The sequence below is a fragment of the Acetobacter pasteurianus genome, assembly GCF_009914215.2.
In the GTDB taxonomy this organism is placed as follows: Bacteria; Pseudomonadota; Alphaproteobacteria; order Acetobacterales; family Acetobacteraceae; genus Acetobacter; species Acetobacter pasteurianus.
Map to the genome: position 1 here is coordinate 2,455,514 of NZ_CP039846.2, position 46,987 is coordinate 2,502,500.

General features: G+C 49.9%; 40 protein-coding genes and 1 riboswitch (2 of these 41 cut by a window edge). Of the genes, 28 read left to right on the top strand and 12 right to left on the bottom strand.

Annotation, left to right across the window (positions count from 1 at the left end; genetic code table 11):
• Positions 1 to 575 carry the 3' portion of a molybdopterin molybdotransferase MoeA gene (locus FCN51_RS24885; RefSeq protein WP_310256512.1) on the top strand. The gene continues 685 nt to the left of window position 1, outside the view, so the window shows 575 of its 1,260 coding nt (coding positions 686–1,260); the start codon falls outside the window, past its left edge; the stop codon is at positions 573 to 575.
• A 1-nt stretch (position 576) separates the two neighbouring features.
• Here the strand turns inward: FCN51_RS24885 and mobB are convergent, their stop codons facing one another.
• Entirely contained in the window at positions 577 to 1,101 is a 525-nt protein-coding gene (gene mobB / locus FCN51_RS24890) for a molybdopterin-guanine dinucleotide biosynthesis protein B (protein WP_310256514.1), read from the bottom strand.
• Positions 1,102 to 1,197: 96 nt separating this feature from the next.
• Here mobB and mobA point away from each other — a divergent pair, with 96 nt between their 5' ends.
• Together mobA and fdhD are read left to right on the top strand one after the other, a co-directional pair.
• Positions 1,198 to 1,827, top strand: a complete 630-nt coding sequence (mobA, locus tag FCN51_RS24895) for a molybdenum cofactor guanylyltransferase (RefSeq protein ID WP_310256518.1) — start codon at positions 1,198 to 1,200, stop codon at positions 1,825 to 1,827.
• Positions 1,827 to 2,657, top strand: coding sequence for a formate dehydrogenase accessory sulfurtransferase FdhD (gene fdhD / locus FCN51_RS24900; protein WP_310256521.1), 831 nt, complete (start codon positions 1,827 to 1,829; stop codon positions 2,655 to 2,657). The genes mobA and fdhD overlap by 1 nt, the downstream gene beginning before the upstream one ends.
• Before the next feature lie 33 nt (positions 2,658 to 2,690).
• Here the strand turns inward: fdhD and FCN51_RS24905 are convergent, their stop codons facing one another.
• Entirely contained in the window at positions 2,691 to 3,302 is a 612-nt protein-coding gene (locus FCN51_RS24905; protein WP_012813058.1) for a glutathione S-transferase family protein, read from the bottom strand.
• A gap of 178 nt (positions 3,303 to 3,480) precedes the next feature.
• A riboswitch (yybP-ykoY riboswitch) is annotated at positions 3,481 to 3,657 on the top strand.
• A gap of 10 nt (positions 3,658 to 3,667) precedes the next feature.
• On the opposite strand from FCN51_RS24905, the gene FCN51_RS24910 reads away from it, so the two are divergent.
• Complete coding sequence (locus FCN51_RS24910) at positions 3,668 to 4,258, top strand: manganese efflux pump MntP (protein WP_038505934.1); 591 nt, start codon at positions 3,668 to 3,670, stop codon at positions 4,256 to 4,258.
• Between the two features lie 9 nt (positions 4,259 to 4,267).
• Here FCN51_RS24910 and FCN51_RS24915 read toward each other — a convergent pair whose 3' ends face one another.
• Both FCN51_RS24915 and FCN51_RS24920 read right to left on the bottom strand, forming a co-directional pair.
• Positions 4,268 to 4,852, bottom strand: coding sequence for a TetR/AcrR family transcriptional regulator (locus FCN51_RS24915; protein WP_003630419.1), 585 nt, complete (start codon positions 4,850 to 4,852; stop codon positions 4,268 to 4,270).
• Between the two features lie 308 nt (positions 4,853 to 5,160).
• Positions 5,161 to 5,586, bottom strand: coding sequence for an EF-hand domain-containing protein (locus FCN51_RS24920; RefSeq protein ID WP_310256530.1), 426 nt, complete (start codon positions 5,584 to 5,586; stop codon positions 5,161 to 5,163).
• A 298-nt stretch (positions 5,587 to 5,884) separates the two neighbouring features.
• Here FCN51_RS24920 and FCN51_RS24925 point away from each other — a divergent pair, with 298 nt between their 5' ends.
• From FCN51_RS24925 to FCN51_RS24955, 7 genes are all read left to right on the top strand, one after another.
• Positions 5,885 to 7,639 carry an NAD(P)-binding protein gene (locus FCN51_RS24925; protein WP_310256532.1) on the top strand — a complete coding sequence of 585 codons (1,755 nt, stop codon included), beginning with the start codon at positions 5,885 to 5,887 and terminating at the stop codon, positions 7,637 to 7,639.
• Position 7,640: 1 nt separating this feature from the next.
• Positions 7,641 to 11,228 (top strand): pyruvate:ferredoxin (flavodoxin) oxidoreductase, encoded by a 3,588-nt coding sequence (gene nifJ / locus FCN51_RS24930; protein WP_310256537.1) that lies wholly within the window; start codon positions 7,641 to 7,643, stop codon positions 11,226 to 11,228.
• A 17-nt stretch (positions 11,229 to 11,245) separates the two neighbouring features.
• Positions 11,246 to 12,256 carry a dihydroorotate dehydrogenase-like protein gene (locus FCN51_RS24935; RefSeq protein ID WP_310256540.1) on the top strand — a complete coding sequence of 337 codons (1,011 nt, stop codon included), beginning with the start codon at positions 11,246 to 11,248 and terminating at the stop codon, positions 12,254 to 12,256.
• An 8-nt stretch (positions 12,257 to 12,264) separates the two neighbouring features.
• Positions 12,265 to 13,281 carry a bifunctional enoyl-CoA hydratase/phosphate acetyltransferase gene (locus FCN51_RS24940; protein WP_310256542.1) on the top strand — a complete coding sequence of 339 codons (1,017 nt, stop codon included), beginning with the start codon at positions 12,265 to 12,267 and terminating at the stop codon, positions 13,279 to 13,281.
• A 30-nt stretch (positions 13,282 to 13,311) separates the two neighbouring features.
• On the top strand, positions 13,312 to 14,514 hold the full coding sequence (locus tag FCN51_RS24945) for an acetate/propionate family kinase (RefSeq protein ID WP_310256546.1): 1,203 nt from the start codon (positions 13,312 to 13,314) through the stop codon (positions 14,512 to 14,514).
• Between the two features lie 99 nt (positions 14,515 to 14,613).
• Positions 14,614 to 16,488 carry an AsmA family protein gene (locus FCN51_RS24950; RefSeq protein ID WP_310256549.1) on the top strand — a complete coding sequence of 625 codons (1,875 nt, stop codon included), beginning with the start codon at positions 14,614 to 14,616 and terminating at the stop codon, positions 16,486 to 16,488.
• Positions 16,488 to 17,570 (top strand): AI-2E family transporter, encoded by a 1,083-nt coding sequence (locus tag FCN51_RS24955; RefSeq protein ID WP_310256552.1) that lies wholly within the window; start codon positions 16,488 to 16,490, stop codon positions 17,568 to 17,570. Before FCN51_RS24950 ends, FCN51_RS24955 begins: the two co-directional genes overlap by 1 nt.
• 76 nt (positions 17,571 to 17,646) lie before the next feature.
• Here FCN51_RS24955 and FCN51_RS24960 read toward each other — a convergent pair whose 3' ends face one another.
• Positions 17,647 to 18,024: a hypothetical protein gene (locus tag FCN51_RS24960; RefSeq protein WP_310256554.1), complete on the bottom strand. Its 378-nt coding sequence runs from the start codon at positions 18,022 to 18,024 to the stop codon at positions 17,647 to 17,649.
• Between the two features lie 624 nt (positions 18,025 to 18,648).
• Between FCN51_RS24960 and FCN51_RS24965 the strand changes: the two genes are divergently transcribed.
• Positions 18,649 to 18,945, top strand: a complete 297-nt coding sequence (locus FCN51_RS24965; protein WP_244176941.1) for a hypothetical protein — start codon at positions 18,649 to 18,651, stop codon at positions 18,943 to 18,945.
• Positions 18,942 to 20,393, top strand: a complete 1,452-nt coding sequence (locus FCN51_RS24970; RefSeq protein WP_310256562.1) for a PepSY-associated TM helix domain-containing protein — start codon at positions 18,942 to 18,944, stop codon at positions 20,391 to 20,393. The genes FCN51_RS24965 and FCN51_RS24970 overlap by 4 nt, the downstream gene beginning before the upstream one ends.
• A 92-nt stretch (positions 20,394 to 20,485) precedes the next feature.
• On the opposite strand, the gene FCN51_RS24975 is transcribed toward FCN51_RS24970, so the two are convergent.
• Entirely contained in the window at positions 20,486 to 21,679 is a 1,194-nt protein-coding gene (locus FCN51_RS24975) for a cation:proton antiporter (RefSeq protein WP_310256566.1), read from the bottom strand.
• A gap of 600 nt (positions 21,680 to 22,279) precedes the next feature.
• On the opposite strand from FCN51_RS24975, the gene FCN51_RS24980 reads away from it, so the two are divergent.
• The 4 genes from FCN51_RS24980 to FCN51_RS24995 all read left to right on the top strand — a co-directional run bounded on the left by FCN51_RS24980 (position 22,280) and on the right by FCN51_RS24995 (position 28,648).
• On the top strand, positions 22,280 to 23,776 hold the full coding sequence (locus FCN51_RS24980) for an outer membrane beta-barrel protein (RefSeq protein ID WP_012813046.1): 1,497 nt from the start codon (positions 22,280 to 22,282) through the stop codon (positions 23,774 to 23,776).
• A 340-nt stretch (positions 23,777 to 24,116) separates the two neighbouring features.
• Complete coding sequence (locus FCN51_RS24985) at positions 24,117 to 26,573, top strand: membrane-bound PQQ-dependent dehydrogenase, glucose/quinate/shikimate family (RefSeq protein ID WP_003625926.1); 2,457 nt, start codon at positions 24,117 to 24,119, stop codon at positions 26,571 to 26,573.
• An 87-nt stretch (positions 26,574 to 26,660) separates the two neighbouring features.
• The gene (locus tag FCN51_RS24990; RefSeq protein WP_003630995.1) at positions 26,661 to 27,554 is read left to right on the top strand and encodes a transporter; all 894 of its coding nucleotides are present in this window, start codon (positions 26,661 to 26,663) and stop codon (positions 27,552 to 27,554) included.
• A 125-nt stretch (positions 27,555 to 27,679) separates the two neighbouring features.
• Complete coding sequence (locus tag FCN51_RS24995) at positions 27,680 to 28,648, top strand: helix-turn-helix domain-containing protein (RefSeq protein WP_310256569.1); 969 nt, start codon at positions 27,680 to 27,682, stop codon at positions 28,646 to 28,648.
• 6 nt (positions 28,649 to 28,654) lie between these two features.
• Here the strand turns inward: FCN51_RS24995 and FCN51_RS25000 are convergent, their stop codons facing one another.
• Positions 28,655 to 30,589: a hypothetical protein gene (locus FCN51_RS25000; protein ID WP_310256572.1), complete on the bottom strand. Its 1,935-nt coding sequence runs from the start codon at positions 30,587 to 30,589 to the stop codon at positions 28,655 to 28,657.
• Between the two features lie 328 nt (positions 30,590 to 30,917).
• Between FCN51_RS25000 and fumC the strand changes: the two genes are divergently transcribed.
• A complete protein-coding gene (fumC, locus tag FCN51_RS25005; RefSeq protein WP_310256575.1) occupies positions 30,918 to 32,366 on the top strand; it encodes a class II fumarate hydratase in 1,449 nt (482 codons plus the stop codon).
• A 41-nt stretch (positions 32,367 to 32,407) separates the two neighbouring features.
• Here fumC and FCN51_RS25010 read toward each other — a convergent pair whose 3' ends face one another.
• Positions 32,408 to 32,947 (bottom strand): Dabb family protein, encoded by a 540-nt coding sequence (locus tag FCN51_RS25010; RefSeq protein ID WP_310256578.1) that lies wholly within the window; start codon positions 32,945 to 32,947, stop codon positions 32,408 to 32,410.
• A gap of 170 nt (positions 32,948 to 33,117) precedes the next feature.
• Between FCN51_RS25010 and cobG the strand changes: the two genes are divergently transcribed.
• From cobG to cobJ, 4 genes are read left to right on the top strand one after another with little or no spacing between them, the layout of a single operon-like run.
• Positions 33,118 to 34,350, top strand: a complete 1,233-nt coding sequence (gene cobG / locus FCN51_RS25015) for a precorrin-3B synthase (RefSeq protein ID WP_310256581.1) — start codon at positions 33,118 to 33,120, stop codon at positions 34,348 to 34,350.
• Positions 34,337 to 34,966: a precorrin-8X methylmutase gene (locus FCN51_RS25020; protein ID WP_003625945.1), complete on the top strand. Its 630-nt coding sequence runs from the start codon at positions 34,337 to 34,339 to the stop codon at positions 34,964 to 34,966. Before cobG ends, FCN51_RS25020 begins: the two co-directional genes overlap by 14 nt.
• Entirely contained in the window at positions 34,967 to 35,692 is a 726-nt protein-coding gene (locus FCN51_RS25025; RefSeq protein ID WP_310256587.1) for a precorrin-2 C(20)-methyltransferase, read from the top strand.
• Positions 35,689 to 36,447, top strand: coding sequence for a precorrin-3B C(17)-methyltransferase (gene cobJ / locus FCN51_RS25030; RefSeq protein ID WP_310256589.1), 759 nt, complete (start codon positions 35,689 to 35,691; stop codon positions 36,445 to 36,447). The genes FCN51_RS25025 and cobJ overlap by 4 nt, the downstream gene beginning before the upstream one ends.
• Here cobJ and FCN51_RS25035 read toward each other — a convergent pair.
• Positions 36,417 to 37,220 carry a cobalt-precorrin-6A reductase gene (locus FCN51_RS25035; protein WP_310256592.1) on the bottom strand — a complete coding sequence of 268 codons (804 nt, stop codon included), beginning with the start codon at positions 37,218 to 37,220 and terminating at the stop codon, positions 36,417 to 36,419. The two genes, cobJ and FCN51_RS25035, sit on opposite strands and share 31 nt — an antisense overlap.
• A gap of 88 nt (positions 37,221 to 37,308) precedes the next feature.
• On the opposite strand from FCN51_RS25035, the gene cbiE reads away from it, so the two are divergent.
• The 3 genes from cbiE to cobM are packed head-to-tail and all read left to right on the top strand — an operon-like array spanning position 37,309 to position 39,683.
• Complete coding sequence (gene cbiE, locus FCN51_RS25040) at positions 37,309 to 38,553, top strand: precorrin-6y C5,15-methyltransferase (decarboxylating) subunit CbiE (RefSeq protein WP_310256595.1); 1,245 nt, start codon at positions 37,309 to 37,311, stop codon at positions 38,551 to 38,553.
• Positions 38,550 to 38,924, top strand: coding sequence for a cobalamin biosynthesis protein (locus FCN51_RS25045; protein WP_310256598.1), 375 nt, complete (start codon positions 38,550 to 38,552; stop codon positions 38,922 to 38,924). The genes cbiE and FCN51_RS25045 overlap by 4 nt, the downstream gene beginning before the upstream one ends.
• Entirely contained in the window at positions 38,925 to 39,683 is a 759-nt protein-coding gene (gene cobM / locus FCN51_RS25050; RefSeq protein WP_099541502.1) for a precorrin-4 C(11)-methyltransferase, read from the top strand.
• Between the two features lie 4 nt (positions 39,684 to 39,687).
• Here the strand turns inward: cobM and FCN51_RS25055 are convergent, their stop codons facing one another.
• From FCN51_RS25055 to grxB, 3 genes are all read right to left on the bottom strand, one after another.
• A complete protein-coding gene (locus tag FCN51_RS25055; protein WP_310256602.1) occupies positions 39,688 to 40,761 on the bottom strand; it encodes a cobalt-precorrin-5B (C(1))-methyltransferase in 1,074 nt (357 codons plus the stop codon).
• Between the two features lie 101 nt (positions 40,762 to 40,862).
• A complete protein-coding gene (locus FCN51_RS25060; RefSeq protein ID WP_003625962.1) occupies positions 40,863 to 42,218 on the bottom strand; it encodes an MFS transporter in 1,356 nt (451 codons plus the stop codon).
• Between the two features lie 691 nt (positions 42,219 to 42,909).
• Positions 42,910 to 43,554 carry a glutaredoxin 2 gene (grxB, locus tag FCN51_RS25065; protein WP_310256606.1) on the bottom strand — a complete coding sequence of 215 codons (645 nt, stop codon included), beginning with the start codon at positions 43,552 to 43,554 and terminating at the stop codon, positions 42,910 to 42,912.
• Between the two features lie 124 nt (positions 43,555 to 43,678).
• Here grxB and tmpT point away from each other — a divergent pair, with 124 nt between their 5' ends.
• From tmpT to FCN51_RS25080, 3 genes are all read left to right on the top strand, one after another.
• Entirely contained in the window at positions 43,679 to 44,320 is a 642-nt protein-coding gene (gene tmpT / locus FCN51_RS25070; protein ID WP_310256608.1) for a thiopurine S-methyltransferase, read from the top strand.
• A gap of 172 nt (positions 44,321 to 44,492) precedes the next feature.
• A complete protein-coding gene (locus FCN51_RS25075) occupies positions 44,493 to 45,749 on the top strand; it encodes a dicarboxylate/amino acid:cation symporter (RefSeq protein ID WP_003625967.1) in 1,257 nt (418 codons plus the stop codon).
• Positions 45,750 to 45,870: 121 nt separating this feature from the next.
• A protein-coding gene (locus FCN51_RS25080) for an excinuclease ABC subunit UvrA (protein ID WP_310256613.1) crosses the window boundary here: on the top strand, positions 45,871 to 46,987 show its 5' portion. The gene runs 1,397 nt beyond the window's last position; only the first 1,117 of its 2,514 coding nucleotides appear in the window; its start codon is at positions 45,871 to 45,873; the stop codon falls past the right edge of the window.

Genomic DNA, 46,987 nt, shown 5'->3' on the forward strand with positions numbered 1-46,987 from the left:
CGGGCGCGCTCGTCACACGTTATGTGTGTAGATCAGACAGTATGGAGGATTTACACAAGGTCCTTCATCAATGTGCGCAGGAATCTGATATTCTCATTACCACAGGTGGTATTTCTGTTGGGCAGACGGATCATGTTCTGCCTGTTCTCAGGCAGATGGGGGCCAAATGTTTATTTCGACGCGTTAAAATGCGCCCAGGCAAGCCTATAACAGTTATGCAACTGGGCCAGAAAATGGTGTTCTGTTTGCCAGGAAATCCGGGCGCAGCAGCTATATGTGCACAATTGTTTGTCGTGCCATTTTTGCGTGGTCTGGTGGGTGAAAAGCAGGAGAAAAATGCAAGTATGCTCATAGAAGGGCAAAGCAGTTTTTCTTATGTTGCAGCATCAGATACCACCTGTTTTTTCCCAGTAAGTTTTATAGAAGATAAGGGAGAAAACCTTATTAACCTTGTGCCGTCTGTCGGAGCTTCTGATATTCTTTGTCTTACACGGGCTACCGGTCTTGTAAAAATATCGGCGGGTCAATCCCTGCAGGCTGGAGAAATGTGCAAGATGATACCGTTTGCAGTGTAATTTATACTTTGAATGCGTAAGCGTGCTTACGGATATATGCTGCAATAGCCATTGTATCATTCAGATCCAGAGCCGTGAGGTTGTCTGGAACATCGGGAATGTTGGGCTTGTCTGATGCGACAGCAATAATACTCGGTGTTTGTGGGTATAAAGGGTCTTTTCCTATAGTGGGTCGCCATACTTCCAGGCAGATAGGTATAGTTGCATGAAAGCCTTCTACCAGCACCAGATCGACAGGCTGCATGCACTGGAGCAAATCAGATATGGTGGGGAGGGTATTGCATTCGTGTTGAAGCACCCATCGTTCAGGGGTGGCGAGCATAACTTCTGCAGCGCCATTTTGCCTGTGAACAAAGGTATCTTTGCCGGGCTTATCCATGTCTACACCATGATGCGTATGTTTGATGGTTGAGACACGCAAACCAAGATGACAAAATGCAGGAAGTAATCGTGATATCAAATGCGTTTTGCCAGACCCACTACGGCCGATAATGCCAAAAATAAGCTGCGTGTGTTGAAACATCATGTTTGCAAAACCGATAAGAGATCTAAAAGACTTTAGATTTTAGAATGAGAAAAATGTAAAAACCAGAAAGATATTTTCAAAAATGGTGGAGCAGGCATGAAAATAGCAGGGCTGGTGTTGGCAGGTGGGCAGGCAAGCCGAATGCATGGGCAGGATAAGGCTTTTTTAGATACAGGAAAGGGTCTTTGTTTAGATCATGTTTTTGCACGCTTGCAGCAGGAATGTAGCGCCGTAGCGATTAGCGCTAATGGTGATTCTGCACGATTTGGTGCATGGCAATGTCCGATTTTACCAGACTATGTGCATGATGTCGGGCCATTGGCTGGTGTGTTAAGCGGCTTGGAATGGGCAGAAAAGAGTGGGTACAATACACTCATAACCATACCGGTAGATACACCATTCATTCCTGCCGGGCTTGTGGCGGCACTTATGCCTGCACCATCGTATGCGTGTTGTGGCGGGCAGTCTCATCCATTGGTAGCTGCATGGCCGGTTTCTGCCAGACCTGTGTTGGCAGCGCAGTTATCTTGTCTGACTCAGGAAAATAAAAAGCGCCAAACGCGTGTGCGTACATTGGCAAATACCTTGGGCGCGCGGGCTATAGATTTTCCTCTGATAGAGGGGATGGATCCTTTCATGAATATCAACACGCCTCAAGATCTCATGCTTGCGCAAAAATATTGCGCTTCTGTGCACAATGTTGATGCTGCAAAAGGCAATGGCTGATGACGGAAGATATATCCTTTTCTGTAGCGCTTCCGTGTGATGCGGAACGGATAAGCTGGCCGCAAGGACATGAAAACACGGATATTACGCGAGAGCACAATACATTTCTGGTAGCAGAAGAAGCGCCACTTGCTCTGGTATATAATGGTATTGATTATGCGGTCATGATGATAACACCGCATGATATAGATGATTTTGTTGCGGGTTTTTCTTTTACAGAAGATATTATTTCTTCCGTTTCAGATTTACGGCACATAAAGATAACAGCACAACCTGATGGCTTACGTGCTGATGTGCGGGTAAATGCCCAAGCCTTACGCAAAGTGCTGGCACGCACGCGCCGCCCGATAGCTGGTCGGACGGGATGCGGAATTTGTGGTGCCGACATGGAGAGCGTAACAAACTGCAAAATATGTAGCGTAACAGGGCGGGAGCCTGATGCAGGGGCAATCCATAAAGCATTAGAAAATTTAAGAAGCCATCAGGTTTTAAATAAAGGCGTAGGTATGTTGCATGCAGCAGCATGGTGCCTACCTAATGGCCACATTGTGCATGTGAGAGAAGATGTTGGCCGCCATAATGCTTTGGATAAACTGATAGGTTATGGGCTAAAGCATCAATTAGATTTCACGCAGGGATTTTGTTTTTTAACAAGCCGCTGTTCTTATGAGATGGCGGCAAAAGCCATTGCAGCGGGCATGTCTGCTGTGGTGTCGCTTTCTGCACCTACTGCACTTGCAGTGCGCACGGCACGTGCTGCAGGATTGGTGTTGATTTCTCCTGCACGTACAACTGGTATGTATATGGTTTCTCCTGCCCCTCAGAATTGAGAGGGCATCTGATAGGGCAGGAGGGATAATTGCTTACGCTAAACCTTCTGCTTTAAGGGCTGCCTGCGTGGCGGGGCGGTTAAACACTTTGTCCCGTAGCGCACGTGCTTTGGGGTAAGCTGTCAAATCAATCTCCAAAGGGGTTGCCCAGCTTAAAATTACGGCCATAAGGGCATCTGGCTGGCTGAAACCGGCAGGGAGCAAATAGTCTGTACCATTGCTTTCCAGCAGTTGCTCAAGCTGTTCTAACCGCCGGGTAACGGTTTTCAGGCAAAGTGCGTGTGTGGTATCAGACAGATCTGGAGTGAAGAGCATACCAAAAGCACTGTGCACATCCTCACAAAAACCCAGAGCTTCCAACATACGTGAGCGATCTAATGAACCTTCTGCTGGCCGAAACGCGGCGATATCAGAAAGATTGCCAATATAAGGTAGAATAGCCACGTTCTGGGTCAGCACGACGCCGGGTGAAATTTCAATGGCAGGCACAGCCCCGCGTGGGTTGATCTTCAGGTAATCTCGGCCATCTTCCAGTGTCTTGGTTTTAAGGTTTACCTTTTCCAGACCGAAGGGCAGGCGTGTTTCATTTAAAATAATATGAGATGCTAAAGAGCATGCACCAGGCGTGTAATACAATTTTATCATAGTGTTTTTTTCCTTTTTATCGCGTTTATGTCACGCATAATTTGGCTTCAGCATCTTAACGGCTGTTTCTGTTCAGCGTTCACCTTCTTATTTCGAATTATTATGAAGGCTTCATATGTTGCGCGAAAGCCTTCTGTTTTTCAGGCTCTTGCGGAACATGAGCGATATTGATACAGAGGCTCCGTTCATTGGGGAGTAGCCACCCTCTGTTATAGAGGGGTCTTCGTCAACACACTTGGTCAGCAGACCATGGCGGAGACAGCGTTTTAGAAAAAACGCCCAGCAAGACCAACGGCATCATTGCTTCCGCTGTGGCCGGGAGGCGATGTGTGCTGTTTTGTGTTTTGCGGCCCTTGGACTTGCTCATGACTGGTATTTTCACGCTCGGAATTCTGGGGCTTTCCCTTTCTGTGGATGCTTTTGCCGCCGCGGTTGGTAAAGGGGCCAGTGCTAAAAACGCACGTTGGAATGACGCCCTGCGTATTGGTGCCGTGTTTGGCTTTTTCGAGGCCATTACCCCTGTTGTGGGCTGGGTGCTGGGGCTAGCTCTAAGCACATGGATTGCCGCAGTGGACCATTGGATAGCCTTTGCGCTGCTTTGCGGCATAGGTGGCAACATGATCCGCCTGGCCATGAAGGATGAACCAGAAGAAGAGGTAGAAATTGAACAGCCTAAAGCTGCAAACCGTGGTGTGCTGGGGCTGATTGGAACAGCTTTGGCAACCAGCATAGATGCAACCGCAGTAGGGGTTAGCTTAGGTGTTATGCAAGTGAATATTTTATCAGCTTGCTTGGTAATTGGTGCCGTTACCACGGTTATGGCAACGGCAGGTGTTATGCTGGGACGGCACGCTAGTGTATGGATCGGCCGTTATGCAGAAATCTGTGGCGGAATAGCACTGATGCTTATTGGCTGTTCGATCCTGTACACACACCTTACTTCTGCCGCCGGGTAAGGTAAAAAATTAACCAGCAGCCGCCGCAGCAGCACGGATACCTGCGGCAGTCATGCCCGCCGTAAGACGGGATGTCTGATCAATATCGACCAAAGGGTTGCGCGCAATATACAGCAACCCTTCTAAAGCTGTTGTTAAAACAGCGGCTGCAATAAAGTCCATGCGTTCCGGAGATGTGTTTTTCATGGGGACGACCCTGAGCAGATTTTGCTTGAGGTCATCCAGCATTTCCCGCGTTTCACTCATATTAAAGAGCTTGGCTCTGATATGATGCTGGTTGAGTTCCAGAAAATGTGGCGCACCGTGAATACTAAGAAGTTCCCGAAAAGCCGCATACTGACTTTTCTGAAGCATTGCATCCAGATTATCTTCCTCGCTACGTGCCAGACGCGCTGCACCTCTTACACGTTGTGCAACTTTTACGAGGATAATATCAAAAATGGCTTCTTTGGTTTTGTAATAATTATAGAAGCTTCCCGGTGAGACATTGCTAAGGGCAACAATGTCTCTTACCGTTGCTGCATCCAAGCCGATACTGGAAAAGACTTTCCATGCAGCGCTTTCAAAGGCATCTTGCTTAAATGCGCGCGTCATTTCGCGTTTTTGAGAAGCGCGATAGGACTTTTTGGGTCTGGTTGTTGTTGGTTTAGCCTTGGTAACGGGCTTTTGCGGGTGTTCCGTCAATTTTTTACAAACTCCAGTGTCCTTCTCGCTCTTTGTTTACAGTAAAATTCCTTTATCTGAAAGCGGCAATAAAATAAGCCTCCAAAAGAGATGTTTTTTTAATATAGTGTATAGGTAAGTGTATTATTTTTATATCTCCAAAAACAAATACAAAACAAAATAAATGACAAAAACAAATAATATAAAATTCGTATAAATAAATATATTATTTTCAGATATTATTCTGGTATCTGCCAATCGTTAACATTTAAGTAACCCTTTTGGCCGTGATCCATTTTATGAAACTCATCATTTAAAACGGCATCTTGAGCAGATATCGGGAGCATAGCAAAGCCTCGTGATGAAAAATCATCTCTGGAAGATAGAATTTTTCTAACTTCTGTATTGAATTCATCAAACGAGAGGCAACCATCATGATTGGTGTCTGCATCGTTAAAGTCTTTTTGTCTGTCTTGTTCAGAGTAGGTATTGGGGGCTGTTTCTGCATATAGTTTTTCAGGATAGAAATTAAAAATAATGACAGATAATACAAAAATTTTACGCAGAACATTGTTGCATAAAGTCACATTTAAAAATAACGGAAAATCAAGATATTTTGGAAAGGTAAAGTGGTGTTTTCTTTTTGCGGAAATATCAGCCTGCATGTTGTAGATATGCTCCTTATTTTAACAGAAACAAAAGGACTTTTGTAAGGGATCTTAAAAAATGACCAATATGTCAAGTTAGTATTTTCGGATGATACAGAACTATTTTGGTTCTTATTTTCTTTATGAATAGGAATTATTGCCGAAAAATGATTTTTAATGAAAATTATTTGCAAGAAAGAGAATTCAAATAAGAAAATAATTTCATCAATTTAAAGTTGACGTATTATTCGATTTTTGGCTTCCTGCACACAGCGCATTGCGGTTCATGCTCGTGTTTTAGCAATCTGTTCCGTAAATGCGCGTTGCATGCGTACGGCCAGTTCAATGGCTACGGGGTCGGGGGAAAGCTTACATGACGATAAAGCTGCACGACATGACACAGGTCATGCAGGACACAACACGTAGGGGTGTTGGAAGTTCTCGATGGCAAAGACCGGTTTACAAACACTTTCTCCCCCCCTGTAACCATGCCTGTCCTGCGGGGGAAGATATTCAAGGCTGGTTGGCGCATGCACAGGCCGGAGATTATGAAAAGGCATGGCGCGCACTTACAGAAAATAACCCGATGCCAGCCGTGCATGGCAGGGCCTGCTATCATCCGTGTGAAGGTGGATGTAACCGAGGCAGTTTGGATGATGCAGTCTCCATTCATGCTGTAGAGCGCTTTTTGGGTGATTTGGCCGTGCAGAATGGCTGGAGTTTCCAGCCCGCTCCATTAACAGGCAAAAAGGTGCTGGTTATAGGCAGCGGGCCTGCGGGGCTTTCCTGCGCCTATCATCTTGCCAGATTGGGGCATCAGGTTGAAATACATGAGGCTGCTGCAGAACCTGGTGGGATGATGATGCATGGCATCCCGGCGTACAGGCTGCCGCGGCAACCTCTTAAAGATGAAATGGCCAGAATAACCTCCATGCCGAATGTTACGCTGCGGTGTGGTGTGCGGGTTGATGATGTTGCGCAGGCGCGCCAGCAAGGTGGGTTTGATGCCGTATTTGTGGCTGTAGGTGCCCAGTTGGGTAACCACCTCAATATTCCCGCAACAGATGGTAAAAAGTTGGTGGATGCTGTGAGCTTGCTGGATGAAGTAAGCAAAGGTGAAAAGCCCCAGTTAGGCCGCACCGTTGCAATTGTTGGCGGCGGCAACGTGGCAATGGATGCCGCCCGCACAGCAGAACGTTTGGGTGCCAAAGATACGGTTTTGATTTTCCGTTATGATCCTCAGCACATGGAAGCTCTGCCAAGCGAAGCTGAGGCCGCATTTGCAGAAGGGGTTAAGATTGAGTGGCTGAGCGTTGCTGACCATTTTGGCGCAGATGGAGTAACGGTTGAAAAAGTGACCATGAACCCAGATGGCACTGTAACCCCCACAGGGCAGACCACGCATTTGCCCGCAGATGCAATGGTTATGGCTGTTGGGCAGCATAGTGATCTGGCATTGCTCAAAACAGCGCCTGCTATCAACATAAATAAAAATGATACTGTTGCAGTAGATGCCTCAACCCTCATGACAGGGCAGGAAGGTATTTTTGCAGGAGGAGATTGCATAGGCGGCGCACGCACCATGACAACCGCAACAGGCCACGGCAAGCTTGCTGCGCGTGCTATCAATGCTTATTTGGCCGGGCAGCGTTATGTGCATCCCCCAGCGCATCCTCTTGTTTCATTTGATATGTTGCATCTGCCTGATTACGCGCAGGCAGAGCGAAGCAGGCAGCCAGAGCGCCCCTTAACGGAGCGGTCCGGGTTCGATGAAATATTCGCTGGTTTAGATGAAAAAACAGCTCGTTATGAAGCTGGTAGATGCCTTTCCTGCGGGAACTGTTTTGAGTGTGACAATTGTTATGCATCCTGCCCAGAACAAGCCATTACACGGCTAGGGCCGGGGAAGGGATATGCCATTGCCATGGATATGTGTACCGGCTGTGCGGTTTGTGCGGAACAGTGCCCCTGCCATGCCATTGAGATGGACCCCGAACCAGTAGAGGCCACGCCTGCCAAGGGAAGTTTGGGTGAGCCTGTTATGCCAGCACGCTTTAAGGTGCGTGCATAAAATGGAGAATGTCATGACCGAACAACTCCAGACAATGGATGGCAATACATCTGTTGCGCATATTGCTTACCGTGTGAACGAAGTATGTGCGATTTATCCCATCACGCCTTCATCCCCTATGGCGGAATTGGCCGATACGTGGTCTGACCAAGGTGTGCAGAATATCTGGGGTGAAGTGCCCGTTGTGCAGGAAATGCAGGCAGAAGGCGGGGCTGCAGGGTGTGTGCATGGGGCTTTGCAAACTGGAGCACTTACTACAACATTTACGGCCTCTCAGGGCCTTATGCTTATGCTGCCAAATATGTTCAAAATTGCAGGTGAGCTAACATCAACAGTTTTCTATGTCGCTGCGCGCGCGTTGGCAGCGGGTGCTTCCTCCATTTTTGGTGATCATCAGGATATCATGGCCACCCGCACAACAGGGTTTGCCATGTTGGGCGCGGGTTCTGTGCAGGAATCCCACGATCTGGCGTTGGTTGCACAGGCAGCCACTTTGGCTTCACGTATTCCCTTTATCCATTTTGCAGATGGTTTTCGTACATCGCACGAATACAACAGCCTTTCTGTGGTGTCGGATGATGTTATCCGCCAGATGATAGATGATCGGCTGGTGCATGCGCATCGGCAACGGGCGCTTAACCCGGAACATCCATTTATTCGTGGCACATGGCAAAACCCGGATACCTATTTCCAGACGAGAGAAGCCGTTAATCCGTTTTATGAGCGAGTACCTGCCATTGTGCAGGAAGCCATGAACAAATTTGCGTCTCTTACTGGCCGCCAATATGATCTGTTTCATTACTCAGGTGCGCCAGATGCGGAGCGCGTGGTTATTTCCATGGGCTCCGGCTCCGAAGTGGTGCGGGAAACAGCAAAGTGGTTGAACGCACAGGGTGAAAAAGTAGGCGCGTTGCAGGTGCGTCTGTTTAGACCATTCTCTGCAGAGCATTTTCTAAAAGCCTTGCCCGCAAGCGTAAAATCCATTGCAGTGTTAGATCGCACCAAAGAACCTGGTGCCCCTATGGAGCCACTGCATGCAGATGTTGTAAGCGTGTTGGCAGAAGGGGTGGGGAATGGTCAGTTCCCACATATGCCGCGCGTAATTGGTGGGCGCTATGGCCTTTCCTCGCGTGATTTCAGCCCGGCTATGGCGCGAGCTGTTTTTGATGAATTAAAGAAATCCACACCCAAAAACCATTTTACAGTGGGGATTATTGATGATGTTTCCCACACGCATCTGGAATATGATGAAACTTTCGACATAGAGCCAGAAAGCACTGTGCGCTGCCTGTTCTATGGCCTTGGTGCGGATGGCACAGTGGGAGCTAATAAGAACAGCGTTAAAATCCTGAGTGAAAAACCGGGCTGGTATGCGCAGGCTTATTTTGATTATGATTCCCACAAGTCTGGGGCCGAAACGGCATCTCATCTACGGTTTGGTAAATCCCCCATTGAGGCACCATATCTTATACGCCATGCAGATTTTGTAGCCTGCCATAAGTTCGATTTTCTGTTCCGGCGCGATATTCTGGGTGCTGCCAATAATGGGGCCACATTTCTGCTGAACAGCCCGTATGCGGCAGACAAGGTTTGGGAGCAGCTTCCGCGCAAGGTGCAGGATCAGATTGTTGATAAAAAGCTGCGATTTTTTGTTATTGATGCTTCAGACGTTGCGCTTAAGCTTGGCTTGGGGCCGCGCGTGAATACTATTTTGCAAACATGCTTCTTCCATCTCTCCAATGTTTTGCCGCCTGATGAAGCTATTTCTGAAATCAAAAAGTCTATTCAGAAAACATATGGCGCAAAGGGTGATAGCGTTGTGCAGCTTAACTTCCGTGCAGTGGATGCCGCAGTGGCGGCGTTGCATGAAGTAGCTGTGCCGGCCAAGGCAGATGGCACATTGCCTATGCCGCCGGTTGTGCCTGCATCTGCCCCGTTGTTTGTGCAGCAGGTTACGGCAGAAATTATGGCGGGTAGGGGAGAGAGTATTCCTGTAAGCCGTATTCCGGCAGACGGCACTTTCCCCGGTGGTACAACTCAGTACGAAAAACGCAATATTGCGGTAGAAGTGCCAATCTGGAACCCGGATACATGTATCCAGTGCGGGCAATGCAGTATCGTATGTCCGCATAGTGTCATCCGTGCCAAAACATACGAAGAAAAGGATCTGGAAGGTGCGCCGGAAAGCTTTAAATCAGCTCCGGTGAATGCACGTGGTTATCCAGATTCCCGCTTTACGCTCCAGTTTTATGTAGAAGATTGCACGGGTTGTGGTGTGTGTGTTGAAAACTGCCCGGCAATTAACCCGGATGGAGAAACACGCGCCATCAATATGGGAGAAAAGCTGCCTATTCTGGAACAGGAACGCGGGAATATCGCGTTTTTTGAACACCTTCCAGAAGTAGACCGCGCCGCGATCAACGAAGCCAACGTGCGCGGCGTGCAGTTTCTGGAGCCTCTGTTTGAATTCAGTGGTGCCTGCGCCGGGTGTGGTGAAACACCTTACCTGAAACTCATCTCCCAGTTGTTTGGGGATAGATTGCAGATTGCCAACGCTACAGGCTGTTCGGCCATTTATGCGGGAAATACTCCAGCACATGCATGGAAATCCAACGCCCAGGGGCGTGGAGTGGCTTGGTCGAACTCCCTGTTTGAAGATAATGCGGAATTTGGCCTAGGCTTCCGTCTGGCCGCAGATAAGCAGGAATCTCTGGCACGGCAACTGTTGCAAAAACAGGCCGATATTGTGGGACAGGATCTGGCAACGGCCATTATGAACGCTCCCCAGATGACGGAAAGTGAATTTGCGCTCCAGCGTGAACGTGTAAGCGCGCTGCGCAGCAAGTTAGCAGGTATAAATACACCAGATGCCGCCATGTTGCTTTCTGTGGCAGATTTTCTGATCCGCCGTTCCATCTGGATTGTTGGGGGCGATGGCTGGGCATACGATATTGATTACGGCGGCCTAGACCATGTGTTGGCACAAGGGCGCAATGTAAACGTGATTGTGCTGGATACAGAGGTGTATTCCAACACGGGTGGGCAATCCTCTAAAGCAACACCGCTGGGTGCCTCTGCCAAATTTGCGGCAGGTGGCAAACGTGTGCCGCGTAAAGATCTGGCTTTGCAGACCATTGCTTATGGCAACGTGTATGTGGCCCAGATTGCGCTAGGGGCTAACCCGGAGCAGGCCATTATCGCCATGCGGGAAGCAGAGGCATATGAGGGGCCATCTCTTATTCTGGCGTATTCGCAGTGTATTGCGCACGGCATAGATATGCGCACGGGCATGAAGCAGCAGGCACGAGCTGTGGCATCGGGGTATTGGCCCTTGTTCCGGTTTGATCCCACCATGCGCAAAAGTGGGCTTAATCCGTTCCGGCTTGATTCAACCCGCCCACGTATTTCATTGGAAGACTATGCGTATCGGGAACTGCGTTACAAAACGCTCACTCGTACACATCCAGAAAGTGCTGCGCACTTGTTGCATCAGGCACAGGCGGCAGCCGATGAACGCTACCGGATTTACGAAGATATGGCTGCCCGTGATGGCAGCCGCTTCCTCCCCCATTGGGAAGATGTGAACTGAGGCGATACGGGAGCATTATGGCAATGGATATGCGCACAAACTATCTTGGGCTGGAATTGGCTCACCCCGTCGTGGCTTCGGCGTCACCTTTAACGGCAGATCTGGAAGGTATTTTGCGTGTGGTAGATGCCGGTGCCTCTGCCATTGTGATGGCTTCTGTGTTTGAAGAAGATATTCAGGCGCAGGAACTGGCAGAAGCAGCTTTGTGGGAGACGGGAGAAAATTCTCACCCAGAAGCTGCGGGGTATTTCCCCGTCATGCATCATGCCTCTCCGCTGGATGGAAGGTTGGCAGTGTTGCGGAGTGCATCAGAAAGGGCGGGTGTGCCTATTATCGCCAGCCTGAATGGCTGCACACCCGCAGGCTGGCTGCGTTTTGCCAAGGATATGGAGCAGGCGGGCGCGGCTGCTATAGAACTCAACTTCTGGCATGTGCCAACCAACCCAGATGAAACAGGCGCGCAGGTTGAGGAGCGCTGCATACAGGTGCTGCGTGATGTTCGCGCACAAGTTAAGGTGCCGGTAAGCGTTAAGCTTTCTCCCTTTTTCAGCTCACCGGGCAATATGGTGAAACGGTTATCGGAAAACGGGGCAGGCGGTATTGTTCTGTTCAACAATTTTTACGAGCCCGGCTTGCGTTCTTTAACAGAGAGCGCAGAAGTGGATTTTGTTCTCAGTTCTGCTTACGAATTGCGGCTACCGCTTATGTGGGCAGCGCTGCTTTCAGAACATTGTCAGGCTGATCTGGCAATTTCTGGCGGTGTCCATTCCGGCATGGATGTTGCTAAATGCCTATTGGCTGGAGCGGATGTAGCCATGGTGGCATCAGTGCTGTTGCAGAAAGGGCCGAATTATATTTCAACCCTTCTGAATGAACTGCGTGAATGGATGTCTATGCAGAATTTGGGGGCTGTAAAGGAATTTAAGGGCCGTATGGCAGCCAGAGGTACAGCGGCCCAAGCAGAAGATTTTTTGCGCACGCAGTATAGGCATATCTTATCTGCGCATCTCACTGACATTGCCGGATAATCGTAAAGATGAATGATATAAACAATATCCTTTCTAGCAAGGCACAGATTTCACAATATACGCATGATACTGCGGAAATGCCGGGAAGTTCAGTGTCAACCAGCCATCAGGCGTTTGAACAATTGGTCTCACGCGCTGTTCAATTGCCGGGGCAGGTGCCTGTGGGTATTGTCTGGCCGTGTGAACAACATGCCCTTGAAGGTGCAATGGATGCTGCACAACGGAACATTATTGAGCCTGTTTTGATAGGCGATAAGGGCACAATTACATCTGTGGCGCAGGCAAGTGGCATTGCATTGGATAAAGCTGTTTTTATTGATGCCGCAACGCCAGCAGAATCTGCCCAGAAAGCAACGGCCTTGGTAAGGGAAGGGCGCATAAAAGCGTTAATGAAAGGCAGCCTGCATACAGATATTTTTATGCATGCCATTGTTGAGGCTGATAGTGGTTTACGCACCAACAGGCGTATTAGCCATGTTTTTGTATTGGCTGTACCCGGTTATGAGAGTTTGGTATTTGTAACTGATGCAGCTATCAATATTTTCCCAGACTTGGATGTCAAACGCGATATTGTTCAAAACGCGATAGACCTACATAACGGGTTGGGTTTGGGTGTCCCGCGTGTTGCTATTCTTTCTGCTGTAGAAACGGTTAATTCCAAAATGCCGGGAACGGTTGATGCCGCATGTTTGTGCAAGATGGCTGAACGTGGGCAGATACAAGGGGGTGTTCTGGATGGCCCTTTGGCTATGGATAATGCCGTAAGTGTTGAAGCGGCAAAAATAAAGAACATCGTTTCCCCCGTGGCGGGGCGTGCGCAAATTCTGGTAGCTCCAGATCTGGAAGCCGGCAATATGCTGGCAAAGAATATGATTTTCATGTCTGGCGCAGATTCCGCAGGCATTGTTCTGGGGGCATCTGTTCCCGTATTACTTACCAGTCGAGCAAACAGTGTGCAGGCGCGTCTGGCTTCTATAGCTATTGGGGCGCTTTATGCTCATCATCTTGCCGGTGGGCAGGGCTGAAAAACAGCCGCATAACAAGGAAGAGTATCCGTGCAGGATGTAGTAGTTGTTTTTAATAGCGGATCTTCAAGCCTGAAGCTGACGATTTACGCTTTCTCGGGCAAGGTCGATCCGCAGGTTCTGCTGCATGGAGAAATTGAGGAGTTCCCAGATCACTCTCAGTTTACGGCCAAAGATGCGGAAGGAAAGATTCTCGCGCAGGAAAAATGGCCGGAAACGGGGCTGCATATTTACAGTCATCTTTTCCAGTGGTTTGAGCAGTATTCCGGCCAAGGGCGTGTACTTGCTGTAGGGCACCGGATTGTGCATGGTGGGGCAGAATTTCTGCAGCCGGTTAAAATTACGCTGGAGACGCTCAAGCAACTGGACAAACTTACACCGTTTGATCCGTTGCATCAGGCGGCTACGTTGGCTCCTGCAAAAGCTATTTTTGAAAAGCGACCTGATATTTTGCAGATCGCCTGTTTTGATACCACTTTTCATCAAACTATCCCGGAAATGGCGCGGTTACTGCCTCTTCCACGCCGTTATGCAGATCATGGCATACGCCGTTACGGGTTTCATGGTATTTCATACAGTTATATTGCAGGCCGCTTGGCAGAGGTTGATCCTGCACTAGCGCAAGGGCGTACTATTATTGCGCATCTGGGAAGCGGCGCCAGCTTGTGTGCACTGCAGCATGGTAAAAGCGTGGAAACAACCATGGGGTTTTCCGCCCTTGATGGGCTGATGATGGGCACACGCTGCGGCGCAATAGATCCGGGTGCTCTGCTTTACATGGTGCAGTCTGAAAAAGCAGATTGGAAAACGCTGGTCACCACGCTCTATCATCAATCGGGATTGTTAGGTGTTTCGGGTGTAGCGTCCGATATGCGTATTTTGCGCGCAACATTGGCGCAAAGTCAGGATGCCGTGCAGCGTAAGAATATTTCAGAAGCGCTTGGGATGTTTGTTTACAGGATTGTGCAGGAAATTGGTGCATTAACCGCCGTTATGGGTGGTTTGGACGGGATTGTGTTTACTGCAGGTATTGGGGAGCATGATCAAAATCTGCGTGCAGATGTCTGTCAGGCTCTAGCATGGATGGGTGTGCAGATTGATGAAATCGCTAATGCAGCCCATGCGCCGATTATCAGCAAAGTAGGTAGTAAAATAAAAATCCGTGTCATACCTACAAATGAAGAACTGCAAATCTATCGTAGTGTTCTTCCTTTTCTTGATTCAGGAAAATAAAATTAAATATATTCCTGAGTCGAGAAAATAATTTTCGTAGAAGTTTCGATAATATTTCTGCATTCTATTTCCTGATAAAGGATTGGGAAAGGTATTTGTATGCCCCGTTGGGTATGGTTGGCCGGAAGTGTTCTGGCTGTTTCCGCTGTGGCCGCTGGCGTGCTGGTTGCTGGCCTTCCACACTATAATCTGGCGCATATTGCCTCAGATAAACTCAGTGCATCACTCGGTCGCAAAACCCAGATTGAGGCATTGCATGTGCGTTTGGGAAGGTGGGTTACGGTAGATATGGATAATCTGCATCTGGCCAACATTCCCCAAGGCAGCCGTGCAGATATGATCACCTTGAAGCATCTGCACGCTCAAATCCTGCTCAGTTCCTTGTTTAATGGGCAGATGCAGGCGCGAGACGTAAAAATTGACGGATTTTCAGGCCTGTTCGAGCGTACGCCTGAACGTGAACCGAACTGGCGCTTTGGCAAAAAGGCATCTTCTGCGCCATCCAAGCCAACAGAGACTAGCGGCAAAATATGGTTTCCGGGGCTGCGTGATGCAGCCATTACAGATAGTGAGGTTATCTATCGCTCAGCGCATGGGCATAGCTATGTAACGGGCCTTAAGGCAGTTGCTCTGCATTCAGTAAGCGATAGCACACCATTACTGATGGACGTGAACGGTGCGTATAATGGCACGCCCGTAACATTGCAGGCCAACATGCAGCCAATAGATGTTTTGCGCCAAGCGGGTAAGCCTTACGGAACAGATATTCATGCGGCCTCAGGTGATTTATCGCTTCACCTGAATGGCACCATGACAGACCTTTTTGATTTTGATGGTATTGATGCAAAGCTAGATTTACAAACAGCAACATCTCGCCCAATCATGGCTTTTGCAGGTGAGGCTGATAGCAAGATTACACAACCAGTTACGCTATCGGGGCACTTCACGCATAAAGGGGATATGTGGCATCTTGATCATACAACCGGTTCGCTCAAGGAAAGCCCGATCCGCAGTGCAGATGTAACGTTTACAGAAGGTGCTACAGGGCAGCCTGATAAAGTTGCAGGCTCCATGGCGTTTTCTCGCTTAAACCTGAATGCTCTTTTGGGCAGCTCTTCCGAAAAAACAAAAACATCCACGAACAGTATTGACGTGCCGCTACAGGTGCCTTTGAAGCCTGATCCGCTTATCAATGTGACACTTGCTGCAGATACGGTGCTGTATAATGCGCTTGTTTTTAATCAGGCCCAGATCAGTTTAAGCCAAATGCCTGGCCGAATTGATGTGAGTTCCATGAAGATGAATTGGCTTGGGGCCAGTATTCAGGCTTCGGGGCATTTATTGGCTGGTCAGAAAGGCACGCGTGTGCAGGCTACAGTGAATGTAGATAACGGAGATATTGACCAGTTCCGTAAGCAAGCAGGGTTTTCTCCTTTTCCGGTAGGAGGAAAGCTGAATATTCGCGTACTGACGCATGCAGATAATATCCAGACTTTGAATGAAGCCTCGCGCCTAGCCAATGTCACGGCTGCCGTGGGCATGAATACAGGCACCATTTCCCGCGAAGTGATGGATATTGCCACAACAGATGTTGGGGCACTCTTTCGCCAGAGTAAAGGTAAGGCGAGTGTATCGTGCTTGTTGGGAGCGTTGGAAATGCACCAAGGCAAAGGTGTTGTGCAGCCATTACGCATAAAATCGGATGCAGGAAGTATTGTGGGAAAAGCTGAGTTTGACTTGAACAAAAAAGCATTTGAACTGGTTTTTGCCAGCAATGGCGCCAAAGGTATGTTGGCTATGGAAATTCCCGTTATGGTAAGCGGCTCCTTTAGCAGCCCACATGTAGGGTTGGCTAAATGGTCTGGCCGTGGGCGAGAGCTTTTGAAAGAAGCAGATATGGCGGCACTTTTACCTCCTGAATTAAAAAGCTTTACGGCGGGCTCGGCTTGTAGCCGTGGGATGAGCGTAAAATAATGATACCAGAGACATCTGCTTCTGAACAAAAGCCGGAATTGACGACAGGAACCAGACCTGTGCTGGTGGCTCTGTTTGCCTGCACCCTTGTGCTGGGCGCAGTGTGGATTTTAGAGCCTTTTATTCCCGCTCTTATTTGGGCTGGCACTATTGCCGTAACCATGTGGCCATTGCTCCTGCGGTTGCAGGCGTGGTTACATGGCAGCCGAAAAATGGCTATTTCCTGCACACTTTTGGTCGCTCTGGCCTTGTTTGTGCTGCCATTCTGGATGGCCGTTTCTACGGTGGTAAAGCATGCTGATGCATTTGGCCGCATTATCCCTTACATCAAATCTTTAAAGTTACCTGATCTGCCGGAAAAACTGCTTCATCTGCCTCTGGTAGGCGAGTATTTGGGCAAATGGTGGCAGCATCTGCAAAACATGAAGCCAATGGATATTGTGCAGCAGGCTGTGCCACAACCAGATCAGATCATGCATTATCTGATGTCTTATGCAGGCAGTATTGGTATGCTTGCAGTACAGTTTTTGCTAACTTTAATTATACTTGCAGCGTTTCTGGCAAAGGCTGAATATCTCATCACTACCTCAGAAAAATTGGTAGGCACGTTATCAGGCAAGCGCGGGCAGGAAATGCTGGAATTGGCTGTGCGTACTATTCGGGGGGTAGCGCTAGGGGTTACCCTTACCGCTATTGTTGAAAGCCTGGTGGGCGGTGGCGGTATGTATCTTACAGGTGTGCCGTGGGCCAGTATTCTTACAGCCGTTACTTTTATGGCATGTTTGTTGCAAGCCGGACCAGGAATTACACTTTTCCCGGCTGTGATCTGGGTTTACTTTGATAAAGGAATGGTGTCAGCAATTGTTCTACTTGCCATAACTTTTTTAACCATTTTTCTAGATAACATGTTGCGGCCTTATCTGATCCGCAAACAGGCAGATGTGCCATTGGTCCTTATTATGATGGGGGTTATTGGTGGGTTGGCTGCCTTGGGTTTGGCCGGTATTTTTGTTGGACCGATGATCCTTTCCATTACCTATACATTGATTAAGCAATGGATGGAAAGTAATCAGGAAGCCTGATTTTACACTGATATAACAAAATAATACCCCCCTCAATATCTTGTATTTATATCAAGATATTGAGGGTATTCTGTAATTACTTATTGGGCTTGGTGGTGAACACACAGGCAGCCAGAATAATCATGACAACCTGCAAGATACCGCTCTGCACCGCATCTTTTTTATCCTGATGCTGAACAGCCTTGCGGCTGCGCACACCGGCAATTCCGTGGCTGGCAATAAGGCTAAGGCCTAACCAAGGGCGATATGTTTTGCCCCATCCGTCTTTACGCAGGAGGCAGAAGCCGAGAATACCAACCAGACCTGCAGAACCCATTGTGGCTAAATGAACAGATTTTTCTTGGCCATCCAGTTCCTTGTGTTTGCTGCATGCGGCCATAGCTGTCCACGCTGCACTCAGGCCTATGGCGGTAGCTTTTAGTGTAGGGAATATACATTTTTTAATGAGGCTCATGGGTAATGCGTCCTTCGGTATAATCTTGATTCCGTTAAGATTTGGGACTTTGATACGGCCTTTGCAAGCTTATCAAAGATACCCTGCCATGGCCTGAGAACAGGGCAGGCCAAAAGCACCCAGAAGATTGTAGGGTTGTATTTATGCATGGCCAGGCAACGTGTAAGTGCAAAAATTTATGTTGATAATGATTCTTAATAATGTATGTGTGCAGCAAGCTCTGCTTTTTAACTTGTATGAAAGATGACGTGGCTTTTCCGCATGAGGTTCATGACTTTATATAAACGCATGTGCGGGAAGAGCATGGCCAAATCTTTTCTGTCTAAACGCAATGCGGGTGGTAAGTATGTTTCCTGAATACATGATGTGGGTTGCAACAGGAGCAACTCTTTCGGGGTGCTGCATGCTTTATGCCACGTCTCGTAATCAATACATATTTGCAGCACCTGTTCGCCACAAAGGCGTGTTCAGAACAGTAGGGTGGGGGGAGTTGGCGCTTTCTTTTTGCTGTCTCTGGCAGATCAAAAGCGCAACGGCTGCACTGTTTATGCAAATACTGTTGATGATGCTTGTATGGCTTCTCTTCCCCATTGCTGTTGCTGTGTTAAGGCAACGCTAAGCATTATGCGTAAATATACTTATACAAGCCAGAACTGGTTTGCCAAAGTAACAGCCGCAGTTGTGCCAGGTAATATTCTTACCTTCGGCCTTGTTGGTGTTGTTGGCATTCTCTCCCATGCAGATAGTGATCCACGAACAGCATCTGCTCAGTTTTTAACGTGGCTCACGGTTTTGCTGTGGTGCATTGTTTTACCAACCTGCTTTTTGTTTTCTAATGGCAAGCGGGCTTGGAATTACCTGTCTGTTTCTGCCTTATGTGTTTGGGGCCTGTTTTTTGTTTTAAAGGCTCTACAGGCATGAAAATACGTACAGATATTGTGCAGATGTATCGGGATATCCATAGTTGGGTGGGTATTCTGGCGGGGCTGTTTCTTTTTGTAGCGTTTTACGCTGGAGGTATCAGCGTTTTTGAAGTGCCTCTTCAAAACTGGCTCACCAAACCGGCTGCTTTGCCTGCACCCGTAAGCGTGCAGCAAATGCCTGATCTGATGCAAAAAGCATTCGCAGCTTACCCAGAGGCACAGCAAGAATACACGGTTGTGCTCTCTCCCACGGTTTCTTTGCCCGCCAGGCTGATGTGGCCCGTACAGGCTGGGCAAAGGCATGCCGGGCCAGTGGATATGATAGCTGCTTCACTAGATGCAAAGGGGCATCTGGTTACGGTGAAGCACAAACCATCTGAAGTGGCGCATTTCATAGATGAACTGCACGAAAATGTAGGGCTGCCAGTTTTTATGCCTTACAGTAGATGGTTCATGGGTATTATTGCGCTGTTATATGCCATTGCGCTGGTGTCTGGGGTGATTGTGTTTTTGCCTATGTTGGCAAAAAACCTATTTGCCTTGCGTCTTGTGAAAGAGGCGTGGAAGAAATGGCTTGATATTCATAACCTTCTGGGCGTTTTCAGTCTGCCTTTTCATGTGGTTATTGCTCTTTCATCTGTACTTTTTGCGTATCATGGCGTGATACATAATGTGCAAACCATGATGTTTTCAGCCCCGGCGGCCATTCATAATCACCATTCCCATGCAGAGAAGGTAGACCATCAGCCCGTTGCGCAGAGTTTCCCTCCCACTCTTGCGCCAGAAGAAATTGTGCGCGCTTTGCAAAAGCAGGCTCCCGGCTTTGTGCCAGATGTTTTGAACTATGCAGCAGCAGACAAAGCAAAACAGACTTTATACGTTATCGGGCATGATGAGCATTATATGATGCGTGGCCCGGCTGGTGGCCTTGCCCAGCTTGACCCAGCTTCTGGCAAAATACTTTCTACGGAGTATATGCCTGGCCTCCAATCTGCGCCGTTCAGTATTTTAACCACCTTTTTCGCACTACATTTTGGAAGTTTTGGTGGAAATGCAGTAAAATTTGGATATTTAATACTGGGCTTGGTTGGGGCATTTCTTTTCTATTCTGGTAACAGGTTGTGGCTGATATCGCGCTATAGAAAAGAGCAGAAAAACGGGGCAACAGAACCTGGTAAGGGCACCAAATTTCTTACGCGTTTAACATATGGTAGTATTTTTGGCTGTGTTTCCGGTATTTCTGTTCTTATTAGCACAGCGCTTCTCACGCCTTATTTGGGAAGCTATTTAAGCGTCAGCCTTCTTTATTACGCCGTTTTTTGTATCTGCCTTGGGGTGTCTTTTGTGGTGCCAGATACAATGCGCGTACGCGTGCTAGGAATGTGCGCTGTAATGACAACTCTTGCCATTCCATTGATATACGCTTGTAAATCTCTGATATCTTAGGCTTGTTTACCTGCCGGCATATATAAAGGTTTCATATTATATATGCCGACAGTACGTTTTGTATTTGGGGCTGTAACGCAGAATACTGTGGTTTAACGTGGCGGCAGAAGGCGGAAGAGTGGCCCAGTTAATACGGTGGAAACAACTGCCAGCACCATCAAAGAGGCAAAGGCAAAGTCGGAGAGCATGCCTTGCTCATGCAAGATAGTGGCGGCAACAATTTCCATTAGTCCCTTGCATTGCAGAAGCGCTCCAATACCCAAGGCTTGTCTGGGCTTCAGCCCCGGTGCGGGCGGAAACACATAAACCGCGCCAATCTTGCTCAGGATAGAAATGCCCACCAAAGCAAAAGAGGCTATGATGGAAGGCCAGGTCAGGGCATCTCCATTTATGCGTAGCCCGCTGTGGCCGAAGAACATTGGTGCCAGCCAGATAAGGGCAAACGTTCCAACCTGCTCTATAGGTAGGCGTCTAACCCAACTTGGCGGCATAATTGCACCGGCAAAGTATGCGCCTATCAGTTCATGCAATCCAAGCTGCATGCTGGCCCATGATCCGGCAGCCAGATAAATGGGAACCGTTACCCAGATAACCCATGCAGGAGGGTGACGAAAATGGCGAGAAGCCCAGTTACCAGCCGCAGCTAGCCCAACCAGTAAGGCAATGGCCAGAAATTCCAGCCCTGTCCAACCATGGAGAGCCGCTGTGCCTCTATGCGCAAACTGTAAAACAGCAAGGCCAACCCACAAGGCCGCATCATCTACTACAGCAAGCTTAAGTGCCAATTGCCCTAACGGACGTTGGGCAGCATCAAGTTCTCTTACCACCCCAATCAGAACCGGAAGTGCGCTTACGGAAATGCACAAACCGATGGAAGCTGCGGCAATAAGAGGTGAGGCCAGGGGGGCTTGCCATCCATGCAAGGGCAGAAAGCAGGTATATGCCAAAAAGGATCCCACCAGAAAGGGAATACCTAAGGCAACACCAGCACCACCTAACAGACGGCCCAGAGAGGGGGAGGCTATGGCATGGGCAGATGTGTCACCCTCTGGGTGCTGCCACATTTCCAAGCCGGCGGTAAATGCCAGAACTAATACAGCAACCCACCCGATGGTATCACCATAAGATGAGGGAATGCCCAGTTCCTGAATAGGGGCATGCCATACTGCCAGCAGAATGCCAATAAGAATAGGTAATACAACAATGGGCAGGGCTTTATGCAGAAGGCGCCACAGCACCCAAGGAAGGAAAACAAAAATTGTGGCATCCGTGAAAAGCGATGTCATTGCTGTGTCGTTCCGTCCCTTGTTGTTGAAGACTGATCCTTTGTAATCGAAAACCATGATGGTATGCAAATTTCGCATATCAGAATGAAACGATATGTTGCGTGTGCACAGGTTTGGGGTGAATTACAACGGCACGCGTATAAGAAACATATCTAAAGTATATTATAAATATAGATAATTTATAATATGTAGAAAACATATTAATATTTCATTTTCACTTTGTTCTTAAGAAATGTTGAATTTTTAAGGGATTTGCAAACATCTGGCCGCATGATGTGTGCAAAAGTTTTTAACCAACGCAAATGGATGGGTAAAAGTTGCTGGTAGATTGAACGCTTAGGTTCAGGATTTTAGACCATAAAAAGGAACTGCGGATTTTCTGCAAAGCGAATTGCGTAGAAAACCGTGTTTATTTTGTGGCTGGAGGATTGCCATTTTGCGCACGGTATATTATTTCTAATTCGAAACGTACGTATTGGTCTTGCAACTGCGGTGAAGGCATCATGCAGCTTAATACTTTAACTGTGTTTGGCGGGTGGTAAGTGCAGATCAATACGTTTCGTGTTCGTCACTATTTCTGATGCGCAAGAGAAGTGATACATGCGACAGACCCTGACCGATCGAAGTGCCTTCAAATTTGTATTGCTATCATGTTGCGCTGCATTTTTGTGTGAAACAGGTACGCCAACAGCCCACGCCCAGACATCTGCACCTGCCCAGGTTCAGGTGGGAGACATAGCCAAAACCCTCAAGCCCGAAGAGGCAGAAAAGGGTGCAGGCACACCAACAGATGGGGAAGAACCGCCTGCCACCTCTCTTTCTGAAGAAGAAGAGGCCATGAAGCCCAAGGCGGGCAATCTGTTCCATGTCAAACCCGGCCATACCCCCACATACTGGGAAGGGCTGGAAGGGCATGTTTCCATTGAAGCGGGGATTTCAGGCAACCCCTGGACACGCTCTGGCCGCAACTTTGCACAGTATTATTCAGATCGCGCCAATACAGTTACGCTGAACCAGATCATTGGCTCTCTGTCCCATCCGGTCACATCGGTGGGCAGTGGGTATGGCATCGGCTTTGTGCTCGAAGCCATGTATGGTTCCGATGCGCGGTTTGATCCCACAATCGGCATGGGTTCTGGCTCCTTGCACGGTCTATATCAGTGGGCGCCCACACAGGCGCATCTGGATGTGCATCTGCCGTGGATCTTCAAGCGCGGCATTGATGTGCAGATCGGCCAGATGTACGGCATTATGGGGGCGGAAGGCACACCTGCTCTGGCGCGCCCATTCTACACCTACAACTACGCATCCGATTATATCGTGCCGTTCCAGACGGTGGGTATTCTGGCCACCATGCATCTGACCCGCCACATGGACTGGATTTTGGGGGTGGATGCAGGCAACTCCACAACCTTTGGCGCCTCGGGCAACAACAACAAGCCCAAGGGCTATTTTGGTCTGGCGTGGAACAAGCTGATGGATGGCAAGCTGGATGTGCATGCCATCGGGCATTTTGGGCCGCAGGGCAACAATGGCCGCACCATTGTCTCCCCCACAGGGTGGGTGAGTGCGGGCATTGGCAAGCAGGCCAACAGCCTCATGCAGTATAATGCGGATGTCATGGCTACGTATCATATCAATGACAAGATGACCGTTTCCGTGGATGGCACCTATCTGCACGATGATTCCCTGCGCGATGATGCCTATGGTGTGACAACCTACTTTTCCTACGATATCCACCCCTGGCTGACATTCAATGCGCGTGGCGAAATTTTCCGTGACAACACGGGTGGGGTGATTACGGAATATTCCAGCTTCAACTCGCTCACGCAGGCACTCAGCAACCAGCCATTCCCCTATTACAACGCGTTGCCGACAACCTATGGGGAACTGACGGTGGGTGTCTCCTACCGGCCAGAGTTCGTGAACAAAAGGCTGTCTCTGGGTGGCTTTACCATCCGGCCTGAAATCCGGCTGGATAAATCCCTTAACGGCACGCACCCATTCAACCAGGCTGGAACCGTGCAGAACCCAACCGTCAATAACGGAACAAATAACATGCTCTGGTTCAGTTGTGATGCAACCTGGTCTTTCTAAAGTATTCTTGAAAACATAGAGGTGATAAGAATACGGGAGATATAAAAAACATAATCTCCCGTTTTTCTGATCTTCTATTTTGGAATGTATAAGAATGCTGCATCTGCCTGAATATGTCGGGCTATGCTATTTTGAACACTCACAGAACAGCTGTCTCACCAACTGTCTCACGCATGAGACAGTTGGTAACATTTTCTACAAACTCGCGTGAAAAACAGGACAAAAGTGTGACGATATTGCGTCCTTTTGTGTTGTGCAGGGCCATTGGTCGCTGCGGGGGTATGGTGCCTTAAAATCATGCTGTCGTAACGGCTCGTGAAACTGTAGAAAGAGCACGAGTATGCGAGAGAGTCAGGCGAGGTTATTCTCGCTCATAACCTCTATTCTGCTGGCCATTGTGGGGCTTTTCCTCTTCTTTGGCGGCGCGGAACTTCTGTTTCTTGGTGGTTCCTGGTTTTATATTATTGCTGGCGGTGTCATGCTGGGGGCCGCTCTTAGCGGTTTTCGCAAGCCTGCTCTGGCTATGCGGCTGTATGCAGCTTTGCTGCTTGTGGCCACTATCTGGTCTTTATGCGAAGTCGGGCTGAATATCTGGGGCCTGGAAGTCCGCCTGTTTACGCTTATCGGGCTTGGTGTTTGGCTGCTGCTGCCGGGTGTCTGGCGTTCGGGCAATAGCTGGCTGACTGATAAGCGCGAAGTTCTCGGTTCCTTGGTGGTTTCCTGCCTTGTTGTCGTGGCAAGCTGCTTTAGCTCTTATTCCATTGACGGCACCGTACCGGCAGACCGTATGACTGCAAGCGGTCAGTCTGATGAGACATCAGCAGGTGTGCCAGATGGGGATTGGACAGCCTATGGCCGCACCGTTGGTGGAGACCGCTACACCCCATTGGGGCAGATTACAGCGTCCAATATCTCGCATCTGAAGCGTGCATGGGTTACCCGTACAGGGGATGTGCAGCAGCAGGGCGAAGGCACTGTGGCTGGGCCAGACCAAGGGCATGAGTTCAACCTGGAACTTACGCCCATTAAGGTTGGTGATACACTTTACATGTGCACACCCCATAGCTGGGTGATGGCGCTGGATGCAGCCACAGGTAAAGTAAAGTGGAAGTTTGATCCGCACCCCGCAACGGCAGATTTGGACAAAAACGTCTATCTGGCTTGCCGTGGTGTGTCTTACTACCATATTCCCGATGAAATTCAGACAAGCTGCCGTAACCGCATTTACTCACCAGTTGCTGATGTGCGCATGGTGGCCGTGAATGCAGAAACCGGTAAACCCTGTGAAGATTTTGGTGATCACGGCTTTATTTCCCTGCGCCAGTATCTGGGCCATGTGCCGCACGGGTTCCATTTTGTAACCTCACCCCCAATGGTGGCCAAAAACCGTGTGATCACTGGTGGGTGGATTTTTGATAACCAAGCCAATTTCGAGCCCTCCGGTGCTATCCGTGCGTTTGATGCGACAACAGGTGAAATTGCCTGGGCGTGGGATGCAGGCCATCAGCCGGAAACATGGAAGCCAGGCCCGAATGATGAACTGACGCGTGATACCCCCAATGCCTGGGGTGTTTACACGGCAGACCTCAATCTTGGTCTTGTTTACATTCCTACAGGTAACTCTCCGCCAGATAACTGGGGTGGAAGCCGCCGTCCGTTTGACGATGCAACATCCTCTGCCACAATCGCTCTGGATATTGTAACGGGTGAACGCCGCTGGACCTACCAGACCGTGCATCACGATCTGTGGGATATGGATATTCCCTCCGGCCCATCTATGGTTGAATTGCCCGGCCCGAATGGTGAGCAAATTCCAGCGCTGGTGCAGAGCACCAAACGTGGTGAGTTCTTTGTTCTGGACCGCCGTACCGGCACACCTGTTCCGGGGTATCCGGTGGAAGAAAAGCCGGTTCCCACAGCAGGCCATGCGCCGGATGACCGCGTATCTCCTACGCAGCCTTATCCTGTTGGCATGCCTTCTCTCACACCAGCTAATCTTAAAGAGTCCGATATGTGGGGGGCAACGCTGCTGGATCAGATGATCTGCCGTATCCAGTATCGTCAGTCTGCTTACGAAGGGCAGTTCACACCACCGCATGTGGGCAAAACAACCATTGTTTATCCTGCATTCTACGGTGTTGTAGACTGGCAAGGTATTACCATTGACCCGCAGCGTAAGATCATGCTGGCCAATGCAAGCTACCTGCCTTTCCGTATCAAGCTGGAAAAACGTACGGGAATGGAGCAGGCCGGTACGCTGCCAAAATGGACTGGCAGTGGGGAAGAGCCCGCACCTAAAGGTGATGCCCTTTCTGTTTCTCCAGATTACGGCACACCCTATATTGCGCTCACCAACCCGTGGCTGAACCCACTACAGATCCCCTGTAAGGGGCCGGTCTGGGGCACGCTGACGGCAATCGATCTGGTTACCAAGAAGATTGTCTGGCAGCACCCTGTTGGCACAACGCGAGATACGGGGCCTTTCCGGACCCATAACAACCTGCCTTTGCCTACCGGTATGTATAATATTGGCGGCAACATTGTTACCAAAGGCGGCGTTGTGTTTATGGGTGCCACAGCAGATGACTATCTGCGGGCCTTTGATCTGGCGAGCGGCAAGGTGATCTGGCGTGATCGTCTGCCAGCAGGTGGGCAGGCTACACCAATGAGCTACGAAGCTGGTGGCAAACAGTACGTGCTGATTGCAGCCGGTGGTCACGGTGGCCTTGGCACCAGAAGCGGTGATTACATTATCGCTTACACACTTGATGGTGAGAAAGCTTCTCCCGCTCAGTAACGCGTTAACACATTGGGGTTCCAGTTTATCTGGAACCCCGCATCACGCGTTTATTTGATTGTTACTGCTACTTATCGGAATATTCATATGCGTTTGATAGAAGGCGGGGAGCGTCTGCTTTCCCTCGTGCGTTTCGTCATGCCTACTGTGATCGTGTGTCACGTAGTTCCTGCGCGAGCTGCGGATATCACGTTGGGTATTATTGGCCCTCATGAATATGACCTTCCTGTAGATTTCAAGCCGTTTAACGTGCTTGTGCAGTATGGCGATGGAAATGCCGCAGGCCATAGCTATGGCAGTGGTGGACAGCGCACGCCCACCGGTGGCAGCCACACGTGGTCGGGTATGACAAAATATGTGCATTTCCGTAGCTTTGAAGCCATCCCCCATGTTGGGTTTGCTTTTGAGCTGATCCAGACGGAAAGCTACAAACTGGCAGATGGCACAAATTATGGTGGGTTAGGGCCAACTATTGTTGGGCCAGCCGCATGGTTTAAGCCCAATAAGCATAGTACTTTTGGCATACAAACCTTTATGCAAACGCCATATGGTACAAGGGATGCAACATCCACCAATTATTGGTCAAATATATCCAGCTTAATATTTGACTATGAATGGAAGCACTTCAGTTTTGATGGTGATGCTGGCACGGTTGTGGGGTCTACAAAACACCAAAAAGACCAGCACAGTTATTCACCCGGCGTGGTATTTTATACCAATCTGCGTTTTAGCTGGAAAGCGACCAAGAAGTTTGAGCCATTTCTTGCGTTTGACTGGCAGAATGTAACAGGAACGCGGGATAATACACTGCGCCAGTATCTGGATAACTCCAACAGCCGTGAAATCGCTCTGGGGCCGGGACTTATGTACAATATTAACCAGCACTTTTCGCTAACAGCCCGTTACTCGCACTCTCTTGAAGGGCGCAATACACCAGAAACGAATGCCTATTACATAAAATTCGTTTACCTTTGGCAGTGAGTTTTATTGTTGAGTAACAAAAACTTTACTTGGTGAAGGCAGGTAAAAAATAAAATACACAATATACCTATGAGAGTTATGTTTTTTATGTATAAGAGGAAGGCAACGTTAGTAAAGTCTTTAATATGTCCTTGTCGGATATGGTAGAGCCCCTCGCGATGAATACACGGCCTTTTTCTCAGCGTATTGATTCCAAAGCAGAAAGTCCGGCAGAAACAGTCCAGAAATCCTGGATACGTTGCGAGACATCCTACCAGCTAGATCCTTCCCAAAAATGGAAGGCCGATGTGTTGTGTGGTGCAGAATTTCGGCATGTCAGTAGCCGGTCCGCATTGCTTTTGCGCCAAGCTTCGGAAGAAATGCAGCACCTTTTTGCTTTGGTGCAAGGTTTGGGCCTTATGGTGTTGCTGGCTGACCCAAATGCCATGATTCTGGCGCGTTGTGCGGATGAAACACACCTTTCTGTTTGTCGCCGCCTTAATTTGCGTGAAGGTGCTATCTGGAGCGAAGCCATTGCGGGCACAAATGGTATTGGCACTTGTGTAGAGGACAGATGCCCAATCTTTCTGGGGCGCGGCGCGCATTGGCGCTTCTGTTTTTCCTTGCTGATCAGTTACGCTGTGCCGATATTTGATGCGCAGGGGCGGGTAGCAGGGGCTCTAAACCTTGCATCCATGAATGGCAAAACAGAACAGCCCATAGACAAATTGCTTATGGAAACGCTTGCGCAATCTGGTCGGCGTATTGAAGAACAGCTTTTCCGTAACAGTTATGAGGGGCAAAAAATACTTACCTTGGGTTCTGTTAGAGGCTGCTCGGCACCTTTGGTTTCGATTAACGACCAAGGGGAAATTACGGGCGCAACGCATGCTGCGCGTGAATGGATGGGCTGGACAGATCAAACCATTGCCCAACATCCCAATTTGCTAACGGAACTGGAAGAAGGTTCGGAAATCAGTTTCCAAAAGGCAGAAGAAAACGTTATCCGCTCAGCTTTGGCTGTTTCTCAGGGGAACGTCACGCAGGCTGCTCGTGGTTTGGGAATTAGCCGTGCAACGCTTTACCGCAAGATGAAAAGTTTTGGTATTAACTAAAAGCCTTTACTGAAACGGGAAATACCGGAAAGTAACGTAAACTGTGTTGCCCGATGTTGCGGGGTCTACGCTATTGCCATGTCCATCATTCCCCTTAAAGGCGAACTTGCGCACAAAGGTATATTGCAAGCCTGCCATCATGCTTCCGTAACGGCCTTGCAAAAAGTGCCACCAGCCGCCAGCGGTAAAGGAGGCAAGGGTATGTGTTTGTGCGCTACACACTCCAAATTCTACATCGCACCCAGCCAGATCCAGATCGTTTACGCCGTACCCATATTGTTTGCCATCTGCGCCAATATAACGTTTGCGGCCAGCAGCTTCTACGCCTCCATATGTATAAAGCAGCACAGAAGAATTGGGGTGGCCCACCAAGCCAAGTGACCCCATAATTTCGGGAACAGGCGTTAACTGCCCACGGCCGTTGAATGTTGTATCTGGTATCTGGGTTGGCCCATAGCGCCCAATACCATCACCGGCCAGAACATCACCGGTAAGGTGTAGGCGGTTTGTGCCCAACGGAGCTGTCATACCCGCACCTACGCCACCGCCAAAATGCGTATGCTTTTTGGTGGTTGTTGCACCCGGTTCTACAGCAAGGGAGCGGAACCAGCGTGCAAGGCCAAACACTTCATAATGACCGAAGGATGTATCTGCTGCGGCCTTCAAAATCATGTCTGGAACAGGGTTGTAAGAATAATTTGTTGCTGCGTTCAGCAACATCCCCCCAGTATTGGCATAGTAAACACGGGCACCTTCTGCTTGCCCACGCGCAGCAGGAATGGTGCTGCCAGAACTGATGGTGGAAGAGAAGCCAACAGTGGCCTGAGGGTCCTCAATAGAAAGGCCCAGCCAGTATTTCTGGTTCCAGTCCTTGCCAATGCGAATTTGAGGTACGCGGGTAAAGACAATACCTGGCAACTGGTTGTTATCTGTAACAGCGGGCAATTCTTCCTGGCGGGGAATAATGCCTTTGGCGTAGTTTGTGGCCAAGCTCCATGCTTGCCCCATAAGAATATGCAAGCCCCAATCTTTTTGGGTGAACGTAAAGTAACCTTGCCGCAGGCGTGGCGTATAGCCGTTAATCTGCACACTGTTGGTTGTGCTGCCAGAGCCCGCAAAATCACTTTCAACATAAGCCTGCAAGCGGGAAGACTTGCTGGGGTTGGCTTCCATCAAGATAGACAGGCGGCTGAGCTGGGCGGAAAGCCGTTCTTCAGACAAGCCGTGGTTGGGGCTGTTGGCGTAAGGAAAATTGCCCCAGCCCGTTGCCGGGCCGCTGGTCATGTTGGAGCTACGCCAGATGTTGGACATATCTATAAAACCACCGAGTTTTACAGATATCCCACCAATACTGAAAATGGGCGGTAGCCTATCAACTTCTGTTTGCGTAATGGCCGTAGGACTGGAAGATGAGAGGTCGATTGAAGAATGGCTTTTTTCGTCTGCATCTGTGCTGGCCGCCACATCGGATCCAGAGGCTCCGGGTAGCCATTTAAAGCCTAGCCCACCTTTGGCTGTGCCTCCATGTGTGTCGGATGCTGTTTTGACGGGAGCTTCATCTGGTGAGAACCGAATGGAAGGATCTTCCCGGTCTGCTGGGTTTGCGTAAGCGGTGGCAAGTTTATTGCTGGTACGTGGGGTGGAAGGTGAGGTGGTGCCGTGGGCAACATTACGCGTAGGGGCAGAGGTGCCTGCATGCCGTTTGGCCTGACGGGATTCAATAGCTTCTACTTGAGCGGCCAATCGGCGCATTTCCGCCTTGATGGCTGCCAGTTCCTGCGCATCATCTGCCAGAGCGGGGGCAGAAAGCAGTATGGCGCAGGTAAGAACGCTCCCTGTCAGTAACAGTTTTCTCATATTTTCCACGGTATGTGCACGCTGAATGCTGTACCATTTCACGATGAAATTATTTGCATGATAATTTTTTATTGAATCATGCATTGAGCCAAGTCCATGAGGGCGCAAAACGTCACGCCCTTTTGAATGATATAAACAAAGCGTGTAGAATAAACGTTTGGCTATAGCAAGTCTATCAAGTAGCCAAATTCATAGCAGAAATGCATTCTGGTTTTTCTAATTCTTGCTGTAATAAAAGAATTTATAAAAATATAGATATAAGTAAATTTTGAAAAATCTATAAATATCTCATTAAAAATCATAGTCGTCTAAATGTGATGGTCGCAGTCTCATTTTTAGATGCCGAAGAGGTCTATGCTGCTCAAACCAGAAAGCTGGCGGAACGTAACTTGCCAGCAGGGAGGTATGTATCATGAGCGATAATCCGCAAATTCGTTTTTGTCCCGTAGGCATTCAGGCCACAGGTGTTCGGCAGGAACGGGATTCAATGGGAACTATAGATGTTCCGGCCGATAAATACTGGGGGGCGCAAACCCAGCGCAGTCTGGTGCATTTTTCCATTGGCACAGAGCGTATGCCTTTGCCCCTTTACCATGCTTACGGCATTGTTAAAAAAGCCGCGGCCTTGGTAAACGCAGCGGAAGGGCGTATGCCGCAATGGAAAGCCGATCTGATAGCCACGGTTGCAGATGAAGTTACGGCAGGCAAGCTGGATGCACATTTTCCGCTGTTTGTCTGGCAGACAGGGTCTGGCACCCAAACAAATATGAATGTGAATGAAGTTATTGCAAACCGTGCCATCCAGCTTGTAGGTGGCAAAATTGGCTCCAAAACGCCTGTGCACCCCAATGATGATGTGAATATGGGCCAATCCAGCAACGATTCATTTCCAACGGCCATGCATGTTGTCACGCTGCTGGAAATTGAAAATCGACTTTTGCCCAGCGTAGAAAAGCTTATAGAAGCCTTGCGCCAGAAAGCTGAGCAATGGATGGACGTTGTTAAAATTGGTCGTACCCATTTGCAGGATGCCGTGCCTTTAACAGTAGGGCAGGAATGGTCTGGCTGGGTGCAAATGCTTGAAGATGCGCTTTGCGGCCTGCGTAAAGATCGTAAAGCTCTGTTTGAACTTGCCGCAGGCGGCACTGCTGTGGGCACGGGGCTGAATGCACCGACAGGTTTTAGCAAGGCGATAGCCGCACGTATAGCAGAGCTCACAAAACAGCCTTTTGTTACGGCACCTAATAAATTTGCTGCGTTAAGTGGGTTGGATGCCATGGCCAGAACGTCTGCTGGTTTGCGTGGTTTGGCTGTGCCATTGCTAAAAATTGCCAACGATATGCGCTGGCTGGCCTCTGGTCCGCGCTGTGGGTTGGGTGAACTGCACCTGCCGGAAAATGAACCCGGATCTTCCATCATGCCCGGCAAGGTGAATCCAACCCAATGTGAAGCAATGGTGATGATTGCCACGCAGGTGCTGGGTAATGATAACACGATTGCTTTTGCCGCCAGTCAGGGACAGTTGGATCTGAATGTTATGCGGCCAGTCATATTGGCTAACTGTCTTGCCAGTATCCGTATTCTGGCAGATGGCTGTCATAACTTCCGCATTTTTTCTGTGGAAGGCACACAACTGAATGAAAAGCGGCTCAAGCAGAATGTGGGCGGGTCCGTTATGCTTGTTACGGCATTAGCTCCCGTAATTGGCTATGATAAAGCCGCAGAAATTGCGCACATCGCCATGGAGCATGATCTCTCCCTCAAGGATGCAGCCTTGAAATCTGGCTACGTGGATGCCGCTACTTTTGATAAAGTGGTGAACCCACTTGATATGGTGGGGGAAGGCGTTGCAGGCGCCTGAATGCTCAGGGTTTACAGTGTGGGGAGAGGTCTTCTCTCCCCTTACTTTACGGTAAAATCAAAAACCACCACATTGGCCAGAAATGGCGCGGCAAACTTTTTGAATGCATCATGTGCAGGGTCAAAACATCCGCTCGTATGCACAATAGGGCGGCCTACGTAGTAATTACGATCACCTTCTGAACGGAAGGTAACAAGATATCCGTAATCCAGCCCCAGATCAGCATTTTCACCACTATTTTGCGGCCCAGCTTCCAAGCTGGCAACAACGGGTGCGCCGTTCGGGCGGCGTGAGTGTGTTGCCAGTTCCAGAAAGCGTCGTGTTACTTCCTGTCTTTCTGCTGTAGTTGCCATGTGGCGGAACTGAAACATTACCATATGCCGCACAGTGCCTGGACGAAAATCTGGGGCAGTAAAGCGCTGTTCACCTATCTGCTTTACCAGCGCATGCGTGGCCTGTGCGGCGGTATCCTGCGGGATATCTTCCTTTGCATAAGCATACGTAAAGTAAATGCTGGGTCCTACACAAAGTAAACCAGCCATCAAGCTCAAGCGGATGAGAGGAGGGGGTGTTATGGTCATTTGTATTTCATAACACAGATTGCTGCTGCTTCACGTAATGCTGCGGCTTGCTGCCCGACAAAATATGGAAGCTCGTCCGGCTTTTTGACAAGCAGGGCGTGTGTTGCGTAACAGGGCGGCCGTGAAGAAAGATTTTGTATCCGCCGTAGCCAGAAAGGGAGGCAGATAGCGTGACACAGCGTTTTACGCCGCCAGAGGTTAAAGGGTGGTGTCCGGGCTTGTTTGCCCCCATGCAGGCCAAAGATGGTTGGCTGGTGCGGGTAAGACCAGCCTTTGGCCGGATAACTGCGGCGCAGGCCATTTTTCTGGCACAGATTGCAGAGCGTGAGGGCAATGGGCTGATCTGTCTTACCAACCGCGCCAGTCTGCAATTACGCGGGTTCTCTCACGCCAACGCTCTGCATTTTCCCGAACTGGCTGTTCTGGCTGGCTTGGGTATGGCCAACCCTGAATATGAAAAGCGTTTGGCATTATTGGTATCCCCTTTGGCGGGGTGTGATCCTTCCTGTGCCCCAGATACATTAGAATGCGCTACAGCTTTGCGTGCAGCTTTGTGTCATGCCAACAGTCTTTCTGCATTGCCGGATAAGTTCGGGTTTGCCGTAGATGGCGGAGGGCTGTTTACTGTTGGGCTGTTGAAGGCAGACATTACGCTACAGACCAATGGGGCGGGGTTATGGTCTGTTGTATGTGGCAATCAGAAAAGCAAGCCCGCATCTGTTCAGGTTGCTGTTGAATTGGCTGTAAAGCTGGCGCAGGCCTTTGTAACTCTGCCAAAAGGCAAACGACCTGTGCGTTATCCGCAAACGGGTCAAATGCTTTTCCAAGCTATCAATCAGCATGGTTGTCCGGCAGAAAATATGGGTATAGCGGCGCCAGACCCGGCTATGCTGGCCGGTAAAATAGGCCCTGCCTTATACGCACTCAATGCGCCCTTGGGCATTTTAACATCTGCCATGCTGCGGGGTTGTGCCAATCACGCACGAAACGGAGATGGCATTCTCCGGCTTACGCCGTGGCACAGTATTATTCTGCACGGCATGCCGTGCACGCCACATGTGGCGGATATGGTGGATACAGGCACCAATCCTATTTTGCGTGTTTCTGCCTGTATGGGAAATGCAGGGTGTGCGCAGGCAGAAGGTGCAACACAAGCTCTGGCAAAAAAATTGGCGCATAGTTTGGGGGCAGGGGAAAGCCTGCATGTTTCCGGGTGCAGTAAAGGCTGTGCGCACCCAGCAAAAGCAAGCTGGACAGTGGTTGCTGCCCAAAATGGCTACGGGCTTATCTGCAAGGGCACGGCATCGGGGCCTGTCATGCGATTTTTTCCAGATGACAGAGCAGTCGAAGACTATTTTATAGGCACCAAGCCACAGGAAAGGATAATGAATGGCCGCGTATGAGTATATCAAGGATGGAGCAGCTATTTATGAACGCTCCTTCGCGACCATTCGGGCAGAAGCGGATCTTTCTGCCTTTACGCCAGAAGAAGCGCAGGTTGTTGTGCGCATTATTCATGCCTGCGGCATGGTGGAGATGGCGCAATCTGTCAGCATGACGGCAGATTTTGTGGCGGCTGCCCGTACAGCCCTGAAAAAAGGCTGCAATATTTTGTGTGATTCCGAAATGGTGGCACACGGGGTTACGCGGGCGCGTTTGCCTGCTGATAATGCAGTTGTTTGCACATTGCGCGATAGCCGCACACCCGAACTGGCGCGCCAGATTGGCAACACCCGTTCAGCCGCCGCGTTGGATCTGTGGGGAGAAAAACTGGCAGGTGCAGTGGTTGCTATTGGCAATGCACCTACCGCGTTATTCCACCTGCTGGAAATGCTGGATGCAGGGGCACCGTATCCGGCAGCTATCATTGGGTTGCCTGTAGGTTTTGTGGGTGCCATGGAATCTAAGGAAGCTCTTTCCCTCCGTAAGGATGTACCGTGGCTTGTCGTGCGTGGCAGACCGGGAGGGAGTGCTATGGCTGCTGCTGCGGTGAATGCTCTGGCCTGTGAGCGTGAATAAATGACACGTGGCAGATTACAGGTTGTTGGTGTGGGGCCGGGTGATCCGGAACTCATGACCGTTCGGGCTGTCCGTCTGGTACAGGCAGCAAAGGTGGTAGCGTATTTCTGCCGTCATGACAGGCCGGGCCATGCGCGCACCATTGCACGTGCGCATATTGCCCCGGATGCTGAAGAATTGCGGTTGGAATATCCATTCACTACGGAAATTTCTGTTGCCAACCCTGCATATCATGGTGGCATGGGCCAGTTTTATGATGAATGCGCACACAAACTGGCCCAACGGTTAGATAAAGGGCAGGACGTTGTTCTGTTATGTGAGGGCGATCCCTTCCTTTATGGCTCGGCCATGTACCTTTTTGATCGGTTGAAGACTGGTTTTGAAACCGAAGTTGTGCCCGGTATTATGGCCATGAACGGATGCTGGACACAGGCGCACCTGCCCATAACGCATGGTGATGATGTGTTGTGCGTTCTTCCTGCCACCTTGCCAGAAGAAAAGCTGACCAACTGGCTGGAACAGGCAGATGCCGCAGTTATCATGAAAACGGGCCGTAACATGCCGCAGGTTAGGCGGGCGCTGGAAAAAGCGGGGCGTCTGGAAGATGCCGTATATGTTGAACGTGGCACGCAGGAAAATACCCGTATGTGTGCCTTGCAGGAGCAGGAAGATAGCGTGCCTTATTTCTCGCTGGTTCTGCTGCCGGGTCGGAAAGGTGTAAGATGAAGGGTAGCGTTACCATTGTAGGGTTGGGGCCAGGTAACAGCCTTCAGCGCACCCCGCAGGCAGATCAGGCATTGGCTAAAGCAACGGACCTGGTCGGATATGGGCCGTATGTAAACCGGGTAGAGGCCCCTGCGCATGTTGTTCGCCATGCTTCAGACAACAGGGTGGAGCTGGACCGCGCACGTCATGCTCTGGAAATGGCAGAGCAGGGGCGGCATGTAGCTGTTGTTTCTGGCGGAGATGCCGGTGTGTTTGGCATGGCCAGTGCTGTATTTGAGGCATTGGAGCAAGGGCCAGACACATGGCGCGCGCTAGATATCAGTGTTGTTCCCGGCCTGAGTGCGGTTCTGGCTGCGGCTGCGCGGTTGGGGGCCCCCTTGGGTGGGGATTTCTGTGTGATGTCCCTTTCGGATAATCTCAAGCCTTGGGATGTGGTGCTTGAACGTTTGCGCTTGGCAGCACAGGCGGGCTTTGTCATTGCGCTGTATAATCCACGGTCTCACGCTCGTCCGTGGCAGTTGGGTGAGGCATTGGAGCATTTGCGGAGTGTTTTGCCCCCCACCATTCCCGTTGCCTTTGCGCGCGCCATAGGGCGGCCGGATGAGGCAGTGCGGCTTTCTACTCTACAGGAAGCCAATGCCGAATGGGCCGATATGAGCACGTTGGTGCTGATAGGCTGCAAAGCCAGCCGTTTGGTGGAACGGCCCAATGGTGAACCGTGGTTCTATACTTTACGGCGGGTTGATGCTGCCTGATATGCCCGTAACCACGCCATGGCTTGTTGGGCAGATTCTACTGTAGGGATGTTAGGGCAAGCCGCTGGGCGATCAATCATCAGGACGGGAATACCTAACAGGCGTGCAGCCTCGAGTTTAGGATATGTTGCGCTGCCGCCAGAGTTTTTTGAAACCAGCAGTGTGATGCCGTAATCCTGCATCAGCCTGGCTTCACTCTGCACGTCAAAAGGACCGCGATCCAGCAGGATAGTCGCATATGGAGGTAAGGAAGCAGGATCTGGCGCATCAATGGAGCGGATGAGGTAATGATGCTGTGGCGCAGTTTTGAACGGCGCCAACTCCTTACGGCCTGTTGTTAAAAAAATACGCTGCGGGGTTGTTCCCCACTTTGGTGAGTTGGCTAATAGAGTGGCAGCGTCAGTTAGAGTGGGCGCATGAAACCATGTATCGCCCGGCATTTCCTGCCAGCCCGATCGTTCCAGACGCAACAAAGGCGTTTGTGTAACAGCACAGGCAGTGGCGGCGTGTTGGCTCATAGTGGCCGCAAAAGGGTGAGTGGCATCTATTACGGCGTTGATTTCATGTGTTTTCAGCCATGTGCTCAGCCCATCAAAGCCACCAAACCCGCCAATTCGCACGGATAGCGTAGGTAAATGCGGTTGTTTGGTTACTCCGGCAAGGGAAAGCGTGGCACTGATAAACGGTTCCTTTTCCAGATCACGGCATAAGGCAGAGGCTTCAGTAGTGCCCCCAAGAACAAGAATGCGAAAATTATTGGAAGACGAAGACATGAGCGCAAGCTTTACAGCATGAAAAACAAAGTGTTGTAAAAGCCAAGGCCGTTGCCGTGCAAGTGTGTGCCAAAAAAGGAATGGATGAATGACCGAGCAACCCCAGCATGAGCCACAAACGCCGTGGTTAACCCTGATTGGGATTGGGGAAGATGGTGTGGAAGGTCTTTCTGCTGTTGCATGTGCCATTCTTGCGCAGGCAGATTTCGTTGTGGGCGGTGCGCGGCATCTGGAGTTGGCAGCTCCATTGGTGCAGGGAAAAACACTTGCATGGCCCACACCCTTTGAACGCGGAATAGATGCCATTCTTGCCCAGAAGGGCGTACCCACCGTGGTTCTGGCATCTGGTAACCCATTTTTTTTTGGCGTGGGGAGCACATTGGCGCGTTCCATCTCTGCGCAGGAAATGCTGTGCTTGCCGGCGCCATCTTCTGTGGCTTTGGCATGTAGTCGGCTTGGATGGGCAGAGCAGGAATGCCGGGTAGTATCCTTCTGTGGCCGACCCATAGAGCAGCTTTACCCAGCATTGCAGCCATCTGGCCGGATTATTGTGCTGTCTGCCGATGAAAATACGCCGCATGTTTTGGCTAACTGGCTTGTGAGTAAAGGATTGGGGGAGACGCGCTGCCATGTTCTGGAACGGTTAGGTGGCCCACATGAAGCCATACACAGTTTTTATGCCCATGAAGGTGCGCCAGATAAGCTTCAGCGGCTTAATCTGATCGGGCTGGAGATAGATGCCCAAAGTGCGTCCCATACCTTGCCACTAACCAACGGGTTGCCAGATACGTGCTTCGAACATGATGGCCAGCTTACAAAGCGGGAAATTCGTGCGGTTACGCTGTCATCCCTCGCACCTCGAGCAGGCGAATTATTGTGGGATATTGGCGGAGGAGCTGGTTCCATCAGTATTGAATGGATGTTGGCATCTCCTGCCTGCCGCGCAGTGTGTATTGAAGCGCAGCCAGAACGGGTTGCGCGTATTGCACGTAATGCGGCGGCTCTTGGTGTGCCGGGGCTAAATGTAAGGCAGGCCCGAGCACCAGAAGGCATGGAAGATTTGCCAAAGCCCGATGCTATTTTTATTGGCGGAGGGGCAAGTCGCGCTGGTGTGTTGGAAACCGCATGGCAGGCTCTTAAACCCGGAGGGCGTATTGTGGTGAATGCCGTGGTGGCGGAAACAGAAGCACGCTTGCTGCGTGCCATGCAGGAATGGGGTGGCATGCTTACGCGTATCTCTGTATCCCGGTTAGAAAAAATAGGGTCTCTCCACGGTTTTCGTCCTGCCATGCCGGTAACACAGTGGGTCGCTCAGAAACCCGAGGCCTCATGATATTTCTTGGCTTGGGCTGGAACAGTAGGGCGAGCTTAGCGCAGGCTCAGGCATGTATTGCACAGGCCTTGGCGCAACAGTCTGGCAAAGAACTGTCTGCCCTTGCCGTTCCGGCCTTTCGGCATACGGAAAACCTGCCATTACAGGTGGCAGAATGGCTGGGGGCCGGAATTATCTGGGTAGAGCTTTCCGCCATGCGGCAGGTTAGTGCGCAATGCCAGACAGTATCAGCCCGTAGCATGCAACATACCGGAGTAGCTTCTGTATCTGAGGCTTGTGCATTGGTTGCGGCTGGCCCACAGGGCAAACTTATTGTACCGCGTTGCAGCATGAATGGTGTGACATGCGCCGTGGCAGAAGGAGACATTTGAATGACCGTGCATTTTATTGGGGCAGGCCCCGGAGCGGCTGATCTACTCACCATACGTGGGAGAGACATTTTGGCATCCTGCCCGGTCTGTTTATATGCGGGGTCTATTGTGCCGCCGGAAATGCTGCAGTTTTGTCCGCCAGATGCGCGCAAGGTTGATACAGCCCCCATGACATTAGACGAGATTGAAGCCGAATACGTAAAGGCTCATCAGCAGGGGCAGGATGTGGCGCGCCTGCATTCGGGTGATCTTTCTGTGTACAGCGCTGTGGCTGAGCAAATCCGCCGCTTGGAAAAACACGGTATTCCGTGGAGCATGACACCGGGGGTGCCTGCATTTGCGGCAGCGGCTTCCATACTGGGGCAGGAACTTACCATTCCGGGTGTTGCGCAAAGTGTGGTGCTTACGCGCGTAAATGGGCGTGCTTCTGCCATGCCAGAAAAAGAAACACTGGCCGCTTTTGGCGCTACAGGGGCTACACTTGCTATTCATCTGGCAGTGCATGCGCTGGATAGAATTGTAGAGGAACTGACCCCATTTTATGGGGCTGATTGCCCGGTTGCTATTGTGGCACGGGCAACATGGCCAGATCAGCTTGTACTGCGCGGAACGCTTGCCAATATTGCGGATAAGCTGAAAGAAAACCCCATTGAGCGCACAGCTCTTGTGATTGTTGGTCGTGTATTGGGAGATAAGGATTTTAGAGAAAGCGCTTTGTATAATCCTGATTATCGGCGGCGTTTTCGCGGGCAGGACTAAGCTTTCAGGCTTGCCCAACCAGATTGCCTGCACGGTCAAACACCAGCACATCAGCTTGTATGGGGGCTGGCTGTAGAACCTCCTTAACGGTTTGTAAGGCGGAGCGGGCAATCAGATCCCCTAACGGAAAACCCTGTTGGCTTGCGTGCAAAAAGGCTTCCGCCACTGTGGGGCTACGCGCAATTGTGTCGGCTAGATCGGGTTTTCCATTATGTGCCAGAACAAGCTCTGCTAGCTGGCGCATATCTGCCGGGCCCCGTTTGGAATGCAGGTCCATAAAACCTTGGCCAAGTTTGGTCATTTTGGCGATGCCGCCAGATATTGTAATGCGCGGAACGGGATGCTTGCGAAGGTATTTTAACAGGCCACCAGCAAAGTCCCCCATTTCAATAAGCGCGCTGTCTGGCAGGTTATAAAATTTCTGCACGCCCTTTTCGGAAACATTACCGGTGCTTCCTGCCAAGTGGGTAAGGCCTTCTGCACGCGCAACATCTACGCCCCGATGAATGCTCTCAATCCATGCAGAGCATGAAAAAGGCACCACAATGCCGGTTGTGCCCAGAATGGACAGACCGCCCAGAATGCCTAGCCGACTGTTTAATGTGCGTTCAGCCAGTTTTTCTCCATTTTCAACGCTGATACTTACCTCTGCATCTGGGCAGATCCCTGCGTTTGCTTGGGTTAAAGCCGCACGGATCATGGCGCGTGGGGTAGGGTTTATGGCGGGCTCCCCCACGGCTATGGGTAAGCCGGGGCGGGTGACTGTGCCTACGCCGGGACCAGCCTGAAACACAATTCCGCAACCAGTAGGCAAGGTTTTTACCGTTGCCCGAATAAGAGCCCCGTGCGTGATGTCCGGGTCATCCCCAGCATCTTTAATAACTTCCGCAAAAGGTGCATCTGGCGTGCCACCGGTACGGGCAATGGCAAATCCAACCTGTTGGCCAGCGGGAAGGGTAATGTTTACGCATGCTGGAGCTGAATGGCCGTTCAGCATCAGCCATGCAGCCTTTGCTGCGGCTGTTGCGCAGCTACCTGTTGTCCAGCCTCGCCGGAGGGGATGAGTGTTGGGTGCCATGCGGCATGATGTAATTCATCTGCGTGTTGCAGAACATAAAAAAAGCCCCATCCACTTCTGGATGGGGCCTTTGTCAGCTTTGCATATAAAGCAGAGCGGTGTCAGGATTGTTTGCTGAGGGAAAGTTCTTCAGCAATATCACCACGGGCAGCAGCTGCACGCTTCTGTTTTTCCCGTTCGGAGATCTTTTTCAGATAGCGGCGTGCTTCGGGTGAAATGGTCAGGCACATGGTCATCAGGGCAGAGGCGACATACAGACCAGAGAAGATCCAGATAATACCTTCAACACCGCGCCAGGATTCAAACCACGTTACAATGGCCGGGCCAACCCATGTGCTGGCACCAGCGCCCAAACCAAGAGCGGAAAGAGCGGCGGCTTTTTCCTTCGGGCAAATCTGGGGCACCAAACCGGACAGCGGCACAAAAGCAGCCAGAGATGCGCCATACAAAGCACCCACAATAGCGGCAATCATGAAGTTGCCGGGGAACATCTGCGGCACATAATAGAAGGCAGGTACCATAATGGCTGCGCCAATGCCGCCACCAAAAGCCACAACTTCACGATGACCGAATTTGTCTGCGGAAATGCCGGAAAACAGATTTACCAGAATATTGGACAGGAACACGATGGACAGCAGCTGCAGCCACTGAGAAAGCGTGAAGCCAATAACCTTGGTAAAGAAGGTTGGCATGATCACCAAGAACGCATACTCGGATGATGTGTTGATGGTGCGTACCACCATGGCCACAAACGTTTTGGGTTCGCGCCACAGAATACTGATGGAACTGAAGAAGATTTCCTTGGCCGGAGTGCCAGGTGCAGCCAGACGCTGAGATCCTGTGGGTTCACGCGTAAGCAGCAGAGCCAGCAGGCCGCCAAAGACAACCATACCCAGAGAAGACCAGAAAGTGGCCATTTCCCCAATAACAGGAATGGCAAAGCTGGCGAACAGAGAGCCCAGGGTAGGCAGACCACCAGAAAAGGCAAACCAGAACCAACCCGCAGCAGAACCAAGCTGGCGAGGTGGTGTGGCAGCGGCAATCCATACCAGGAAGCCGTAAGTGAACAGCGGATACCCTAAGCCACGCAGGGAATATGCCAGCAGCATGATGGGGTAGCTGTTAACGGCAACACCGCAGGCCAGAAAGATAACTTCAAAAACGGCCCAGATAGCCAAGCCGATCCACATGACGCGCTTTGGGCCCCATAGATCAGACAGCGGGCCAGAAAGCCAGGCGGAGATGGAAACTGTAACGCCGTAAATGGTAAACAAAAGTGCGGTGTTACCGGCAGATGTACCATGCCCTTCCAGATAGGGGGCAAGGTAGCCGGCTTCTACACCATCACCTATCATGAAGAACAGAAGCCCCACAAAACCCCAGAACAGAGGTGCGGGAATTCCAAGACGATCTGCAAACGATGCAGGCGGAGGCGACAGAGGGTCTGTCTGTTTCAAGGGGAGATACTCCTCTTTACACAGGCAACCGTCATTTTGACGGGATATTCCACCGAAGTGCGGAATATGCTGGCTGACTGCAATTCTCCGGGTGATGCCAAATGGCCGTTCACTCCGGAATCTTGTGGAAAAATACGGTTCGGGAGAAGTCCGCGCCTGAATGATGAAAGCCAATAGGGGCTTCTAACCATAAAAGCCTCAGGGCATGTGTCTGAGGGAAAAAAGAGCGCAGCGGGTCTACGGCACTATGCGATAGCTGGATGTATCTGCTTGCCAGATGGGGAAAAGAAAAAATCTGAGAGTAAACAGATTATGGTTTTATATTATTGCAATAATATAAAACGAGCACCCATCTAAAGACCACAAGAAAACGAAACCATTTGATGATGTGGAAGAATTACAATTCTAAAGGAAAGGCCTCTCCTTATGCCAGTTGTCATAACATTGCCTTGATAATATTTTCTGATAAAATTTTCAACGGAAAAGTTTTACAATATATTACTTTAATGAAATTATAATATGTGAAAATAAATATATAATTTTACAATAAAAACAAAATTACTTTTTTAAAATCAGGATTTATAAAACAATTACTAATGTATTATTTCATGCGTTTATTTATATACAAACTTTTCCTGTGTTTCTGATTGTGAATTCTCGACAAACGCAACACAGGAAAAGTTTTTTATAATCAGACGGCTATAGCATCCAGCAAAGGAATGCCCGATCGCTGGGAAAGTGCCTGCCTATAGTGCTCTACCGCAGCAGGGTAGGTGAGCCCTTTGATGATGGAGAAACTATGCAGGTGCGCAAACAGATGGATATCATCATAAGAGAGCTGGCCCTGAAGCGCAGATGGTTCAGGCAGAAGAGGGGCTAAGTCTTCCAACAATGCATTTAAAGGAAGAAGGGCCTCTGTTCCTTCATTAAAAATCTCGCAAAATGGGCCGGTTGAAGCCTCTTTTTTGCGGATAAAGTATGCGCGCCCGGATGTGGTGGAAAATTCTGGAAAAGGTGCTGCTGCTGCGCGGGGCAGGAACTGCCTATACAGCAAAGAGCTTGAACGGCTGATCCAATCAGAAATTTCTGGCCGAGCGGGGACTGTAAGAAGAGGCGTTCCTTCGTGGTCTATATGCGCAATAATATCCAGACTTTCCCCCATATAATGCCCGTTTTCTTCCAGAATAGGCAGCATTTTCTGGCCGATCATGCCAATGGGCGTTGCTTCATCATCATTTTGAAGAACAACAAGCTCAACAGGAATGTTTTTGAGGCCAAAAATCATTCTGGCTTTGATACAGAATGGGCAGTGATCATAAACATAAAGTTTACGCATGAGAGACAACTTTCTGATACAGAGTGTAAGACTGAATGTCCTGTAAAAACAGGGTATTTGCTTTATTGTTTACGCGCCAAGCATAAACATGGTTTGAATAATTTTATAGTAGAAAGAGGCCAAAATGGATGCACAATTCTGGAATATGAAGTGGCAGAAAAACCAAATTGGCTTTCATCTTGCCGCTGTTAATCCGCTTTTAGTCAAATATTTCCCTATTCTGGGGCTTAAAGAGGGCGCACGTGTTTTTGTGCCATTATGTGGTAAAACTCTGGATATTCAATGGCTTCTGCAGCGCGGGATGAACGTGGTTGGGGTGGAGCTTAGCCAGATTGCGGTAGAACAGCTTTTTTCCGAAATTGGTCTAACGCCGCAAATATCTAATATGGCACCCAATATGCAGTGTTTTAAGGCAAAAAACCTCAACATATTTGTGGGTGATATTTTTACACTCTCTCGTGCGCTGCTGGGGAATGTGCAGGCTATTTATGATCGTGCTGCTCTGGTCGCTTTGCCGCCTGCCATGCGTGGAGCTTACGCAGAGCATCTGATGGATATTTCAGGCAAAGCGGAGCAACTTCTTGTGACTCTCGAATATGATCAATCTTGTATAGCGGGGCCGCCGTTTAGCGTACCCCGGCAGGATATTCACCGGTATTACGGAGCAGAATATGCCATAAACTGTTTGGAAAGTACTGCGGTAACTGGCGGTTTAAAAGGCGGTGTGCCCGCTACGGAGAATGTATGGGTTTTGAAACCTGAATAGATTGTATCAGGCATTTACCAAAAAATAGGCAGGTAATCATTCATATTGTTAAGTAAAAGATACGGTTAAGAAATAATTTTGCTTGTTTTACAGCTTTGACCTCTTGCGTCTTCTTCCCTATATGAGCCTTCTTTTTGACAAGTTTCATGCTCCAGAGGGAGAAGAATGACAGATGGCAGCGGTTGCTTCACCCACTAATACCAAACGGCGCACCTACGCTATCCTGATTGCCCTTGTGCTAGGCATTTTATGCGGGCTTGCGGTGCATGATCTGTTTCCGGCCTATATTTCGGCGGCACATCAGGTGGCAGCCCTGTTAACGGGGCTTTTCCTGCGGCTTATCCGCATGATTATTGCGCCGTTGGTATTTGCAACATTGGTAAGCGGCATTGGCAAGCTAGGGGATGATACCTTGGTGGTGCGCGTGGGTGGGCGCGTTTTGCTGTGGTTTATCTCCATGTCCTTTATCTCGCTGCTTATTGGCTTGTTCGCCGCCAATATTCTTCAGCCTGGTTATGGATTTTCAGCGCCTTTGCCGTCTGATATTTCATCCCTGAAGCACCCCTTTGAACCCGTTGAATTTCTGCTGCACGTTGTGCCAACCAGCGTCATGGATGCCATGGCGCGTAATGATATCCTGCAGATTGTGGTGTTCTCGGTTCTGTTTGGTGTGGCCTTGCCCGCAGCAGGCAAGGCTGGTGAGACCATGCTGAAATGGACGGAAGAGCTCGCCCATATCATGCTGCGTATGACAGACATGGTTATGGTGCTGGCGCCTCTCGCCGTGTTTGGTTCCATTATGGGCACCGTGGCGCAAAGCGGCGCGGGCATGTTGCTGCATTTTGGCCGGTTTCTGGCGGAATTTTACGGCACCATTTTTGTGCAGTGGGGCGTTCTTACCCTTATTGCTTTTCTGGTTCTGGGGCGCAGCATTAAAAGGCTGGTGGGTGAACTGGTGCAGCCGGTGCTGCTGGGTTTTGCTACAGCAAGTAGTGAGTCCGTTTATCCATTGCTGTTGGAAAAGCTGGAGAATTTTGGCGTGCCCACCCGGATCAGTGGCTTTGTGCTGCCATTGGGGTACAGCTTTAATATGGATGGTTCCATTCTGTTCCAGTCTTTTGGGGCCATTTTTATTGCACAGGCTTACGGCATCCATATGCCGTGGTCTCAGCAGTTTCTGATGCTGTTGGTTATGATGCTCAGCAGTAAGGGTATAGCTGGCGTGCCGCGTGCCTCGCTTGTTACACTTGTGGCTGTTCTGCCTCAGTTTGGCCTGCCAGAGGCGGGTATCGCGCTTATTCTGGGTATTGATCATTTTCTGGATATGATGCGCACAGCAACCAACGTGCTGGGCAACGGCTATGCCGCTGCAATTTCGGCTAAATGGGAAGGTGCGCTTTCTGATGGCCCAACAGAGGATACTCTGTAAGCTTTATTTAAGTAGGTCAGGTGCTCTGTTACCCGCGTTAAATGCCAGAAAGCGGCACATGCAGGGCACCTATTCTTTTTTCCATACCACAGGGCAGAAATAGGGGGCGTATAATGCTCCCATGAAAACACAACCTTCTGCCAGCAACCCTGCCGATATGATTTGCGTCCGCGGGGCACGTGAACACAATCTGAAAAACGTTTCTGTTTCTGTTCCGCGTGACAAATTTGTTGTGATGACTGGCGTTTCAGGGTCAGGCAAATCCTCGCTGGCATTTGGCACAATTTATGCAGAAGCCCAGCGTCGGTATTTGGAATCTGTTTCTCCTTATGCGCGTCGGCTGTTTAATCAGATGCCGGTACCGGTTGTGGATGCCATAGAAGGCCTACCTCCAGCCGTTGCTTTGCAGCAGCAGCGTGGAGGCAGCAGTAGCAGGTCTTCTGTCGGAAGCCTCACAACGCTCTCAAACCTCTTGCGCATGCTGTATTCGCGGGCAGGCACATATCCTGCCGGCATGAGCCGCTTAGAGGCTGAAGATTTCTCGTCCAATACGCCAATGGGGGCGTGCCCACGTTGCCATGGGCTTGGGCGTATTTACGATGTAACGGAAAAAACATTGGTGCCGGATGATACGCTTAGTATCAGGCAACGGGCTGTTGCCGCATGGCCAACGGCATGGCAGGGGCAGAACTTGCGGGATATTCTGATCACGCGTGGCGTGAATGTAGATATCCCGTGGAAAGACCTTCCCAAGGCAACGCGGGACTGGATCCTTTATACAAAGGAAACACCAACAGAGCCCGTTTATCCCGGCCGCACGCATGAACAGGTGCTAGAAGCCATAAAGCATGGTGTTCCAGCTGATTATAACGGTACATTCACTGGTGCGCGTCAGTATGTGTTGAACACCTTTGCCAAATCGCAAAGCGCTAAAATGCGTGCGCGGGCTGCATCGTTCATGGTCAGTAGCGTGTGCCCAGAGTGTCATGGTCAAAAGCTTAAGGCTGAAGCCCTGCAGGTAATGTTTGCAGGGCGCAATATTGCTGAGCTTTCAGCACTTCCACTCAAAAACATTACAGCCATTTTGCAGGAGCAAAGTCAGCAACTGAAAAAACAGACAGATGCCACAGGTTTGGCAGCTTACGGCATCGTGGAAGCATTGATAGAGCGGCTGCAAACGCTATTGGAATTGGGGTTAGGCTATCTGCAGCTAAGCCGTGGCGTGCAAACACTTTCTC

Coding starts and splice junctions, on each gene's coding strand:
- FCN51_RS24990 (WP_003630995.1), top strand. CDS start 26,661: ATGCGTTTGATAGAAGGCGGGGAGCGTCTGCTTTCCCTCGTGCGTTTC.
- FCN51_RS25055 (WP_310256602.1), bottom strand. CDS start 40,761: ATGGCACCCAACACTCATCCCCTCCGGCGAGGCTGGACAACAGGTAGC.
- FCN51_RS25010 (WP_310256578.1), bottom strand. CDS start 32,947: ATGACCATAACACCCCCTCCTCTCATCCGCTTGAGCTTGATGGCTGGT.
- FCN51_RS24935 (WP_310256540.1), top strand. CDS start 11,246: ATGGCAATGGATATGCGCACAAACTATCTTGGGCTGGAATTGGCTCAC.
- tmpT (WP_310256608.1), top strand. CDS start 43,679: ATGGATGCACAATTCTGGAATATGAAGTGGCAGAAAAACCAAATTGGC.
- mobA (WP_310256518.1), top strand. CDS start 1,198: ATGAAAATAGCAGGGCTGGTGTTGGCAGGTGGGCAGGCAAGCCGAATG.
- FCN51_RS24975 (WP_310256566.1), bottom strand. CDS start 21,679: ATGACATCGCTTTTCACGGATGCCACAATTTTTGTTTTCCTTCCTTGG.
- FCN51_RS24995 (WP_310256569.1), top strand. CDS start 27,680: ATGTCCTTGTCGGATATGGTAGAGCCCCTCGCGATGAATACACGGCCT.
- FCN51_RS24910 (WP_038505934.1), top strand. CDS start 3,668: ATGACTGGTATTTTCACGCTCGGAATTCTGGGGCTTTCCCTTTCTGTG.
- FCN51_RS25020 (WP_003625945.1), top strand. CDS start 34,337: ATGGCCGCGTATGAGTATATCAAGGATGGAGCAGCTATTTATGAACGC.
- FCN51_RS25075 (WP_003625967.1), top strand. CDS start 44,493: ATGGCAGCGGTTGCTTCACCCACTAATACCAAACGGCGCACCTACGCT.
- FCN51_RS25035 (WP_310256592.1), bottom strand. CDS start 37,220: ATGTCTTCGTCTTCCAATAATTTTCGCATTCTTGTTCTTGGGGGCACT.
- FCN51_RS25045 (WP_310256598.1), top strand. CDS start 38,550: ATGATATTTCTTGGCTTGGGCTGGAACAGTAGGGCGAGCTTAGCGCAG.
- FCN51_RS24970 (WP_310256562.1), top strand. CDS start 18,942: ATGAAAATACGTACAGATATTGTGCAGATGTATCGGGATATCCATAGT.
- cbiE (WP_310256595.1), top strand. CDS start 37,309: ATGACCGAGCAACCCCAGCATGAGCCACAAACGCCGTGGTTAACCCTG.
- nifJ (WP_310256537.1), top strand. CDS start 7,641: ATGGAGAATGTCATGACCGAACAACTCCAGACAATGGATGGCAATACA.
- FCN51_RS24915 (WP_003630419.1), bottom strand. CDS start 4,852: ATGACGCGCGCATTTAAGCAAGATGCCTTTGAAAGCGCTGCATGGAAA.
- FCN51_RS24980 (WP_012813046.1), top strand. CDS start 22,280: ATGCGACAGACCCTGACCGATCGAAGTGCCTTCAAATTTGTATTGCTA.
- FCN51_RS24985 (WP_003625926.1), top strand. CDS start 24,117: ATGCGAGAGAGTCAGGCGAGGTTATTCTCGCTCATAACCTCTATTCTG.
- FCN51_RS25025 (WP_310256587.1), top strand. CDS start 34,967: ATGACACGTGGCAGATTACAGGTTGTTGGTGTGGGGCCGGGTGATCCG.
- cobM (WP_099541502.1), top strand. CDS start 38,925: ATGACCGTGCATTTTATTGGGGCAGGCCCCGGAGCGGCTGATCTACTC.
- fumC (WP_310256575.1), top strand. CDS start 30,918: ATGAGCGATAATCCGCAAATTCGTTTTTGTCCCGTAGGCATTCAGGCC.
- FCN51_RS24965 (WP_244176941.1), top strand. CDS start 18,649: ATGCGTAAATATACTTATACAAGCCAGAACTGGTTTGCCAAAGTAACA.
- mobB (WP_310256514.1), bottom strand. CDS start 1,101: ATGATGTTTCAACACACGCAGCTTATTTTTGGCATTATCGGCCGTAGT.
- FCN51_RS24940 (WP_310256542.1), top strand. CDS start 12,265: ATGAATGATATAAACAATATCCTTTCTAGCAAGGCACAGATTTCACAA.
- cobJ (WP_310256589.1), top strand. CDS start 35,689: ATGAAGGGTAGCGTTACCATTGTAGGGTTGGGGCCAGGTAACAGCCTT.
- FCN51_RS25000 (WP_310256572.1), bottom strand. CDS start 30,589: ATGCATGATTCAATAAAAAATTATCATGCAAATAATTTCATCGTGAAA.
- FCN51_RS24920 (WP_310256530.1), bottom strand. CDS start 5,586: ATGCAGGCTGATATTTCCGCAAAAAGAAAACACCACTTTACCTTTCCA.
- fdhD (WP_310256521.1), top strand. CDS start 1,827: ATGACGGAAGATATATCCTTTTCTGTAGCGCTTCCGTGTGATGCGGAA.
- FCN51_RS24905 (WP_012813058.1), bottom strand. CDS start 3,302: ATGATAAAATTGTATTACACGCCTGGTGCATGCTCTTTAGCATCTCAT.
- grxB (WP_310256606.1), bottom strand. CDS start 43,554: ATGCGTAAACTTTATGTTTATGATCACTGCCCATTCTGTATCAAAGCC.
- FCN51_RS24950 (WP_310256549.1), top strand. CDS start 14,614: ATGCCCCGTTGGGTATGGTTGGCCGGAAGTGTTCTGGCTGTTTCCGCT.
- FCN51_RS24960 (WP_310256554.1), bottom strand. CDS start 18,024: ATGAGCCTCATTAAAAAATGTATATTCCCTACACTAAAAGCTACCGCC.
- FCN51_RS24925 (WP_310256532.1), top strand. CDS start 5,885: ATGCGCGTTGCATGCGTACGGCCAGTTCAATGGCTACGGGGTCGGGGG.
- FCN51_RS24955 (WP_310256552.1), top strand. CDS start 16,488: ATGATACCAGAGACATCTGCTTCTGAACAAAAGCCGGAATTGACGACA.